Raw genomic sequence first — 57,671 nt, forward strand, 5'->3', positions numbered from 1 at the left:
GTTTTGGCAACGGCATCACGTTCAAGTTCCAACTCCGCAATTTGCGCAAGAACAAGTTCTAGCCTCGTAAGCAAACGCGCGATCTTGGCCAATGCATTTGGCGGTATTGGATCGCCAAGGCCCGTCCTCAGCGCGTTTAGCCGGCGACGACGGCTTTGAAGAAGGGGATTGTAATCTTCAGTGCCTAGCGTTGCCAGAACGGCACCGATCTTGTTCACGAGGCCGACACGCTCGGAGACCAACTCACTCCGCTCCCGGACACACCGCCGCGCATCCTCATCGGCTTCGTCCGGGATCGGCACCATCGAACAGACGCGGGGCTCGCCGCGAAGCCAGGCAAGCAAAGTGCGCAACAGCAATTCCGCATCGATGCCATCCGATTTACCGCGGCGCATGCGCCGGTCAACGGGTACACTCGAAGGCTGGACGACGTGCACCTCTATGCCGTGCGCCATGAGCCATCTCGCCAAAACCCGCACCATCCGGCCTCGTAGCTGGTGACCACCCGCTTGACCGAGCGACCAGCGGCAGCAGCTCGGGTTCGGTAGCTGTCAATCGCCGCCAACAGATTATTTTTATCCGGCTCGATCGTCCGCTTCGCCTTGGTCTGCGAAAGGCCAGGTACCTGCGCCGCCAAGACCCAGCTCTTGTTACTCAACTCGATCGCCAGAATGAGCGTTTGATCGTAATCGACAGAACGCGGCAGCATATTGGTCGAATGAGACATGATCAGACCTCCGGTTTCCGATGACGCAGCTTAGCTCCTCTGCGCCTCATTCATGGGATCTGTTTGCGCGGCACCATGACCGCTGGTCATAATGCCCTCCGCGGATCAGGTCCCGGCCAAAAGCACGATTCGAAGATGCTGTGGCCCTAGTGGGTTGTCCTGATCGCCGGATCGACCGGCGCTGCATTAAGTGCTGTTCGTCCTCTCCAACCGTTACGTTACACCCGGATGACCGGCTGTGATCTCGTTCACGCCGTAAGAGCGGGTTGCTTGTAGCGTTCGCTCCTAGCCATCATCGCCCATGCCATCCTGGCGAGCTTATTGGCGAGTGCGAATCGCAGCGACCTATGCGGCCGGGCTTCACGTGAAAGCTCTTGACGATCTTGCTCGCATCCGCAATCGGCAGCGTTGCTGATTGCGGCATGTCCGCATTGAGCTTCGAGCTTGCTCTATCTTATTCGACCGCCAATGCAGCTCGCAGACGATACGCTTGGGGCGTCATTGAGAACCAGCGCTGCGCAGCGCGAAAAAAGCTGCCTTGATCCTTGAACCCCAGCAAATAGGCGACCTCAGCCGCGGACAGGTCTCGGCGCGCTAGATAGTCTTCCGCCAGCTCTCGGCGGGTCTCCTCGACCAGGTTCTGAAACGATGTTCCTTCATCGCTCAACCGGCGGTACAAGGTCCGCTCGCTTATTGCGAGCGCGCGAGCCATGGCAGCCCGTGTCGGTGTACCGTCATGTAGCCAACGCACGATCTCCGCACGCACGCGAGGCGTGAACCGCGAACCTGAAACCCGCTGCAGATGCTCGGTCGCGATGCGGTCATGGACAGCCGACAGCCGACGATGGGCGGTCGGCAGCGGTTGGGTCACGTTGGCGCACGAGAATAGCAGCGCGTTCTCCCGGGCCCCGAACCTGGGCAAACAGCCAAATGCCGCCTTGAACGCGTCGCTCGAATCCCCGGGATGGCTGAGTTCCACCCCAACGGGCTTCAGGTCGGCATTGGTCACCCAACGGCAGAAGGAGAGGAACTGAAGCAAGTCGAAGGCGAAGCGCTGGTGGGGCACCGGACGGGATCCTGGATTCAAGTCCAAGGCCAGGCGATAGCTATCGCCTTGCTTGTGGAGGGAAACCATCGCGGCGTCGCTGACGATCGCGATGTACCGAACGATCCGATGCAGAACTCCGAGCAAGTCAGGCGCAGACATCAAAGGGTAAGCCACCACGCCGAAATGCCCAGGCCTGGCGTGCGAAGCGCCGACCAGCCCGACCGCAGGGCCGGACCGTGCAAGGGCCAATTCCCAGAGCAAGCTAACCTGCTCGGTCGCGAAGCGCGCGTCAGGATCGCCGAGCATCGCGATATCTAGGTCCGCATCGCGAAAAAGTTGGGGCACGTCGAGCTGCTCGGCGGAAAGTGCATTTGCGACCCCGGTCACCCAGAATGCCGCGCTCGTACGCTGATCGAGGGTCGACGGTGATGGTCGGCGAAGCTTCATTTTGACCGCTCCTGGGCCCCTTTGTTGGCCGGCTTTGCCAGTGATGTGGCCGACAGAACCATAAGTCTAACCACACTCCGGAGCCCCTTTTTGAATAAAACTGGCCGACAGGGTCGGCACTCAAAAAGGATGACTAATGCCAGGTCAGAAGGGATCGTTTGGCAGGCGGATGGGCGAGCTTTGCGGCGCAGACGAGGCACCCTACGTGATCGCCCGTACCCTGCGCAACACGTCCATCGTCGCCACTAGGATTGCGGTTGAGAATCCTGGTCATGAGAAGACTCCACCAATGGGCATTGAGGATGCGTTTATCGCTGCCATCACCTTTCAAGAGGGCTATTATCGCGACAATTGGCTGGACGGGCGGCAACTGCCTTACGAGCCACCTCAGCCAGCGGGCTCTGTTTGTTTGATGGATTTGCGACGGCTAAACGAAACTCTTTTCAAGAGTGCAGTAAATTCCGTTCAGCTCTACTTTCCGCGAAAGACGCTAGATGTGATCGCGGATTCGCATGAAATCCCGCGCATGAGCGAATTTCGGACGCCCATCAGCGTGCTCCGATCCGAGCCTACAATTGCCCATCTCGCCGCCTCGTTGGTTCCTGGGTTCGACAGACCTGATGAGGTTAGTCAGCTATTTCTTGACCACGTGTTGTCGGCGGCGGCACTACACTTAATAGTGGAGCATGGCGGGTCCGCGCAGCCAAGGAGATCGCGGGGCGGGCTCGCGCCCTGGCAGCAGCGGCGCGTTGAAGAACTGCTTGAGGCCAATCTTAACGGCTCGCTCTTCCTGAATACTCTCGCTGCAGTTTGTGGAATCTCGGCAAGTCATTTTTCCCGCGCATTCACGCAATCGAACGGCATGCCCCCACATCGTTGGCTGCTGCAAAGGCGCATCGAAAAGGCCAAGGAATTGCTGCTAACCTCACGGTTGCCACTCGCTGAACTTGCGCTGGTCTGCGGTTTTACTGACCAAGCCCACTTCACGCGCGTTTTCAAGCGACAGGTTGGTGCAAGTCCCGGCGCATGGCGGCGTCGCGAAAGCGACTAGTCGCCCACTGGTTAGGGATCGCTCGCGTCATCGGCCCCTTAGCCGACCGCATGTCTGGTTACGCCCCAACAGCGGCGAAATAGCAGACATCCTCCAACCGCTGCTTGGGGCCACTTCCGGACCCATGCACCGCGGCAAACAGCACGTTTAGTGGATCGTATCGTCAGCGCCGGGGACGAGAGTTGGTGGGACCGCGAGGCCGAAGGCTCTCCCCGATTCGAGGTTGATGGGAAGATTGTAGTTAGGGCGGCCTGCGCGTCGACGATGGCCGCGAGCGTCGTCGATCTGTGAATCCTCTCCACAAGCGCCGGGCCGTTCAACGACTTTTTCCGAATCGGAGGTTAGCCCTGCTTTGCGCAGACCCTCGATGAACCGCTCCCGATCGGCCGCTCGCGCGAACGGCCGAATAAGGCGCTCATCGCTCGCTGTTAGTCCAGGCATTCGGCGCAGCAATTGATCCAATGCAGCGCGAGAGGCTGCAATACTACCTAGATGTCCATAGGCAGAAGCCAAGACCGCATAACTGTCGGGAAACTCGGGATTTGCTTCGCGGGCGAGTTCTGTGAACTCAGCCGCCTCTTCGTACCGTTCGGCCAGCAACGCGGCCCAGCCCTTGCAGACATGCCAGATGACCACCAGCAAGCCTCGCGGGCTGAGCCGTATCGCTTCCTCTAAGTGCTGCAAAGCAGCCTCATATTCGCCGCCGAAAGCATAACTTACGCCCAAATAGCCGCGGGCGAACTCTGAATTGGGATTGAGGTTAAGGGCACGACGGAGGCGTCGTCGGGCTTCTTCGTGACGACCGGAAAACAGCTCGAAGATCGCCAGCGCCGTATGAGCCATTGCGTCGCTGTCGTCGGCGGCAACCGCTTTCCACGCCGCTTCTCCGAGCTTTCGATGCGACTCGATTGGTCCGTCGCCCCAGCCGAACACCGCCTCAAAATGCCGAGCAAAGGCGAGATCGGCGTACGCCATCGAATTTGCCGGATCCAGCAAGATGGCTTCAGTTACCAGGCGGCGCGCCTCCGCCAGGTCCTCGTGCGTGAAGCGACGAATATGCCAATGGGCGCGTACGATCCGGTCCCAGGCATCGAGTTGATCCGGTTTCTTGCGCCGTGCCTGCCGAATCTCCGCCGCAATAATGCCGGGCTCGATCGCGCCAGTAATGCTGCGTGCGATCTCGTCCTGGAGGGCAAAGACATCGGCCAGTTCGCGATCGTAGCGATCCGCCCACAGGTGGTGACCAGTCGCCGCCTCGATCAGCTGCGCGGAGATACGGACGCGATTTGCGGCCCGCCGCACACTGCCTTCGAGCACGTACCGCACGCCGAGTTCACGCCCCACTTTGCCCACGTCCACTCCCGGACCCTTGTAAGCAAAGGAGGTGCTGCGCGAGATGACAAAAAATGAATGGTTGTGCGACAGGTTAGTGATGATGTCCTCGGTGATGCCCTCCGAGAAATACTCCTGTTCGGCGTCACCGCTCATATTCGCAAAAGGCAACACCGCGATTGACGGCTTCTGCGGCAGTGGTCGTGCCGAGCGGGTCGCGGTGAGCGCTGCGGCGATTGCCTCATCGGCCGGCGTATCGAACCGAACGCGATGGATCGGCACCGGCCGTGCGATGTTCTTGACCTGGTGCTCGCCCATGTCCTCGAACGAAAAATGGAGCTTGTCGCGCACCTCATCGCGCACGATGCGGCTGACGCAGATGCCTCCCGGCTCCGCCAGGGCTTCCAGGCGCGCCGCGATGTTGACGCCGTCGCCATAGATGTCTTTGTCATCGATGATGATGTCGCCCACGTTCAGACCAATCCGAAACTCGATGCGCCGCGCTGGCGGAATCTGGAAATTGCGCTGGGCCATTTGTCGCTGGACGTCGACGGCGCAGCGTACGCCGTCGACGATACTGGCAAACTCGACAAGCATGCCGTCGCCCGTCGTCTTGACGATGCGCCCGCGGTGTTCCGCGATTTTGGGATCGACGACCGCGCGTCTGTGGTCCTTGAGTGCGGCCAATGTGCCTTCTTCATCCAGGCCCATCAACCGTGAGTAGCCTGCAACATCAGCTGCAAGTATGGCCGCAAGGCGGCGCTCGACCCGCTCTCCACTCAAGGTCTTTCTCCAAAATCGGCCAACACGAGTTGCGCCTCGTCCGGTCAGCGGCCAATTGTACTCTGTGTCGGTGCAGCGACCGGACAAATCCAAGGAGATTCACCCGATGGTGGACGAATTTTAATCGATGATCACATCAAGAGGCGCATCGTTGCGGTACCCGCGCGTTACGTGCCGTCAGGCACTTCCGTAATCGGAGCGTCGACCGTTCACGTCTCCAGTTGATTGCCCGCCTCCGCTGTGGTCTTGGCTGTCAAAAAACACCATGCGGCACGACGGCGATAGAACGGGTTTGTCTAATTTTTTCCGATCTAAAGGGGAAGATCTTCGACTGGGCGAAAGTGCGCATGCTCTGCCATTGCGATACGGGCGGCCCGTTTTGGAACATCGCCGATTGCCAGCTCGAACAGAGGAAGAGCGGTAGCAAATGTCGGTCAAGGCCGCTTAAGATTCGTCGATTTGGTTGCGACCAAAATGTTGTTGGCGCAGTATGGTTGCCCGACGGTGCGATGTCCGCGTAGGGTCGAGCTCGGGTTTGCCTGTTTTCGAAATCAAGGTAGGGCAACCTCGTGAGGCTTTCCGAGTGCAGCAGGGTCGAAAAGCCTGTTCGCCTGCCTCATGTATCGATCGCGCTGCAGGATGCACCAACAGGAACGGCGCGGCCAAGACTGCGCTCGACCCGATGGCAGATCTGATCTCGGGGCGTACCCGGCCTCGAGTGAAGCTTCATTGGGACGCCGGCTGTCCAGGCGGCAGCAAGGGGAGATGTCGATGAGCGTAGCGATCATTCCAACCGCCCGATCGGGCAAGACCGGAAAGATTGTAGCGGCACGCGAGGCCGCCCGACTGATACGTACGGGTGACACGGTCGCAATCGGTGGATTCTTCGGTATCGGCCTTGCCGTGGAAGTCATCCATGCATTGGCCGCGATCTATGAGGAGCGCAACAGCGAAGCCGCCTCGCTCGGCATACCGCGCAATCTGACCTTGGTGTGGTGCGTCAGTCCCGGCGACGGCCAGCAGCGCGGTGCTCAGCGTCTCGCCCAACCCGGTCTCATCAAGCGGCTCATCGGCGGACATTGGACGGCGGTACCTGCCCTGTACCAGCTCGTGGCCGGCAATCAAGTCGAGGGTTACAACATCCCCCTCGGGCCGTTGTCTCATCTCTATCGCGACATCGCGGCAGGCAAACCCGGCCATCTGTCACGCGTCGGGCTTGGGACCTTCGCCGATCCGCGTTTCGGCGGCGGGAAGTTGAACGAAAGGACGACCGAGGATCTGATCGAGTTGATGATCGTCGGTGGCAGGGAATATCTGTTCTACAAGGCCTTCCCGATCAACGTAGCGTTGATACGTGGAACGACCGCGGACACCGAAGGCAACATTACGATGGAACGCGAGGCCCTGACGGTCGACACGCTCTCGGTCGCGATGGCCGCACATAACTCGGGAGGTCTTGTCGTCGCACAGGTCGAGCGCGTGGCCGATCTGGGAACGCTCAACCCGCGGCAGGTGAAGATCCCCGGCGCGCTCGTCGACTGCATCGTGGTGGCCACGACTCCCGACCACCACATGCAGACCATTGCCACTCCCTACAGTGCGGCGTTCGCTTCCGAGGTTCGTGTTCCGCTGACGTCGCTAGAGGCGATGCCGCTGGATGATCGCAAGATCATTGCTCGTCGCGCGGCGATGGAGCTGCGTCCGAACAGCGTCGTCAATCTTGGGGTCGGCATTCCCGAAGGCGTTGCCGCCGTCGCCGCGGAAGAAAAATGCACCGACCTGATGACGCTCACGGCCGAGCCCGGGGTCATCGGGGGCATCCCGGCGGGCGGCGCGAATTTCGGCGCCGCCACCAATGCGCAGGCAGTCATCGACATGCCGTATCAGTTCGATTTCTACGATGGCGGCGGTCTCGACGCTGCATTTCTTGGATTAGCGGAGGCCGACAAGGAGGGAAATCTCAACGTGTCAAAATTCGGACCGCGTCTCGCCGGTGCCGGCGGTTTCATCAACATCAGTCAGAATGCGAAGAAGATTTATTTTCTCGGCACCTTCACAGCTGGAGACCTCGAAGTCGCGGTAGTGGACGGCAAGTTGTTGATCGAGCGGGATGGTAGGTCCAAGAAGTTCGTCAACGAAGTCGAACATCGTACGTTCTCGGGCGCGTTTGCTGCGCAAAATGACAAAGAAGTCCTCTACATCACCGAGCGCTGCGTATTTCGACTCACGAAAGAAGGGCTCGAGTTGATCGAGATTGCTCCCGGCATCGACATCAAGCGCGACATCCTCAACAGGATGGATTTCGAACCGATCGTGCGTCATCCGCGTGAGATGGACCCTCGCATCTTCAGGGCAGAACCGATGGGGCTCCGCGAAGACATGCTGCGGCTGCCTTTTGACGCGCGTTTCAATTACGATCGCGACCACAATATCCTCTTCATCAACCAATCCGAATTGGTGGTGAAGACGCAGGACGTCATCGAGAGATACAAGGAGCGAATTCGGTCGATCGTCGAACCTCTCGGCCACAAGGTCTATGCCGTTGTCAATTACGACGGGTTCGAACTCGACCGCGACTTCGAGGATGCCTACATCGACGCCGTGAATGAGGTCGGCGATCGCTATTTTCTCGGCGTCACACGCTTTGCAACAAGCGCGTTCATGCGAGCCAAGCTCGGGGATACACTGGAGCAGAGGGGTGTCGCGCCACACATCTATGAATCGGAAGAGGAAGCGAAAGGCGTCGTGAGGGAGACGATTCCGCGCACCTGATTGTCAGCGTTCGGGCGCATCCGCAGCCCCGCTCGAAGACACCGATTCAGGAGGCTGCGATGTCGAAGTGGCGGTGCATCCGGGAAGCGCCCGTCCGCTTTCAGAGCATAGCGGAACATCACCGGAATCTCTGCTCGGCCAGCCCAGTCGCGATTGAACCATGTTAGCGACATCGGCCGAGTGCTCCCGCAAGGGCCTTCAATCCGATTTGCCCCTATCAAAATGCGCGCCACTGCCGATGGAGTTCCCTCAACTGAAGAGACAAGCGGACGCGCCTCGCAACACCGGCTTCAGCCTTGGGGCGACCGGTCACCAGCTTAGGAGCGGGCGAAGCTGCGGCGTCTTTTTGCTGATATGCCCGCTCATGCGGCCGAGAAGCAGATCCAGGTGCTCGATGCCTTCGAAAAGATAAGGTCCCTTGTTCAACATCACACATTCCGCACGAGCCGCCATCGCTGCATCAGTCATCTCGCCGCGCGTGGGCACGCCGGTCTTTAGGTAGCTTTCGAGCACTTGTGTGGCCCAGATCACCGGAACGTGCGCCGCCTCGCCCAGCCAGAGGATTTCCTCCTGCATTTCAGCCAGACGCACGAAGCCGATCTCCACGGCCAGATCGCCGCGCGCGATCATGATCGCGGCGGGCTGCCGTCCGGCCGCCCGGACCAGCATGTCGGGCAGGTTCCTGACCGCGCGCAAGGTCTCGATCTTGAGGACCATCCCCAGCCGGGGCCAGTCTTCGGGGCGCTCCCGCGCGAGCGCCTCCTGCAATTCCGCGACATCCTCATGGCTCTGGACAAACGAGAACTCCACGGCGTCCGCGTGCCGGGCGACGAAGCGCAGCGCGACGCGGTCGTCATCGGTCAGGGCAGGGATGCTGAAGTCGGTGTCAGGAAAGTTGACGCCCTTCTCGGGCTTAAGCTTGTAGCCCTTCTCGTCAGGCCCGGCGGTCACTTCGACGACGACGCCCCAGGGTTCGCGTCGCACGACGGTGGTGTTGAGCTTGCCGTCGTCGATCAAGATGCGATGGCCGGGCTCAGCGGCCCGCAAGGCCTCGGCTAGGGTGCACTCGATCGCCGGCGTCGATCCCGGGGTGCGGCCGAGCTGGCCGGGCAAGGCGATCGCCAGCTCCTCTTTGAGCGCGACACGTTTCAAGCCCTTATCGCTGCGGAATACACCCGTGCGAATCTTCGGACCGGCCAAGTCCATGAAGATTTTCATCCGCCGGCCCGTCCGCTCCCCTGTCCTCTCGACCTGTTCGATCATCCGTGCCCAGGTGTTGTCGTCATCATGAGCACAGTTGATACGGATCGCCTCGACGCCGAGTTCGGCGAGGCGGATCACGAAGGCGGCATTGTCGGCAGCCTCAGAGGGAAGAGTGACCATGAGCCGCACCGGGCTGTGCGGTGACAGCGGTCCGAGGAGTTCCTCGGCACTAGCCGCGATTCGTGCCTCCCCGGCGAAGAATTCCTCTGATGCGACCTGCGTGTATGCTGCGCCGGCCACGGCCGACCGAAGGGTGTTGAGTACGGCGTCGAGCGTAGGCAGGACGCGGCTCTCGGCACGACCGAGCGAGGAGAGGCCGAACTGCATCATCCGTCGCTGCAGCGGGCGGATATCGCGTCGGCGGAAGGCGAGATAATGGGCAAAGTTCAGAGCGCTCGCTGCGAAGTTCTCACGTTCGATCCAGTCGCGCCAGCGGCCGCTGATCTCCCGCCCTTCGCGCTCAACCTCATCGTGCAAGCTCTCGACCTCATGAAGGACGTCGGCAGGTCCCAGTTCGGTCACGATGCATTCCTCCGGGCTTGCTGGATGACATGCGGATAACACCGGCCCGCATGTTGAACTAGGCGGTCCAGCCTTGGTCGAAAGCATCGGCAACGAGTGTCTCGGCACACTTTAGACCCCAAAAAACGGCTCGTCATATTAAGTCCGTCGCGCCGCATTGCACCGCCGCACAAACCTCGTTCGCTTGCGGGGCATAGCGGAAGTTGCCTGGTAGGCATCTCTCGCAGAGGACGAAGCTCGTGACCCATTAGCTGACCAAGAGTACAGCCGCGTCATGGCGACTTTAAGTTACCCGACCAGCTCGCTATGCTGGCTGAGCCGCATGGGGGTCACTGCGTCATGTTCTGGGTGTTTTGGGACAAGATGGTCCGGCGAGTTCGCATCCACCGCTCCGATTGCATAGGGTGTCGAAACGGTCTAGGTGAAGAAAAACGGGTGATCCGCGCCGGACGCGGTGTCACTTATTTCTGGGAACAATTTCCCAACTATGCAGAGGCACGCCAGAGGGCGGACCAACTTAGGCATCAAGGCTTTGCCGTGCTGGGTAGTCGGATCGACTGCGGTCTCTGCCATCCAGAGAAGAAGCCGAGACAGACTTAGTTTTGAAATCCTAATTTTCCTATTGTCGCGTATTGCTTACTGACTAACCGTGCCGCTCTCTTATCTGCGTCCACGACAAGACGGGGACGGAGGAATGATGCTCACCGTGGTGTTAATGGTCTTGTTATTGGACTGGCTACAGTGGCTCGCGTTTGAGGTCATGGCGTTATGTTCCTGGTAAAGGCCACTCGGTTTTGGTGGCCCGTTTGTTGACCGGCAGCGTTCTCCGATGCTCCTTGATTTGGCTCAACGACCCTCGTTGGTTTCGGCCTAGCGTGGGACGATGCGGGAGGGGACGCGCGGGGTGCTCGCCATGTCCGAGGGTGCCGCAGATCGGTTCCGCTGGAAGGCCGAGGAATGCCGCAAATCTGCGAAGCACGCAGACGATCCGATCGATAAGGAAGCTTGGCTACAACTCGCCAGCGAATGGCGGAAGCTGGCCGAAGGTGCCGCGTTACGCCAAGGTGACTGGAGAGCTTTGAGCGATCTGGCGAACCAACTCGACATGCTCATCGAGGACACTGAGGATAAGTGCCCCCGCGTGAGGGATGAGTAGGGCCTCGGGCGGGTAGACTTGAGAGCTGAAGCCGAAAAAGGCGGCGAGCGGCAGAAGAGCGAAGCGGAGGGCGCGCATCGTGCACAAATGCATGTCGGTCTCCATCGGTCCTGGCCGGCGGGCTTGGCTGACCCCTCGGCCACCAGCTGGATCGGACCATTGTTCGATGACAAAACTGCGACATGCACGTAGGGCAGCTAGTCTCCTATAGCCAAACGATGGGCGATCCGGAGGGGTTCTCGCGCGCACAGTGGCGCAGGATGCCGTCCTAGAACAGATCGTTCACTGCCGTTGAGGCCGCAACTCTGATGGTTGAACCGTCAACCGATACGCGATCTCTCGCGAGCCATCGAAGACCTCTAGGATGCGGTTGCAGACCAAACACTGATACTGCCCGGGTTGGCCTTTTCGTGTCTCAAGCTCAATTCGGCGGTAGCCAGCGGAGCAATCCGCGCAGATAACGTCGCTTTTCCTCATCGGAAACTCACCGCAATTTAGGTTGTCGGCCATTCCGGTAGTTAGCTTCAGACCCGGACAGCCGGTAGTATTGAAGCGCAAATCGACCCTCACGGTTCCGCAATGGACCGCCGCAACTAGTGCAAAGCACTTGCTCGCCGTATGTAGGTTCCGCTTCGACGCGAACGACCAAATACTCTGCTGCACAATTTGGACATCGCCGTTTAGCCCTCTTGCCCATCAAATGGTCCTAGCGCGGGGAAACTGGATTTGGACGCCAGTGAGGCTCCTTCCAACTTGGTAAAACGGCACTCCCCACCCAATCATGTCAACATTGTTAACCAAAGCCAAGGATCAGTCGCCGGGTCCTTCCTGTTTGGCTTGATCATCGCAGCCACCTACCGCGATGGCAACTCGGCATCGCTCATGCGCGAGCGCGCTACGAGCTCTCGTCCAGTTCAGCGGTCTGATATGCCCTCACGAAGACGTCGATAACCTTGGCGATGTCGGTCGCCTCGCCCGGCGAGACATAACTGGCGGCCACCGCGTCCGCCACGGCTAACACGAGGCCCGCCAGCATCCGGGACGGTGGTGATCGGCGGCAACGGAGCATCATCGCCTACGGCCGATGATGCGCTAGCCTCGATTCCTGCCGGGCAGGGCGGCAACTTCTCAAAGAACGACAGCACGAAACGGCGCCTGAGCTCGCGGCTGAAAACCGACTTGGCGATGTCTCGACCGATTGTCATGATCGTTTGCATGGGCAGCTCCTGCCGATCGTGGGCGCCTAGCAACTCCCGAATCCGTGGCACTTGCGTGCCCGGTGGAGAAGCTGTCCACAGCATCATAAGCGGTCATTCCGTCTTCCCGCCAGCGGCCACATGAGCAACCAAGGCGTCTGATTGGTGCGTTGATCTATCTCAAACATCCGCACGTACAATCATGACTTCTCCAAGCTTGTTTTTGATCGCCACTCATCACGAGGCTAGAAACATGCGTGACTTTCGCAGTGTGATTGCTTCTGCTTTTTTGGCGATCGCGGCGTGGGCGACTACGGTCAATCCATCGCCAGCAGACACTGGCACCGTGCGAGTTCTCATCGGCACCGCAGGGGTTATCGCGGGCGTTGGTAATGGTAGCGGCACGCTAACGTTCCACGGGAGGACGTACCCGTTCGAGGTTTCCGGTGCGAGTTTTGGAGCCACGCTGGCGCTAACCGTCAGTGAGTATGAAGGGCGAGCCCTGAATTTGCGTACTCCCGGTGATTTAACTGGCAACTATATTGCGATCGGAGCCGGCGGTGCCATCGTGGGAGGAATAGGCGTCGCGCGGCTGCGAAACGCGAAAGGGGTTATCCTGGTGGTTCGCGGCCCCAGGTTGGGTGCGGGGCTCTCGGTTAATTTGGCTCGCGTCACCATTACAATGATGTGACAACAATGCAGGATTTGGGCAGGCGAGCAACAATCGGGCGGGCTTGCTTACGTTCGAGCCTCTTCGCTGGCAACGGATACGGAGGCGATGGCCCAAGAAAAGTTTTCATGAGCCTGTTCACCCGTCTGGTTAAACTGGGAATAGCGCGTCCTACCGCGCTCTCATGTAGAACAGAAGGCGTATTGGCATGACTGATCGGCCGTATAACGTCCTCTTTCTAACCACCGGCAATTCCGCCCGCTCCATCATTGCGGAGGCAATCCTGAACAAGATCGGTGTCGGTAAATTTCGTGGATATAGCGCCGGAAGCCAACCGAAGGGCCAGGTCCACCCCGAAACGCTGCGGCTGCTAGCGAGCCTCGGCCTACGATACCGCCGGACTTCGATCAAAGTCGTCGGCCGAGTTCCTAAAAGATCCGCAGTTTGATTTCGTGCTTACCGTTTGCGATGATGGAGCAAGCAAAGCACCCCGGATCTGGCCCGGTAAGCCAGCGACGGCTCACTGGGGCATCGCTGATCCGGCTGAGACCAAGGGCACTCCGGCTCAGGTCTCGCTGGCCTTCAAGGAAGCGTATCGACTGCTGAACCAGCGGATAAGCATCTTCGCCGCCCTTCCACTCCGCCCCCTCGACCAACTGAGTCTCCGGAGCAAGCTCCAAGAGATTGGCGAGATGGAAGGTGCTACAACGCTGCCGGAACGTTCTTAATGCCGTCGCCGATCTCATGATCATTGTCCATGCCATTGTGAAGCCTGCGGTCGCGAGCGACAGCTCCGCAACGGCAACGGTCCAGCGCACGCTGCTCGAACCGTCCGACCCGCAAATCCCGCCGTGCGCGATCTGGATCGACCTGATCGATCCCACGGTCGAGGAGGATCGGAAAGTTCAAGAGTTCGTCGGGGCGCCCGTACCGACCAAGGCCGACCCCGATTTTACGGAGCCTCCTGAGGCATTTTATTCGGAGAACGGCGTGCACTATCTGCACGCGCTCTTCATCAGCGAACCCGAGGACACGCCCGACGTGACTGGCGTCACCTTCGTCATCGCGCCGACCGCGCTGGTCACCGTGCGCTATCATCCGGTCGAAACGTTTGATCTGTTCTCGCAGAAGCTCTGCAAAGCGCCGGCGCAGGCCCTGTTTCCCGACGTGGTGGCGCTCGGTCTGATCAACACTTCCCTCAACCGAACAGCGAGGGCGCTCAGCAAGTCAGGCGAAAGCCTCGATCGGATTGCGAGCGCGGTCTTCCGGGTCAAAGGTGATAAGAGAAAGCGCAATCAGATTTACTCAGAAACGCTCGATACGCTCGGCCGCGCGGACGAAAAAATCTCGAATCTGCGCGAAAGTATGGTGTCTGTCGAACGCCTTCTGCTCTTTTTGATGTCGGAAGGGCGTCCCGAAAATGCGCCGAAGTCCGTGCGTGAGGCAACAAAGACGGCGTTGCGCGATCTGCAGACGATGGAGCACGACGCGAGCTTCAAGGCGCAAAAAGTGCAGTTCCTGCTGGACTCGACACTCGGCCGTATCAACCTCCTTCAGAACGACATCATCAAGCTGTTTTCGGTGATCGCGGTCATCTTCATGCCGCCGACCGTCATCGCCTCGATCTACGGCATGAACTTCAAGGAGATGCCGGAGCTCGATTGGCACTGGGGCTATCCCCTGGCGATCACGCTGATGGCTTGCTCGGCGATCGGCCCGTATATGCTCTTCCGCTGGAAGAAGTGGCTGTAGTGCTTTGTTCGCTCGGTTGGCGCTCTCTCCTCTGACCCGCCGACGCTCCCCTTGTCTTCTTTTCAGCGGATAGCCGATATAGATGCTCGACTTGACCAATCGGTGGTTGCTCGTGCTGTCCCAACCACAGGATGAAGAGGATCAGCGAGCCGCCTAAGGCAGCCAGAGCTAGCTGCCTCACCCCGTTTGAATGCGCAGTAGGGCCCGCCGTTCCTGCGTTTTCTAGCCGGCGCCGCTTCGGTCACGCGCCTATATTGGAGGGCTGACCGATCCGCAGGACATATAGGATTTGACGAGGCGCGCGCGTGCAGGCGGTCGCTCGTGGACGAAGGCGTGGTGCGTTATTTCGGGGGCCGGGCTGTCGGAAACGGCGGGAAGAAAACGCACCGCCGGCTCTTGTTTTCACCGGTGCGAGGGCAGGGCGTAACCACCCTTTAAAAACCTTAAAGTCTTCAACGCGGTTTTTCGGTTACCACCCCTAGCCTAAGTACTTGAACACTCAAAAAATGTTCAAATTGCCGGGGCGGACCACCTTTCGCCCTTCGGGTTATGCGTGGCGCAGCCACGCCGGGACCAAAGGATGAAGCGTGTCCGGCGGAGCTGGAGCGCAGGGGAAGCGAAAAAGCGACTGGGGCCCGCCGAGCCCTTCATTATCCTCGTCGAGCTAGACATCAGGCAGGAACCCGCCATCGACCGCGATCAACGCTTTCGTGAAATATGAAGCAGTTCACAGTCGTAAATCGACGTCCGGGTTACTCGGGCCAAGAACTCCGGCCGTCGATTTGGGGGGCGATGAGATCGGAAGTGCGGCTGATGACTGACGGGAATCGAAGCTATGAACCAGGAGATCGGAGCGACAGGCTATGTCCTGATCGTCAACAATGATCCGTTGATGCGGCAGACAGTGAGCAGCTATTTTTCCGACCACAATTTCCCGACCAGTTGCTCGTCCGACTGGAGCGAGTTGAACCGCGCCGGAACGCTTCCCAGCTTGATCATCATGGACCAGCCACACGGCCTGCATGACGGGCTGGATCGACTGCGATCCATCCGGTCGAGATCGGATATTCCAGTCATCGTCACCGGCAATTGCGCCGACGAGGTCGATTCTGTCGTCAGCCTCGAACTTGGCGCCGACGACTACATCGTAAGGCCCAGTCCCAGAGAATTGCTCGCACGTGCCCGCGCGATACTGCGACGCCGGGAAATGTCGCGTTCAGCGCAAACCCGTGTGCGGGAAGGCGGCGGCTACAGGTTCAATGGCTGGCGGCTCGAGCGCAATGGCCGACGTCTCGTCGACCCCAACGAAACACCAGTCTCGCTAACCAAAGGCGAGTATGCCTTGTTGCTGGCGTTCCTGGAAGCACCTGAGCGCCCCCTTTCACGCGAGCATATCCTGAATGCGACGCGGGTTCATGAAAATATTTTCGATCGGAGCGTCGATGTTCAGGTCCTGCGGCTGCGGCGCAAGTTGGAGATTGATTCGGATGCACCGCCCATAATCCAGACCGAGCGCGGCGTCGGCTATGTTTTTGCCGTGCCGGTCGAGCGCTTCTGACCAATTCCTCGAGCCGGCCATGTGAGGCCCGATCGGTGCGGGGGCGGGAGGTCTGGGCTGCAAACGCCGTAAGCGGTCGGTCGTCCGGGGCATCGGGACAAATTGCATAGCGCGAGTGAACTGTGCGCGGCACGCAGGCTCATTACGCTCACTATCATTCTCAAATTTCTTCAATCCGCGAAGAGCAACCGGTAGACCGATTTGAACCGAAAGGATTGCTTGCCAGCCAGTGCCGTGGCTTCAAACTCGGCACCATCATCCGAATAGGTTCCCGTAAATCCAATGGTAAGAACCTTTCGTGCCCATGGATACCTAAGAGAAATAGGCGAATGCTCTCGGCTCGTCATTTCGCCTTTCCACTTGCCGTCAGAACAAGTGTAGCTTCCGACGGTATAGTAAAATCCACCGCCCCCACGCATCGTGCCATCGCGCAGCACCATGACATGTCGGTTATAGGCGTCCACGCCGTCCAGAAACGTTGTCTCAGCTAGATAAAGTCCGCTCCTAATCATGTTCGATGCCACGCAATCGAGAGCATCATCTGGGGCCGCGCAGACAAGATTGCGCGTCTCCTTCAGCGGCTTTACAAGCCAGCGAAAACTGCTCCAAGGCATTAGAGGTTTTGCATACCGACTGTCGGAACAAGTACGACGGCTAACGCCTGCAGCTGGAGCGCGATGGCGACCGCATTCGTGCCGCCTAGAACGGCTCTTGTTATTTCCGCTCGGGCCGCCAGTTTGACGGTTGAACCGTCAATCGATACCCGATCTCTCGCGAACCGTCGAAGACTTCTAGGATACGATGACAAACTAAGCACCGGTACTGCCCGGGTTGGCCCTTTCGCGTTTCAAGTTCAATTCGGCGGTAGCCCGCGAAGCATTCGGGGCAGGTAACGTCGCCTTTCTTCATAAGAGCTCAGCGCAATTTAGGTTGTCGACCATTTCGATAGTTGGCTTCGGACCGACGGAAGTATTTAAGCGCAAATCTGCCCTCGCGGTTCTGTAACGGACCGCCGCAACTCGTGCAAAGCAGTTGCATGTCGTGTCTAGCCGACGCTTTGACGCGAACTATCAAATATTCTGCTGCACAATTGCAGCGCGCGCCGTTCTCGTTCCGGCTCGAATTGTTGGCGGCATCCTGCCCGGCCTGATGTTGGCAGGTGGCGGTTTGCTCGTCTGGTGGCGACGGAAGCAGAGGGCTGCTGCGGCGGCATAGCCGATATCTCTCACAGAACACCACGCCGTCGCGGGTAAGTGCCCCCGCGGCGTCGATGCTTCACCACAGAGGGCCAATTGGCCGATAGGAGAGGAAAGCAATGAAATCGTTTGTTGGAATGATGCTGGGTACGGCGATCTTGGTGGGCCTAAGCCCTTCTGCTTCGGCCGCACAGAGCGCCGCGCCGAGCTACACGGCCGACCCGAGCGTCTACAAGGTGATCTTCGAGGACGCGAACTTCCGTGTGATCGAGGTGGATCGCAAGAAAGGCGTGTTCGATAAACTGCACTCCCACCTATTGCCGGGGATCGTCTACAATATCACCGACTGCAAGACCAAGCTCGCCTCGCCCGATGGCAAGTCGGACGTGCGAGACACAAAGGCAGGCACGGTACAGGCCACGCCGGTGACGCCCGGACATACGGCCGAGAACGTCGGCACCGGAGACTGCAAGCAGATCTTGGTGGAAAAGAAGTAGCCACTTCGGAGGGGCATCGACCAGCTAAGGCGCAGACAATGAGCCGCCGGGCACGCGTCCGGCGGCTCTATCGTTAGGATGTGACTCACCACGGCTAGCCCGGCTGCGATGCGGATAGAGGACCGTCGGATGTCTCTTCATGGCCCGTCGCGTCATTTCGCGGCGATGCGGAATATGGTCGCCTATTGGGGGCATAGGGACAGTGAGCATAGATGCGGTCGCTGCTGGCTTCCTCGGGAGAATTAGGAACGCCGCTTATGGTCTTTTGTTTAGCCAGAATGAAAAGGCCCGTGAATTTATCACGCGAGCTACGGCGCGTCGTGGGTGTGCAGAAGGGGCCGGCGACTGGGACGGCCTTACCTTCGTCCCTCCCGAGGGCGGCCAGCCTATCCAGTTGGCCGGCTAAACCCTCAAAGCTTCTAGCGATGTTCTTCAGGGCGGATTCGCGATTCTTTGAAATGCCGTCCGCCGCGGAGAGTTTTTTGTACTGGTCGGCTAATTCTTTACACTGCGCAGTAGTCATCATCGGCACGCTCCCCCCGGTGCGATAGGGGCTCAAAATGCCAGCCCCCGCAGCGCTCTTGTCACGAACTGATCACTGAAGTCCCAGTGGCCCTTACTTTGCAATGGTCATGCCAGAGCTTCGTGACAGGCCCGCCGGTTCACGCTGACGGGGCCTATCGCCTCGTATTCGAAGGCGACGCCGTTCGGCGTCGTTAAGTCGAGCTTTGGGCAAGCTCTAGTGTACCTGCCCCGCTCCATCGCTGGGGCCTGGGGGGCTGAACAGCGATGGAGCGGGAGTCGACGAGCTTCGATCGGACCAGCGCGGACATCGACCGAGGTCCCCGACGCTTGAAAATGCGATTGCGATTCGAGCCTCTTGACGGCTGGTGCATGGCATCATTCGTCTGCCCTCTGAATTCTACCGAGTGTTGCAGCCGAGCAATTCCCAAAGTCACATTACTGCCGCAGCATAGACACTAGTCGGTCACGATTCGACCGGCGCGGACTGGTTAGGCCCGGCAAACGTTTCGGCGGGGGCAGTGTGCCGGGCCGCCGATCGATAGGCCCCGGTCTCGTGCAGCTCCAGCCAGCCACGGTCGACCGAAAGCGGTTTCGCTTACGATCGATCGCAAGCTGATCGAGATCGCCGCCGGTATCGAGCCGATGCGGGACGGCCGCATCTACATCGAGCTGGTGAACGCGGCCTTCATGCGCCAGCGCGGCGGAGTGGGCCGGAGTACGGCGCAGGAAGAGCTACCTGGCCCGTGACGCAGAGCACAGTCTCGGATCAGCCGGACCAATACGCTGGGCCATCTCAGCGAGTGTAGGTATCGCGCAATGAACTTCTCAGCTTCTTTGGTAGAACGCACCATTGTTGCGGTCGCTTATTTCTTCGACCGTGCGATTTCTGGCGCTTGGGAATCGGTTTGTCGTTCCGCGCTCGGATATAAGCGGCAGCTACCCCCGCCCGAGGAGGATTACGGCGGTGGTGACATTTGCTCGTTGGAGGAGACACGTTCTACGGAGGACGATCAACCGCTCGAATAGAGAGAGCCGGCATCGCGCCGCGTCAGCAGCTTGCGGCCGGCTACCTCTATCGGATCGTCGAAAGACCGCCCCCAGCCCTGGTCAGCCACAGCTCTAATTTCCGACAGTCAACAGTGACCAGATCACTCGCACTATCAAACGCGGGCCGCCATCTCTCGACGGTCGGCCCCTAACCGTGCGGGTACGCAGGTCGAGCATCAGACCATCCCGCCCGGCTGCAAGAGACGTTCCCGGAATGGCAGTTGCGCGACAACACGAATCCGAAATTTACGTAAGTGATGAAGGTTAAGGACGCGCACGGCCGCGTGTCTCTGCACCCTATGTTGGTAAATGACCGCGGCGCTTTGTCGTCCACAGTGTCAATCGTGACACACAACACCGGCTCGATTCATCGTAGGCTTTCCTCTTCATGGGCGCGTTTCCTCCCTAGCCTAAAGCCCGTCGCCAATGGCGGGCTTCCTTCGCACCTTTAAGGACGGCGGATCAAAAGGTTGGTCCGTTTCATGCTTTGCCAAGCTGCCAACGGAGGGCGGGCATGATCGCTGAACACTTCTTTGTCTGGGCCGCGCTGTTGGGCGTTTTCGCTTTCTTGGCGTTCCATTCGGCTGGGCGGAGGCGCGGGTAACGCTTGCTGAGTTTGGTTGCAGTTGCCACGAGCCTTTCTACGCAGTGAGGGTCGCCTCAGTTGGCGGCCGCAGCCTTCAAGAGCCGCACATAGGTCCCGCTCTCGTGCAGCTCGGGCCAGCTGCGCTCAACTGCCATCTTGATGCCGGCGCCGAACTCCACGCCGGTGGCCTTCAGCGTAGAGGAACGGCGCGTTGATTTTCTCGATGTGAATCCGGCCGTCTTGCACAGGCTCGATGCTGGCGGCGATCTCGACGAGCTTGCGCGCTGCGGTTTCCGGGTTGGCGAAGGGACGTTCGGCGGTGAGCTAGCGATTCGGGCGGGCTCCCATACGAGAGAAGCCCCCGCCGATGCGCTCGACGGGGGCTGTGCAGGTGGATGACGCGAGGCTCTGGCCGGAGGGGGAGGTGTCGCATCAAGGACCCGCAGCAGCAGACTACAGGTGAAAGAGCGGCCAGAATGTAATGCAGGTCACTTAAAGCTTCGCTCGCGGAATTGATGGTCGTGACGCTGGCGCAACCGGATGCAGAGACAGTGCTGGACGGACGCGCCTTTTGCCTCAACGAGCACCGGACCGCTTCATCAGCTTCGACAACTTCGCCACTGGGGTGCGGGCTTTGGAATGTGCCTTGAGCAGTTTGACGTCGTCCTTGGTGAGGTGGGCTCTCGACTTCCTTATCCGCAATGGTCTCGGAATGAGCCAATGAGCGGTATCGCAGCCGACGTAGTCGCGCTTGCTCTTATATCTCGAGCGCGTCGGCTTGGGCGTGGTGGGCCGCCAGGCTTTCCCTAGCGGCCCGATTGCTTAAAGCCCAATTCCCACACAGCAGCAAATTTGGCTCGGCAGAAAATAGATCAGGACCACTCGAAAAATTCCCGGGTTCGGTACCAAACGCCGATCGCGCAGGAGGCGCAACCGCCAGCGGCTCGCGATACATTGCCGACGGTTAAGGCGGTGAACGACAAGGCCCGCCAAAGCGTGAACCAGCGGGCCTCGGCACTCCCGGCATCCTTAAGAGAAAGCTCAGCCAAATGTAAGGACGGCTTAAGGACTTCCGCCCACGGCCGGCACTAGCATCGCCATGGTGATCTTGTGAGCACCGCCACCGCGCCAACATGTCTTTCATCACGTCTCATTTTCTGCGCTGTGGCGGCTCGCCGCGTCCGGCCCGCCCTGAATGCGCATCGGAGCTGACCGAAGATTTCGAGAAATGGAGTCGTATCATGTTTTATCGATTATCGGGCGTCGCACTTGCCACTCTCATACTGGGCACCATCGACGTTGTCGCAGTGGACCTGCCGGTTTATGAAATCGCGGGCCTCCCGATCACACCGCATCAATTGATGGTGCTGGGACCGGCTGGCGCGGAGCAGGACCACTTGCCTTTCATACAGACGATGGCGGGAATGCCAGCGTCGCCGCATCAGATCGCGGTCCTCACGCCGCGTCCGGCGCAGATCGGGCAGCAAGCTTACAACAAGCGGTGAGCGCGCTGCATTCCGGAATCTGGCGACGGCTTTCCGCAGTTCAAGGCACGCATGATGCCAATCCGGGCGAGCATCGTCGGGCCGCCTTGCTCGGCCACCAGGATCAGGGCTTCCATCGGCGGCCTGCCATTCCGGCGCGTCATGCGCGGCCTTGGGAAGCTTAGCGATGTACTCGCCGGCATCACGCAGCGTGACCTGCTTGCGGCCGTCCGGTTTCCCCTATCTGCGCTGAACCGGAATGCCGGCTACGATTTCGCTTCGAACACAGACCAACTTGATCCGGGCATCACGATCAAGCTCAAGCTCTTGTCCTTCCGGACTCTGAGCCAGGTAAGCTTGGGCCTGCATGAAGCAGGTGGCCGGGCTGCCAAACTCAGTCGGCACCCGTATGATCGTGCTCGCATTGTAGCGCGTGCAGTCATCGGGATGCGGCGCAATCGAAGCGGAGCATATGAGGATGAGGGCGGTAAGCATAGCCTCGTCCGAAAATCGTTGGTGATGGTCAAATACACTTCAGTAGTAACTTCAAAACGAGATAGAACCATTGTATTGCATGTTTTTCCCGGAACGCAAGATTTGCGTGAGACCCATCTGAGCTAGCGGCTTCTGTCTTCAGGAGCCTCACGTAGGTCCCGCTCTCGCAGGCTTGCCATAATGAGCAGTCCGGGTGGTCTAATCAAAACTTACCGGCTTCGTTGTCGTCGCTGATACATTCTGTTTCGCCATCACTTCGAGCATTGCTTCGAAAATGATGATCGGCAAGTAAATCACAAGCATAACTTTAACCTCCATGGTTTCTACAACCGGCTTTCAGGGCATGTTGCCCCTCCTGGAATCCCAACTAGGTGCAGGCGATTGATATCGTGACCACCGATACGTCAATTGCGAGATACCGCCAGCAGGTCACGCCCGGTTCGATCAGGAGCGCATTGCATCGATCGCATGACAAAACCGCTACGCTCGCGGCGACGAGCAAGACGAAAAAGTAGCGACCACGTCCATGCTCAGAGTGAATGCGCCGATTCATGCACAGTCAAAAGCGATCGTGCTGGACCCAACAGTTTCAGCTCTGGCTGAGGATTCGCGGCAACAAATGCGCTCAGTATCGGCCCTATCGGCCGAATGCCGACAGGAGCAGCAGGCCAACAGCACACGCAGCCATAAGGAGTAAGTAGAGGCCCACGAGTATCCTCCCACTCTCACATGGTCGGAGATTAAATGCCGATTTTCGGCTTTCAAACGTTAATTTGCCAGTTTTTCCCCAATGCAAATAAAGCCGTTGCATGAAAGGACCAGCTAAAGCGCTCATGCTGGCTGGCCTTTGCCTGCAACGTTCTTCGGAATGCGGACCGTATTCGAGGTGGCGCAACCGCCAACGGCTGGCTGCGCACGCCCGCAGGCTGAGGCGGTGAACCTGAGGCCCGCGGTCTCTATTCCGTCGACAGTGTTGCATCCTAGCTCTAGCGCGCAGCCATATTGTCGCCATGATTGGTTCCATCCGGTCGGATCGGCCAGCGCGCTGGCATGGCTAGGCTCGGCACATCTTCGGCGGGGGCGGTGCCGGGCCGCCAGCTTTGTTCACGGCCTGTGGACAAACAGAGCGTAACTTAGATTAGTTCGCGCTGCCGAGCGCTGATGCCAGTCCGACAAAAAGCAGGACAACACAGAGCTGAGAAACGATGCCAAGTGGCCAGCCCAGCTTTCGCTTCGTGTGAATCCAAGCGTGAAACCGCTGCAGTGATCGAAGCGGTTCCTTCGGATATAGCTTGCTCACCATTCGCATGGGGTCCGGCAATAGTGCCCCCAATGCGCCCGCGAGCACAGCTGGCCCTGCACCGTAGAGCCAGAGCACGGTGCCCAGGCCGATGCCAACATCTACCGTAAGCAACCCGAGATCCTTGACTAACAGCCAGTTGAGGGTCAGCGCCGACTTGGCGCTTCGTCGACCCCTAATCATTACCTTGCTGGCGGGTGCGGTCGATCTCGCTGACCAACTCCGAGAGCGTCATGTTGCGCAGGCTGGAAATCTCCTTCAGACGAGTGAAGCGGATAGTCGACATGCGGGATCGCATCCATCGCAAAATGACTGGCCACACCGATCACGAAGGCAACTACCGGATAATCCGGTATCAAGCTCGCCAATGCGGCACCGACGATGGCGTGTGTTGAGAGGATCATAGTTATTCCCTGAATGCCACGACAAGGGCAACTGCCACCGCGGCCGGGCACCAATGCACCGCTGCAGTTCCTCATCGCTGAGAACGCGATTCGCGGGCATTGCTGCCAATCTGCTCGGTGCCGATACTTTCTACCGAGGCTGTATCCCCGCGGCGAGGTTTTTAAAATAGCCGAGAATCAATCCAAGCGACACGCCACAGCAACAGCCTCGAAAGCTTCCGACAGCGCGAAATTGTCATTTGAAATCTATGGGACCGATTGGCTGCGATCTGTCGGAATTGCGCTTAGAAAAGCAGTTCGATTCCCTTCATGTTTTCGAGCACACCCGCAATCGCAGTGATCAGGGATCGAGTCTCACCGTCGTCGCGAGAAGACAGTTTGCGTCTCGTATAATTCGCAAGCAGTTCAAGGATGGCTGTCTTTCCATCGCCTACATCATGGTCCGGGATCAGAGCAGCGCGGAGGCCGCGGTGTGGCCCGCTGTGCGTTCTTCCGGACCGGAGAAGCGCCCCGACCACGCATTAGCCGCGCTCGTATTGATCGATCGCCGCAAATCCTGTTCCTGACATTGGACGGTCACCGGCGAACATACGCTTTGGTATTATTACGCTTTTTCCACTTCGCGGCTGCTGCGATAGGGCACATGCACCATGTCGCATTTGGTCATCGCCTTGAACAGCTCCGCCGACATGTGCACGGAGGTTCCGTTGCCGGAGGACGCATAGGAGATCTGGCCGGGATTGGCCTTGCAGTAGTCGATGAACTCCTGGACGGTCTTCACCGGCATCGCATTGGAGACGACCAGCATGTTGGTGAGCTGCATGATGCTCGCGACCGGCGTCGTGTCGCGCAGGAAGTCGAACGGCAGCTTCTTGTACAGCGAGGTCGAGATCGCGTTGTTGGGCGCGACGAACAGCAGCGTATAGCCGTCGGGTGCAGAATTGATCGCCGCGGCGGCCGCGATATTGCCGCCGCTTCCGGTGCGGTTCTCCACGATGAACTGCTGGCCGAAACGATCCGACAGCCACTGCGCCATGATCCGCGCCACGATGTCCACGGGGCCGCCCGCGGCGAAGCCGATCAGCCAGTGCACCGGGCGGTTCGGGTAGTCGGCGGCGGAGGCGGGGGGTGAAACGCCGGCGAGGGCGGAAAGAAGAGCGAGACCGAAAAAACCGCGACGCAAGACTCCCGACATGACGCCTCCCATAACTTTATTGTTGTTGCCGCCATGCTTCCATAAAATCGTGCGGTTGCCTACATCGTCACAAGTCTAGTGTTGCCGCAGTGCGCCGAGGAGCCCTCATGAAACTTCGTTCGCTGATCATGCTGGGCATGGTGCTGCTTGCAGGCGCAGCCTCGGCCCAAAACCAAGAAAACGGAGACAAGGCCATTTCAAAAACGACGATCAGCCTCGGCACCGCAACCCCCGGCGGCGGCTTCCCGCTCTATGGCAACGCCTTCGCCGACGTGATGAACGCGGCCGATCCTGCGCTCGCGATTGCCCCGCGCAACACCAAGGGCAGCAACGAGAACATTCCGCTGCTCGAGAAGGGCGAGCTCGACCTCGCTTTGGTCGCGGGCGAGCCGGCCTACGAGGCCTTCGCCGGCATCGGTCGCGCGAAGGTAGCGCTGAAAATTCTCGCGGCGATCTATTCCAATCCCGGCATGTTCGTGGTGCGGGCGGATAGCCCGTACAAGACCATCCGCGACCTCGTCGGCCAGCCGGTGGCGTTCGGCGCGAAGGGCTCGGGCCTGCCGATCCTGTCGCGGTACGTGCTCGACGGCCTCGGCCTCAAGCAGGACGAGGACTTCAAGGCGATCTATCTCGACCGCGCCGGCGACGGTCCCGCGATGGTGGAAGACGGCCGGGTCGCTGCGCTCTGGGGCGCCGGCATCGGCTGGCCCGGCTTTGCCGCGGTCGCATCAAGCGCATCCGGCGCGCGCTTCATTGCGCCCGATGCCGACGAGATCGCGCGCATCCGCGCAAAACACTCCTTCCTCAAGCCGCTGACGGTGCCGGCCGGTTCCTATCCGAAGCAGGCCGAGGCGATCGCCTCGCTCGGCTCATGGAGCTTCGTGCTCACGCGCGAGGACCTGCCCGACGACGTCGCCTATCGCCTGGCGAAGACGTTGCACGGCGTCGAGGCCGTGTTCTGCAAGAAGCTCGCGCAGGCCTGCGAGACCACGGCCGCGAACACCGTCGCGGCCGCCCCGAAGCCGGAATTGATTCATCCCGGCGTGATGAAATATTTCCGCGAGATCGGCGTGGTGAAGTGACGGTCGCTCAAGGCGACCGTCATTCCGGGGCGCGCAAAAGCGCGAGCCCGGAATCTCGAGATTGCGGGTTCGCTACTACGCGGTCACTTCTTCACCAGCGCGCAGGCCGGATCGGGCGGGCCGAACGCCTGGTCGCCGGAGATCGTCGCGAGGATCTTGTAATAGTCCCAGGGATATTTGCTTTCCTCGGGTGACTTGACCTGCACCAGCCAGAGGTCGTGCACCATCAGATTGTCCTCGCGCAGCTTGCCGTTGCGGGCGAAGAAGTCCTCGATCGGTTTCTCGCGCATCTTCGCCGCGACCTTGAGCGGATCGTCGGTGCCGGTTTCCTTGATGGCGTTGAGATAGTGCATCACGGACGAATAGACGCCGGCCTGCCACATCGTTGGCATCCGGTTCATCTTGGCGAAATAGCGCTTGGCCCATTCGCGGGTCTTGTCGTCCATGTCCCAATAGAACGAGGTCGTCAGCAACAGGCCCTGTGCGGCCTGAAGGCCGAGGCCGTGGATGTCGGTGATCAGCGCGAGCAGCGCCGCCATCTGCTGGCCGCCTTTGAACACGCCGAACTCCGCACCGGTCTTGATCTCGTTCATGTTGTTCGGGGGGCCGGCGGCAATGCCGATGATCTTGGCCTTCGAGGCCTGCGCCTGCAGCACGAAGGAGGAGAGGTCGGGCGTCGCCAAGGGCGGTCGCACCGAGCCGAGCACCTTGCCGCCATTGGCGGTCACGACCGCGGAGGCATCGCGCTCCAGCGAGTGTCCGAAAGCGTAGTCGTCGGTGATGAAGAACCAGCTGTCGCCGCCGCGCTTGACCACCGCCTGCGCGGTGCCGACCGCGAGCGCGCGGGTGTCGAATACCCACTGGATCGCATAGGGCGAGCAGAATTTGCCGTGGAAGTCGGCCGTGCCCGTCGAGTGGGTGATGAACAGCTTCTTCTTCTCGTTGGCGATGTTCTGCACCGCCAGTCCCACCGCCGACACCGGCACGTCGACGATGAGGTCGACCTGGTCGACATCGTACCAGCGCCGTGCCAGCGCGGCGCCGATATCGGGCTTGAGCTGATGGTCGCCGACCACCACGCTGATCGGCTTGCCGAGCACGGTGCCGCCGAAATCGTCGATCGCCATCTGCGCCGCCGTCACCGAGCCCTGGCCGGTCGGCGTCGAGGCCGGTCCGTTCATGTCGGTGAGCACGCCGATCTTGACGACGTCGTCGGACACCTGCGCGAAAGCGGCGCCCGACAGCAGCGCCACCGCCGCGACCGCGGCCACGACGGACAGTCCTGTTCTGCCTGGAGTCACGCTATTCCTCCCCTCATGCGGCTCGTTGGCCGCTGTTTCCTCGATCGCGGCCGGGTATGGCCCGGCTGAATTGGTTTCTTTTGCAACTATTTGGGGCCGGGCGTCAACGCGCATCAGGCGGCGAAGCGGATCTGCCCGGCCGCTGAGGGATCGTAGCCGGTCAGCTCCTCGGCATGCTGGCGCAGCTTCTTCTCGTTGAGGAACCGGATCAGCGCCTGCATCGGCGGGCGGAAATAGCTGCGTTGCCGCATCGCGAGATCAAAATTTTCCCAGAGCAGCGAGACGAAATCGAGGCCGGCCGACCTTGCCGCCGAGCGCGTTGCGACGCCGCAATCGGCATGGCCGGCGCGGATCGTGGCGGCGAGGTCGGGTCCAGTGAGGCTCGGTCCGTCCAGCCGGCGCAGATCCCGAAAGGAGGCGCCTGCGCGCTTGAGCAGCACGTCGAGCAGCATCTGCGCGCCTGCGCCCTCTTGTCGCAGCGCCATGCTGGCCCCGAGCGCGAGCACGTCCGGCAGGCTGCGCAGCCCCTTTGGGTTGCCTGGCGGGACCAGCAGGCCCTGCTCGCGGCGCACCAAGCCGACCAGCACCGCATCGTGCAGGTCCGGGGCGGTGCGCAAGGCTGCGGCATTGGCGTCGTTGGCGAAATTATCCGAGCTGTCGAGGCTGTGAAAATGCAGCGCCGCCGCCATCACCTCGTCGCGCTGCAGCCGTTCCAGCCCCCGTGCCGTGCCTTCGTTGAGCGAAGCGAGGCCGGAGCCGGATTCTCGCAGGCTCCATTCCAACAGGCTGTCCTGACTGCCGCCGACGATCGGCGGCGGCTCGGTGGCCCGCATGCCGGCCGGACGCGCCAGGCCCGACAGCACCCATAAATCGAGTTCGTGGCGCGGGAACAACCACTTGCCCGTCACCTTGCTACAGGGGATGGCCCCGTTGGTGACGAGCTCATAAAGCTTGCGCTCCCCCAGCCTGAGGTAGTCCGCCGCCTCACTCGTCGTCAGGAATTCCATTCTGCATTCCTATGCATATCTTTGTCTACTTTTTGGCATTTGACGCAGCCCGGAATTTTTGCAGTTCAATGTCATCCTATGGGAACCATGCCCGATCATCTCAGTGCTTTGCAACTCATCCTCAGCGGCGATCCTGCGTTGTTGGCGATCGTAAGGCTCTCACTTGGTGTGAGCCTTGCGGCGGTCGCGCTGGCGTCAGCAATCGGTATGCCGCTCGGTGCGTTGCTGGCGCTGACGCATTTTCCGGGACGCGCCGTGCTGGTCGTGCTGCTCAACGCGATGATGGGCCTCCCGCCGGTCGTGGTCGGGCTTGCGCTCTATCTGCTGCTGTCGCGCGCGGGGCCACTCGGCGAGCTCGGCATCCTCTTCACGCCGGCGGCGATGGTGATCGCGCAGACGGTGCTGATCGTGCCGATCATCGCCGCGCTGACCCGGCAGACTGTGGAGGATCTCTGGGTCGAGTATCGCGATGAGCTTCGCGCCATGAATGTCGGCCCGGTCGGCCGCATGACGACGCTGCTGTGGGATGCGCGCTTCAGCCTGCTTACGGCGCTGCTGGCCGGCTTCGGCCGCGCTGCGGCGGAGGTCGGCGCGGTCATGATCGTCGGCGGCAATATCGACGGCTTTACCCGCACCATGACGACCACCGTTGCGCTCGAGACTTCCAAAGGCAATCTGCCGCTGGCAATGGGCCTCGGCGCCATTCTGATCGTCATCGTGCTCGCCATCAATGCGGCCGCCTGGGGTACGCGCGTCTGGTCGCAACGGGTGATGGGGTGACCATGCGGGCGCCGGTCAGCGATCTTCCCGTGGTGCTCCATGACGTCATGCTACAGAGGGGCGCGGCCGCGATTCTCGATCGCATCAGCCTCACGATCACGCTGGGTGCGCCGACTCTGCTGGTCGGTCCCAACGGCTCCGGCAAGACCAGCCTTTTGCGGCTGTGCATGGGACTTGTGGCGCCGACGAGTGGCCGCATCAGCTGGGGCGGCCGCAGCGATCCGGCGCCGACGCGCCGCGCCTTCGTGTTCCAGCGCCCGGTGATGTTGCGGCGCACCGCTTTGGCCAACGTCACCTACGCCCTGGCGCAGGCCGGCGCGCCGCACGCGCACCGGACGATGCGCGCGGCGGCGCTGCTGCAGCGGGTCGGCCTTGCCGATCTCGCGCACCGTCCGGCGCGGCTTCTCTCCGGTGGCGAGCAGCAGCGGCTCGCGCTGGCTAGGGCGCTCGCGCGCGATCCCGAGCTTCTCCTGCTGGACGAGCCGACCGCCAATCTCGATCCTGCCGCGACGCGCGCGGTGGAAGAGATCGTCACGAGCGCGGCGCAATCCGGCATCAAGATCGTGATGGCCTCGCACGATCTCGGCCAGGTGCGGCGGCTTGCGGGCGAGGTGGTCTTCCTCGCGCGCGGGACGCTGTGCGAGCGCGCGCGGACGAGTGAATTTCTGGACCATCCGTCGACGCCGGAAGCGCAGGCCTTCCTGCGCGGAGATCTCGTGATTTGAAGTGGAGTTTTCTGATGGCCTCTCGCCGCCCGTTCCTTGCGCTCGCGATGTTGCTGGGCACCGCCTTGGTCTGTTCGACTTCGTCGGCCGAGGATCGCTCGATCGTCCTGGCCTCGACGACGTCGACGCAGGACTCCGGTCTGTTCGGCTACCTATTGCCGATGTTCAAGGCCAAGACCGGCATCGACGTGAAGGTGATCGCGCAAGGTACCGGACAGGCACTCGACACCGCGCGCCGCGGTGATGCCGATGTCGTATTCGTGCATGCGAAACCGCAGGAAGAGAGATTCGTTGCCGACGGATTTGGCGTGAAGCGTTTTGACGTGATGTACAACGACTTCGTGCTGATCGGGCCGAAGAGCGATCCCGCCGGCGTCAAGGGCAAGGACATCGCGACCGCGCTGAAGGCGATCGAGGCGAAGGGCGCGCCGTTCGTTTCGCGCGGCGACCGCTCCGGCACCCATGCAGCCGAGCTCGCGCTCTGGATCATCGCCGGCATCGATATCGCGAGCGCCAAGGGCGCCTGGTATCGCGAGATCGGGCAAGGCATGGGCGCGGCGCTCAACACCGCAAGTGCGATGAATGCCTATGTGCTCTCCGATCGTGGCACTTGGATCTCGTTCAAGAACCGCGGCGATCTCGATATCGTCGTCGAGGGCGACAAGCGGCTGTTCAACCAATATGGCGTGATGCTGGTGAATCCCGAAAAGTATCCGTCGGTGAAGAAAGAGTTGGGGCAGACCTTCATCGACTGGCTGATCTCGCCGGACGGCCAGGCCGCAATCGCCGGCTACAAGGTCGACGGCCAGCAGCTGTTCTTTCCGGATGCTACCAGGAAGCCTGAATAGGCGAGTTGCCAAACCGAGCGCTGCGTGGTCCATCTGAGGGATGACCCAGCGCCTGCCGCCGTCGCTCACGCCTCTCGATTTTGTCCTCGCTGCGCTGCTGCGCGGCGTTGAGCCGGTTGCGCCGGTCAATTTGCCGCTCACCGAAGTGCTCGGCTGCGTCGCGGCCGGGATGTCGCCGCTTGGCGCTTATCCGCCGCACGATATCGCTGCCACGGACGGCTGGGCGTTGCGCGCCGGCGATCTCGTCGGCGCGTCCTCTTACTCGCCGCTGCCATTGACAGCGCCTCCAGCTTGGGTCGAGGCCGGCGATGCGATGCCTGAGGGATGCGACTGCGTGCTCGATGCCGATGTGCTCGACACTGTGGGGCCGATCAGCCAGGTGCTGGCGGAAGGCCTGCCGGGGCAGGGCGTGCGGCGCGGGGGCAGCGACGTGGCCGCCGGCACCTCGATCGTCACGGAGGGCATGCCTGTTCGTACCGGCGATCTGCTGCTGGCGCGAGCGGCAGCCGTGGAGACGTTGAGCGTGCGACGTCCGCGGCTGCACGTGGTCAACACGCATGGTGGCAAGACCGCTGCGCTGCTTGTTGTGGACCTGGCGCGAGCCGCGGGTGCCGAAGTGACCGTGGCTGACGCAGTTGGACGCGATGCGGCGTCGATCGCGAACGCGCTCGACGTCTCGGCCTGCGACTTGCTGCTGACCGTCGGCGGCACCGGTGTCGGTCGCCGCGATGCCGCCGTCACCGCGCTGGCCGATTCCGGCGAGGTCCTGGCCCACGGCATTGCGATGCAGCCGGGACGTACGGCGGCGATCGGAAAGCTCAGATCAGTTCCCGTCATAGCGCTGCCGGGTGCGCCGGATCAGGCATTTGCGGTTTGGCTCGCGTTGGTCCGACCGGTGCTGGATCATCTATCGGTGCGGGTTTCGCGCAAATCCGCCACCTTGCCGCTCGTCCGCAAGATCGCATCAAACGTCGGACTGGCGGAGATCGCGCTGCTGGCCGAGGAACAAGGCGGCTGGCTACCGCTTGCGGTCGGTGAGCTGGCCTTGCAGTCGATCGCCGGTGCCGATGCATGGCTGCTCGTCCCCGGCGACAGAGAAGGCTTCGCGGCGGGCGCGCCGGTCGATGCCTATCTGATGCGGGAATGATATGGGTTCCGGCATGAACAGGATTCCGCAGCCGAACGACCGCAGTCCGGTCGATCAGGAACAGTTTCTCAAGATCCTCTCCCGCGAGGAGGCGCTGGCGCGCTTTGAGGCCGCGTTGTTCCCCCGCGCGCTGCCGAGCGAGATCCGCACACTTGCGGCTGCGCTCGGAAGCGCGCTGGCCGAAGACGTCTTTGCGCCGATCGACGTGCCGCCCTTCGACCGCTCTAATGTCGACGGCTTTGCCATCCGCTCCGCAGATCTTGCCGCAGGCAGCGAAGCCGCGCCTGTCCGTCTCGCCCTGAATGGCGAGATCATCGCCTGCGGCACCGCGCCGGTCCTTCAGGTCGCCTCCGGTACGGCGACGGCAATCGCAACCGGCGGCCCGCTGCCGCGCGGCGCCGATGCGGTGGTCATGGTCGAGCACACCCAGCCGGCAGGGAACGCCGCGATCGAGGTCCGCCGCGCGGCTTCGCCGGGCCAGTTCGTGTCCTATGCCGGCTCGGACATCGCGCGTGGCGAAGCTCTGCTGCGCAGTGGCACGATCATCGGCTCGCGCGAGATCGGAATGTTAGCTGCCTGTGGCATGGCCGAGGTCAGGGTCGTGCGCAAGCCGCGCGTTGCGGTCGTCTCGACCGGCGACGAACTGGTGCAGCCCGGCGAAGTGCTCGCGCCTGCGGCGATCTACGACACCAATGGCGCGATCGTTACTGCCGCGATCGACGAGAACGGCGGCGCGGCGCATTTCGTCGGCGCCATTCCGGACGACGAGGCCGAGCTCGAGACGGCGATGCGCACGGCGCTGGTGGAGGCCGACATGCTGGTGCTGTCGGGCGGCACGTCGAAAGGCGCGGGTGACGTGTCCCATCGCATCATCGGACGCCTCGGCCAGCCTGGCATCATCGCCCATGGCGTTGCGCTGAAGCCCGGTAAGCCGCTGTGCCTTGCGGTCTGCGGCGGCAAGCCGGTGGTGATCCTGCCGGGCTTTCCGACCTCGGCAATGTTCACCTTCCACGACATGATCGTGCCGGTGCTGCGGCAGATGGCGGGCCTGCCGCCGCGCACGGATGCCAAAGTGAGCGCGAAGGTGCCGGTGCGGATTGCCTCCGAACTCGGCCGCACCGAGTTCGTGATGGTGTCGCTGGTCGATGGCAAGGACGGACTGATCGCTTACCCCTCGGGAAAGGGCTCCGGCGCGATCACGTCGTTCGCGCAGGCTGACGGCTTCCTGCGCATCGATGCGCTCGCCGACCAGATGCTGGCCGGCAGCCAGGCGGAAGTGACGCTGTTCACGCCGCATGTACGCGTGCCCGATCTCGTCATCATTGGTAGTCATTGTACGGGGCTCGATCTCGTCACCGCGCCGCTCGCGCGCGCAGGTCTTTCCGTGCGCTCGATTGCGGTGGGCAGTCTCGGCGGATTGGCGGCGGCGCGGCGCGGCGAGTGCGATCTCGCGCCGATCCATCTGTTCGACGACAAGACCGAGACCTACAACGCACCTTACCTTGCCGATGGGCTCGAACTGGTGCCGGGCTGGCGGCGGATGCAGGGCATCGTGTTCCGCCAGGGCGACAAGCGCTTCGAAGGCCTGAGCGCAAAGGACGCCGTCGCTGCCGCGCTTGCCGATGCCGCCTGCATCATGGTCAATCGCAACCAGGGTGCCGGCACGCGCATGCTGATCGACCGCCTGCTCGGCGGTGCGCGGCCGGAGGGCTACTGGAATCAGCCGCGCTCGCATAATGCGGTGGCCGCCGCGGTGGCGCAGCATCGCGCCGACTGGGGCATGACCATCGCGCCGGTCGCCCATGCGTCCGGCCTCGGTTTCATTCCGCTTAGCGAAGAGCATTATGATTTCGCGCTGGTGAGCGCGCGCAAGCAGCGTCCGGCGGTGCAGGCTTTTCTGGATGCGCTCGCCTCGGACGAAAGCCGCGCGGCGCTGGCGCGGGCCGGATTCCGGCCGGCGTGAGCGTAAGATAATAACGCGGCCGTCGAGCCGCGCGACGACAGGGGTGGGGAGCGATGGCGAAGCCGCTTTCGGTTGCGATCGTCGGTGCCGGCATGGGCGGGCTTGCCACCGCCGCGGCGCTCCGGCGCGTCGGCATCGATGCCATGGTCTACGAGCAGGCGTCGCAATTTGCCCGCATCGGCGCCGGCATCCAGGTCGGCTGCAACGCGATGAAAGTGTTGCGCGCGCTCGGGCTGGAAGCGCGTATGCGCGATTGCTCCTTTTATCCACGCTCCTGGAACAACCGCGACTGGCAGAGCGGCGACGTCAAGTTCGACATGATCTTCGGTGAGAGCGCCGAGCAGAAATTTGGCGCGCCCTATCTGCTCGCGCATCGCGGCGATCTGCGTGCGGCGCTCGCCAGCCTCGTTCCCGCCGAATGCATCAGGCTCAATCACAAGCTGGTCGGTCTCGATGAGAGCGCCGAAGGCGTGAGGCTCACGTTCGCGAATGGCACGAGCGCTATCGCCGATGCCGCGGTCGGCGCGGACGGCGTGCATTCGCTGGTGCGCGACATCCTGTTCGACACGGCGCCAGTCAGGTTCACCGGCCGTATCGCCTATCGCACCACCTATCCCGCGTCATTGCTCGGCGGCGAGAAGATCGACGACTGCACCAAATGGTGGGGGGAGGACCGTCACATCGTCATCTACTACGTCAAGCCGGACCGCAGCGAAGTCTATCTCGTCACCAGCCAGCCGGAGCCGGATTTCCGCATCGAGTCCTGGTCGGCGAAGGGCGACGTGCGGGACCTGCGCGCATCGTTCGAAGGATTTCATCCGCAGGTCGCGCAGGTGCTCGCCGCGTGTCCCGACGTGCACAAATGGGCGATCATGGACCGCGATGCGCTCGAGTGCTGGTCGGACGGCAAGGTCACGCTGCTCGGCGACGCCTGCCATCCGATGACGCCCTATATGGCGCAGGGGGCGGCAATGGCGATCGAGGATGCCGCCGTGCTGTCGCGCTGTTTGGATGGCGTCGAGCGGGAGGGCGTGGCAAACGCGTTTCGCCGCTTCGAAGCGACCCGCAAGGAACGAACCACGCGGGTGCAGGAGACCTCGCGCGCGAACATCTGGCTGAAGGAGCGAACCGATACGAGCTGGGTCTATGGCTACGACGCCTGGCAGGTGCCGCTGGCGGCGTGAGCGTGAGATGCCTCGCGCGTGCGCTCGCGCTTCTCGGCTTCGGCGACCGCACGCTGCGCAGCCGGCGGCAGCGGCTTCGGGTCCTGAGGGACGTTGACGATCTTGTCGCTGCCCGTGGCCATCCGGCTCAGCCGTTTCGTGTTATCGATCGCGACCGAGAGATCGTAGACGAAATCGATCACGGTAAACAGGGCATTCAAGAGGGAGTCGACCATGGGGTCCGCGGGGGTGGCAATGTCCCCATTTTGGGTCGCTGCCGGCCTCGATCCGGTTCAACGTCCTCGTGTCCTAAAAGAAGGCACAATTTTATTGAGCTGAGCGCTCGTCCAGCGCGGCCAGCCGCTCCGCTTCCGTGATGTCCTCGATCGTGTTCGCATTGAAGAACGGATCGAGCGGTTGAACCGGCCATGTCACCGTGGCGAGCGGATATCGCGCGGTCCAGCGGTCGATCTTCCTGATATCTTCCACGACGAGGGCTTGGCGCAATTCGTCGCGCAAGGCGACGCGCCACAACCCGATCACCGGATGCGACTGCTCGCCGGAGGCGGCGACGGCGAGCTGTGCATTCTCTGCCGCGCGCGCCGCCTGCAACCGCGTGACGAGATCGCGCGGCAGGAACGGGCAGTCACCGGCAGCGCTCAGCACCCATTCGATGCCGGGCCGGTTCGCCGCGGTCCAGTCGAGTGCGGCGAGAATGCCGGCGAGCGGTCCGGGAAAGCCGGGCACGTCATCGGCGACGACGGTCAATCCGAATGCTGAAAAGCGCGAAGGCTCGCCATTGGCGTTGAGGATCAGCCCATCACATTGCGGCTTCAGGCGCGCGATTACGCGCTCCAGAATGGTGCGGCCGCCGATCGTGCGCATTGGCTTGTCGCCGCCGCCCATGCGTCGCGCCAGGCCGCCTGCGAGCAGCACGCCTACGGTCGGCGGAATCTCAGTCGTCACCACCCTCACCCTTGCGCTTGTGCTTGGCCGACTCCTCCTCGACGTAAGCGAGGTTCTGGTCGTAGACGATGCGTTCCTCGCCCGCGAGCGCGATGAAGCGCTTGCCGCGGGTCCGCCCGATCAGCGTCAGTCCGACCTGGCGGGCGAGATCGACGCCCCAGGCCGTGAAGCCCGAGCGCGACACCAGTATGGGGATGCCCATCCGCACCGTCTTGATCACCATCTCCGAGGTGAGCCGGCCCGTGGTGTAGAGGATCTTGTCGGATGCCTCGACGCCGTGGCGGTACATCCAGCCCGCGATCTTGTCGACGGCGTTGTGGCGGCCGACATCCTCGGTGTAGCAGAGCGGCGTGCCCTCCTTGCACAGCACGCAGCCATGGATCGCGCCGGCCTCGAGATAGAGCGAGGGCATGGTGTTGATGGTCTGCGTCATCTCGTACAGCCAGGAGGTTCGCAGCTCGGCCTTCGGCAGGGCCACGCTCTCCACCGCTTCCAGCAGGTCGCCGAACGCGGTGCCCTGGGCGCAGCCCGAGGTTTGCGTGCGCTTCTTCAGCTTCGCCTCGAAATTGGTGTGATGTGAGGTGCGCACCACCACGACCTGGAGATCGTCGTCATATTCCACCTCGGCGACGGCGTCGCTGTATTTCAGCATGTTCTGGTTGAGGAGATAACCGAGCGCCAGATACTCCGGATAATCGCCGATCGTCATCATGGTGACGATCTCCTGGGAGTTGAGATAAAGCGTCAGCGGCCGCTCCATCGGCACCCTGGTCTCGACCCTCGCGCCTGCCTGGTCGACGCCGACGACGCTCTGCGTCAGGCGCGGATCGTTCGGGTTCGGGACGATCAAGGGCACCGGGGCTTCGTCGATCTTCATCATGGGCGCGACGTTAGCATGACATTCGGCTCAGGCCGATATAAGCATGGAAAGGAATGGGCAAAATGCCTCCCTCGCATTGCGAGCGAAGCGAAGCAATCCAGACTGCTCTACGCGGACATCCTGGATTGCCTGGTCGCTTCGCTCCTCGTAATGACGGGGGAAGTTGGAGGTTCCATCGGCTATCGAGCCGCTGGCGGAGATCGAACTGGAATGAAAATCATCGGCCTTGCGGGATGGAGCGGAGCGGGCAAGACCACGCTGTTGACGCGGCTGATTCCGCATTTCGACGCGCAAGGCTTGCGCGTCTCCGTGATCAAGCACGCCCATCACCAGTTCGACGTCGATGTACCCGGCAAGGATTCCTGGCGCCATCGCGAGGCGGGTGCGGCCGAGGTGCTGGTGTCCTCGGCAAATCGATGGGCGCTGATGCATGAGCTGCGGGGAGCAGCGGAGCCGCGGTTGCCGGAACTGCTCGCCAAGCTGTCGGCGGTCGACCTCGTCGTGGTCGAGGGTTTCAAGCGCGAACCGCATCGCAAGATCGAGGTGCATCGCGCTGTCAACGGCAAGCCGCTACTGTTTCCCGACGATCCCGGCATTGTCGGGATTGCGACCGACGTTGCGGTTGAAACCAGGCTGCCGACGGTCCATCTCGATGATATCCCAGCGGTGGCCGCGCTCCTCTTGCGCTCCGCGATGACGGCCGACGAGGCGATGGCGAAGAGCGCGCTCGCGCGCTGACGAGGAGTATCATGGCGCAACTGTCCGACGATTGCTTTGCATTCGGTGGACCGATGATGTCGGTCGACGATGCCGTCAGCCTGATCGCGGCCCGCGTCAACGCGATCGCCGACATCGAGACCGTGACGCTGGTCGATGCAGACGGGCGCATGCTCGCGCATGACATCGCGGCGCCACTGCCGCTGCCGCCGTTCACCAATTCCGCAGTCGACGGCTATGCGGTGCGCAATGCGGACCTGCCGCAAGTGAAGGAAACAGCGTTTCCGCTCGACGGTCGTATCTCGGCCGGCAGTGCCGCCGATCATCCGATCAAGCCCGGCCATACTGTACGCATCTTCACCGGGGCGCCGATGCCGCACGGGGCCGAGACCGTCTTCATGCAGGAGGATGTGCGTATCGAAGACAGCGGAGACGTCGTGCTGCCGCCTGGGCTGAAGCCGGGCGCAAACGTCAGGCCCGCCGGCGAGGACATTCCGCAAGGTCACGTCGCTTTGCGCGCCGGTCAGCGCTTGCGGCCGCAACACGTCGCGCTGGCCGCCGCCTTCGGCTTGACCGCGCTCGACGTCATCAGGCGCATTCGTGTCGCGGTGTTCTCGACCGGTGACGAATTGGCCTCGCCCGGCGAGTCGCGCACGCCTTCGCAACTCTTCGACTCCAACCGCTTCATGCTGATGGCGATGCTACGCCGGCTCGGCTGCGAGGTCTCTGATCTCGGCATCTTGCGCGACCAGCAAGCCTCGCTCGCGGGCGGGCTGAAGGGGGTTGCAGGCCGGCATGACCTGATCCTCACCACCGGTGGCGTGTCGACCGGCGAGGAGGATCACGTCAAGGCCGCGGTCGAGAGCATAGGCACGCTGGTGTTGTGGCGGATGGCGATCAAGCCGGGCCGACCGGTCGCCATGGGCATCATCGGCGGCACGCCTCTGATCGGCTTGCCCGGCAATCCCGTCGCGAGCTTCGTCACCTTCGTCCATGTGGTGCGACCGACGGTGCTGGCGCTCGCAGGCGGCCTGCCGGAGCCGCTGCTTCCGATTCCCGTGCGGGCGGCCTTCACTTACAAGAAGAAGGAGGGCCGGCGCGAATATGTCCGGGTCTCCTTGCGCAAGGCCGAGGACGGCGTGCTCGAGGCCATCAAGTTTCCGCGCGAAGGGGCAGGGCTTCTGTCCTCACTGGTCGAGACGGACGGGCTGGTCGAACTCGGCGAGGCGGTGACGCGGGTTCAGCCGGGCCAGAGCATTGGATTTCTGTCCTATGCGAACATGGTCTGACCCGCGTTGACGCCTTCGGCTCGCCCCGCCATGTTGCCATCATGACCAGAACGACACTCGATCTTACCGGGCTGAAATGCCCGTTGCCGGCCTTGAAGACCCGCAAGGCGCTGAAACCGTTGCGGGCAGGGGACCAACTCGAAGTTTACTGCACGGACCCCCTTTCGGTGATCGACATTCCGAATCTGGTCCGGGAGACCGGTGACAAAGTCGAAATCACCGAGCGCAACGATGCGCGGATCGTCTTCTTGATAGAGAAGGCAAATGCGCCAATAGAAACCATCAATGGTGCGCCGCGTTCTTAGCGCCGTCACCTCGCTGATACCGACCATTTGTCTATCGACATCGATCGGCGCTTCTGTCCCAATTGGTTTCATCTGTGGGGACGCGGAGGTTGACTCGCGCCCGCGATACGCGGAACAAGCTGGTTGATGCGAAGCCACGCCGCGTGGTGTTGGGCATAGACCCCGACTCGAGGGGTTAGACTTCTCGAATGTGCGTCGTGATCCTGGCGCGCGTCGAAACATTGTGCGGAGCAGCAGGGACGGCTGCGCCGCAACGGGCTGAGGACAAGGATCGTAGCAGCAGGTTTGCTCAGAAGGGCGGCCTGCAGGGGAGGATTTGTATGGCTACAGTTGAAAGCGCTGGAAGACTGTCAGGCGCTGGCGCGGGATTTCTCGATCGCGAGCGCACGATCGCAACGGCCGGCTTCAATCGCTGGCTGGTGCCGCCGGCAGCACTTTGCATCCATCTGTGCATCGGCATGGCCTACGGCTTCTCGGTGTTCTGGCTGCCGCTGTCGCGCGCGATCGGGTTGACCGCGCCCAAGGCGTGCCCAGACATTTCATTGTGGCAGGAGCTCTTCACCACCACTTGCGACTGGAAGGTCGCAAGCCTGGGGTGGATGTACACGCTGTTCTTCGTCGTGCTCGGCGTCTCGGCTGCGCTGTGGGGCGGCTGGCTCGAGCGAGTCGGGCCGCGCAAGGCCGGCTTCGTTGCAGCACTGTGCTGGTGCGGCGGCCTCGTGCTCGGCGCGATCGGCATCTATGTCCATCAACTCTGGATCATGTGGCTCGGCTCGGGCGTGATCGGCGGCGTCGGTCTCGGCCTCGGCTACATCTCGCCGGTCTCGACGCTGGTGAAATGGTTCCCCGACCGCCGCGGCATGGCGACCGGGATGGCGATCATGGGCTTTGGTGGCGGCGCCATGATCGGCGCGCCGCTGGCGAACTGGCTGATGGATCAGTTCAAGTCGCCGACCTCGGTCGGCGTCTGGGAAACCTTCCTCACCATGGGCGCGATCTATTTCGTCTTCATGATGATCGGCGCGTTCCGCTATCGCCTGCCGCCGACGGGCTGGAAGCCGGAAGGCTGGACGCCGCCGAGCGAGAAGAAGACGATGATCTCCGAGCATCACGTCCATCTCGACAACGCGCACAAGACGCCGCAGTTCTGGCTGATCTGGTGGGTGCTGTGCTTGAACGTCTCGGCCGGCATCGGCGTGATCGGCATGGCTTCGCCGATGCTCCAGGAAATCTTCGCCGGCAAGCTGATCGGTCTGCCGGACGTCGGCTTCAACGCGCTCAATCCGGCGCAGAAGGCGCAGATCGCGGCGATCGCCGCCGGCTTTGCCGGCCTGTTGTCGCTGTTCAACATCGGCGGCCGCTTCTTCTGGGCCTCGCTGTCGGACTATATCGGCCGCAAGAACACCTACTACACGTTCTTCATCCTCGGCATTGTGCTGTACGCGCTGGCGCCGACGTTTGCTGCGACCGGCAACAAGCTGCTCTTCGTGCTCGGCTTCGGCATCATCCTGTCGATGTATGGCGGCGGCTTCGCGACCGTGCCGGCCTATCTCGCCGACATGTTCGGCACCCAGTTCGTCGGCGCGATCCATGGCCGTCTGCTGACGGCCTGGTCGACCGCAGGCATCATTGGTCCGGTGGTCGTGAACTACCTGCGCGAGTTCCAGCTCGCCGCCGGCGTGCCGCGCGACCAGCTCTATAACTCGACCATGTATATCCTGTGCGCGATGCTGGTCGCGGGCCTGATCTGCAACTACCTGGTCAAGCCGGTGGATTCGAAGTGGTACATGAGCGAAGCGGAAGTGGCGAAGCTCCAGGCTGCAACGGCCGGTGCCAACGCGGGGCAGACCGGTTCGTTCGGGATCGGTACTGGTGGTCTCGACGGCAAGGCCGCGCTGTTCTGGCTGTTCGTCGGCGTTCCCCTCGCCTATGGCGTGTGGATGACGCTGCTCAGCGCGGTCAAAATCTTCTGATCGCAACCGACACCGCCGCGGGATGCCGTCACGGTGTTCCGCGGCGCTCGCCTTTCTGAACGATCATGATAGGACTTAAGGGGGATTTCATGCTTCGCACCCGTATCTGCCTTGCCGCCGTGCTTCTGGCTGTCGGCCTTCATGCCGCGTCGGCACAGACCGCGACGGCGCCCGCAACGTCGGCACCTGCCGCGACCACCGAAGCCAAGCCACCGGGCAGGATCAAGCTCACCATGCAGAAGCTGAAGCAGATGAAGGCCACCTGGGCGGCCAACAAGCCCAAGCTCAAGGCCTGTCGGGCCGAGGTCAAGGCCAAGGGCCTTATCGGCGATGACCGATGGTTCTACATTCAGGACTGCATGAGCAAGACCTGAGGCCAAGAGGCCGCCGGATGCAACTAAAGAGGGGCATGGAGCTTGGGCTACATGCCCCTTAAATGCTTGTAAGGGCTGACTAATCGGGATCAACAATTTGCTTGGCATCTGGTATGCCAATGGGTTAATTTGGAGGCGTTCTAAAATCAGGGACCAAGCGCAGCGATGAGCCACGACGTGCACCAGGTCCGCTCGTTCGAACATCCGGGCGAGGGACGGAAGCGAGCCAAGGCCACGCCCAAGGGGCGGCAGGTCGACCCGACCGCCGCCCATGAGATCGAGCAATTGCTTGGCGACAGGCCACGGCGGCGTGACCTGCTCATCGAATATCTCCACCTGGTCCAGGACAAGTATCACCAGATCTCGGCCGCGCATCTCGCAGCGCTGGCCGACGAGATGAAGCTCGCCTTTGCCGAGGTGTTCGAGACCGCGACCTTTTATGCGCATTTCGACGTCGTGAAGGAGGGTGAGCCCGACATCGCGCCGCTCACCATCCGTGTCTGCGATTCCCTGACCTGCGCAATGATGGGCGGCGAGAAGCTGCTCGAGGACCTCCAGGGCGCGAGCGGCCCCGGCATCCGCGTCGTGCGCGCGCCCTGTGTCGGCCGCTGCGACACCGCGCCTGCAGCCGAGGTCGGCCACAACTTCGTCGACCACGCCACCGTCGGCAACGTGCTGGCCGCCGCGAAGGCCGGCGACACCCACGCGCATCTGCCGAAATATATCGAGTACGATGCCTATGTCGCAGCTGACGGCTACAAGCTTCTCAATCGCCTGCGCTCGGGGGAGCTTTCGAAGGAAGATCTGCTGAAGGCGCTCGACGATGCGTCGCTGCGCGGCCTTGGCGGCGCGGGCTTTCCGACGGGGCGCAAATGGCGCGCGGTGCTAGGGGAGCCCGGTCCGCGGCTGATGGCGATCAATGGCGACGAGGGCGAGCCCGGCACGTTCAAGGATCGCTATTATCTCGAGAGCGATCCGCATCGCTTCATCGAGGGCATGCTGATCGGCGCGCATGTTGTGCAGGCCTCAGATGTCTACATCTATCTGCGCGACGAATATCCTGCCGCGCGCGAGATTTTGGAGCGCGAGATCGCAAGACTGCCCGCGGGCGGCCCGACGCTGCACATGCGGCGCGGGGCGGGTGCCTACATCTGCGGTGAAGAGTCCTCGCTGCTCGAAAGCATCGAGGGCAAGCGCGGCCTGCCGCGGCACAAGCCGCCTTATCCGTTCCAGGTCGGCCTGTTCGGCCTGCCAACGCTGATCAACAATATCGAGACGTTGTGGTGGGTGCGCGACATCGTCGAGAAGGGCGCCGACTGGTGGAAGAGCCACGGCCGTCATGAGCGCCATGGCCTGCGCAGCTTCTCGGTCTCGGGCCGTGTCAGGAATCCCGGCATGAAGCTCGCGCCCGCCGGGATTACCGTGCGCGAATTGATCGACGAATATTGCGGCGGCATGGCCGACGGCCATACCTTTTACGCTTATCTTCCGGGTGGCGCGTCCGGCGGCATCCTGCCGGCGTCGATGGACGACATCCCGCTCGATTTCGGCACGCTGGAAAAATACGGCTGCTTCATCGGATCAGCCGCGATCGTGATCCTGTCGCAACAGGACAGCGTCAGGTCCGCGGCGCTGAACCTGATGAAGTTCTTCGAGGACGAGAGCTGCGGCCAGTGCACGCCGTGCCGTGTCGGAACCCAGAAGGCAGCGCTCTTGATGCAGCGGCCGGTCTGGAACCGCGCCCTGCTGGACGAATTGAGCCAGGCGATGCGCGATGCCTCGATCTGCGGGCTCGGACAGGCGGCATCGAATCCCCTCACAACCGTGATCAAATATTTCCCTGACGAGTTCAAGGAAGCGGCCGAATGACCAAGATTACGTTCGAGCTCGATGGCAAGCAGGTCGAGGCCAAACACGGCGAGACCATCTGGCAAGTCGCAAAACGCCAGGGCCGCGATATCCCGCATCTCTGCTATTCACCGGCGCCCGACTACCGGCCCGACGGTAATTGCCGCGCCTGCATGGTCGAAATCGAGGGCGAGCGCGTGCTTGCTGCGTCCTGCAAACGCACGCCGTCGGTCGGCATGAAGGTGAAGACCGAGAGCGCCCGCGCGGTCGCAGCGCAGAAGATGGTGATGGAGCTGCTCGTTGCCGACCAGCCGGCACGGGAGACCTCGCACGATCCGGACTCGAAATTCTGGCACTGGGCCGAGACCACCGGCGTCACCGAGAGCCGCTTTCCGGCTGCCGAGCGCTGGGAGACCGACGCCAGCCATCCGGCGATGCGCGTCAATCTCGACGCCTGCATCCAGTGCGGCTTGTGTGTGCGCGCCTGCCGCGAGGTCCAGGTCAATGACGTCATCGGCATGGCCTACCGCAATGCCGGCGCCAAGATCGTGTTCGACTTCGACGATCCCATGGGCGAGTCCACCTGCGTGGCCTGCGGCGAATGTGTGCAGGCCTGCCCAACCGGCGCTCTGATGCCCGCCGTGATGCTCGACGAGAACCAGACTCGCGTCACCTATGCCGACAGGAAGGTCGATTCGCTCTGCCCGTTCTGCGGTGTCGGCTGCCAGGTGACCTACGAGGTCAAGGACGAGAAGGTGATCTATGCCGAGGGTCGCGACGGCCCGGCCAATCACAACCGCCTTTGCGTCAAGGGCCGCTTCGGCTTCGACTACATCCATCATCCGCATCGGCTGACGAAGCCGTTGGTTCGGCTGCCGAACGCGAAGAAGGACGCCAACGACCAGGTCGATCCCGCCAACCCCTTCACCCATTTCCGCGAAGCCTCGTGGGAGGAAGCGCTCGACATCGCGGCCAAGGGCCTGGTCAAGATACGCGACGAGAAGGGCGTCAAGGCGCTCGCGGGCTTCGGCTCGGCGAAAGGCTCGAACGAAGAGGCCTATCTATTCCAGAAGCTGGTGCGCACCGGCTTCGGCTCGAACAATGTCGACCATTGTACGCGGCTGTGCCACGCCTCGTCGGTGGCGGCGCTGTTCGAAGGCCTGAGCTCGGGCGCAGTGTCGGCGCCGTTCTCTGCCGCGATGGATGCGGAAGTCATCTGGGTGATTGGCGCCAACCCGACTGTGAACCACCCGGTCGCGGCGACCTACATCAAGAATGCGGCCAAGAAGGGCGCAAAGCTCTTCGTCATGGATCCCCGTCGGCAAACGCTGTCGCGTCACGCCACGGAGCATTTGCAGTTCAAGCCCGGCTCCGACGTCGCGATGCTGAATGCGATGATCAATACGATCATCACCGAAGGCCTGACCGACGACCAGTATATTGCGGGTTACACCGAGGGCTTTGAGGACCTCAAGGAGAAGATCAAGGAATTCACGCCGGAGAAGATGGCGCCGATCTGCGGCGTTCCGGCGCGGACGCTGCGCGAGGTTGCCCGAACCTATGCGCGTGCAAAATCCTCGATCATCTTCTGGGGCATGGGCATCAGCCAGCATGTCCACGGCACCGACAATGCACGCTGCCTGATCGCGCTCGCGCTGATCACCGGCCAGGTCGGCCGTCCCGGCACCGGCCTGCATCCACTGCGCGGCCAGAACAACGTTCAGGGTGCATCCGATGCCGGTCTGATCCCGATGTTCCTGCCCGACTACCAGCCGGTCGGCCGTGACGACATGCGCGGCAATTTCGAGAAGCTGTGGGGGCAGGAGCTCGATCCCGTGCGCGGCCTGACCGTCGTCGAGATCATGAACGCGATCCACGCCGGCGAGATCACGGGCATGTATGTCGAGGGCGAGAACCCCGCGATGTCCGATCCCGATCTCCAGCATGCGCGCCAGGCGCTGGCGATGTTGGATCATCTCGTGGTGCAGGATCTCTTCGTCACGGAGACCGCGTTCCACGCCGACGTCATCCTGCCGGCCTCGGCGTTTGCCGAAAAGGACGGCTCTTTCACGAACACGGATCGGCGCGTTCAACTCGCGCGCCAGGTGATCAAGCCGCCGGGCGATGCGCGGCAAGATCTCTGGATCATCCAGGAGATCGGCAAGCGGATGGGCTTGCCGTGGAATTATTCCGGTCCCGGTGAAGTCTATACCGAGATGGCGGAGCTGATGCCGTCGCTGAAGAACATCAGCTGGGAGCGGCTGGTGCGCGAAGGTGCCGTGACCTATCCGGCAGACGCTCCCGACAAGCCCGGCAACGAGATCATTTTCACCACGGGCTTTCCGACCGCGAGCGGTCGCGGCAAGATCGTGCCGGCCAAGGTGATTCCGCCGGACGAGTTGCCGGACGACGAATATCCGATGGTGCTATCGACCGGCCGCGTGCTCGAGCATTGGCACACCGGCTCGATGACGCGCCGCGCGCAGGTGCTCGACCAGATCGAGCCGGAGGCGGTGGCCTTCATGTCGCCGAAGGACATGCGCAAGAAGAAGCTCGCGCCCGGCGACTTCATTCGCCTGGAAACCCGCCGTGGCGCGGTCGAGGTCAAGGTCCGCTCAGACCGCGACGTGCCGGAGAATATGGTGTTCATGCCGTTCTGCTACGCGGAAGCTGCCGCCAACCTTCTCACCAACCCGGCGCTCGATCCCTTCGGCAAGATCCCCGAGTTCAAGTTCTGTGCCGCAAGGGCGGAGCGCGTCGCGATGCGCGACGCGGCGGAGTAGGGGTATACTCCTCTCATCGCGGGCGATGCTCGCCATACCGACCGCTGTCATGCCCCGTGAAAGCGGGGCATCCAGTATTCCAGAGGCTTCGAGATTCACAACGACTGCCGCGGCGTACTGGATCGCCCGGTCAAGTCGCGCGATGACAGCGCGAGTGTGGAGGGCGTGTGCCCTTACGGTTCACGTCGCTTCGCTTCTCGCAATGACGGTGCTAGATCATGCGCGCATGTCCAAAGTCACCCCCGCCACACGCGCGCTTAGTGCCGCCTCCGTATCCTTCACCGTCCACGCCTATGACTATGATCCCGACGCCGAGAGCATCGGGCTTCAGGCCGCTGCCGCGCTAGGCGAAGATCCGGCGCGGGTGTTGAAGACGCTGATGGCGCTCGTCGATGGCAGGCCGGTTTGCGTCGTCGTTGCTTCCGACCGGGAAGTCTCGATGAAGAAGCTCGCGGCCGCCGCCGGCGGAAAGTCGGCGCAGATGATGAAGCCGCTCGAGGCCGAGCGCGTCACCGGTTTCAAGGTCGGCGGCATCAGCCCGTTCGGGCAGCGGCGCGCGGTGAAGACCATCATCGACGAGGGCGCGCTCGCGCACGACCTCGTCTACGTCAATGGCGGACAGCGCGGCTTGCAGGTGCGGCTCAGCCCGCGCGACGTGCGTGACGTATTGAAGGCGACGGCCGCGGATGTGCTCGCCTGATCAGCGCGAGACCAAACCGGTACCTGCCCGATCATCCGAGCCATATGAACGGGAATGTCCCGTCGGGATGGTCGGAAGGTTGCGGCGCGCGGATGTGCGATGCAGGCATCTCGCGGGTCCGATAGGCATGTTCGGCTGGCCGCGTCGGCTCAACGCGCGCGCCATCGATTGTTCGAGCCGTTACCGCAACTGGAGCGGCAAATGCAACTGTGCCGACCACGAGCGCTGCCAGTGCCAGGACAGCGGCGTACATCTTGCGGGCAGTCATGGGAGTTCTCCTTGCAACAGTTCCAGCAGGCTCCGATAGCCTGCCGTACATCCCTGAGATCGCGGTGGCCGCGATCTCATTCCCACAAGGTTTCGTGATCTATCGTTCGATGACGTTCCGCTATTGTTTCTGCAAGAGCTTCAGTCGGCACCGCAGCGCTTCGCGAATATGCGCGCGCGCCAGTTTTTCGGCCTTGTCGCCATCGCGGGCGGCGATGGCATTGACGATCGCCTGATGCTCCCTGTGGCTGGTCGAGGGCCGGCCGGTGACCGAGAACGTGGTCGGGCCGAGAAGCGCGATCCAGTCCTGTAACTCCTTCGACGCGTTGTCGAGATAGCGGTTGCGCGCGGCGCGGCACACCGCCTCGTGGAAGGCGCGGTTGAGCCTGGCCATTTCGGCAGCGTCGCCGGAGTGTTCGGTAAAGGCCTGCTCGATATCCGTCATTGCGTCGATCTCGGGGCGCGAGGCGTGCGCGGCGGCAAGCCGGGCGGCCGCACCCTCCAGGATCTCGCGCATGGCGTAAAGCTCGAGCACCTCGGAAATGTCGAGATCGCGGACGATCAGCCCGCGGCCCGCGGCCGGCTGCACGAAGCCGCGCGCGGCGAGCCGCCCCAGTGCTTCGCGCACCGGCGTGCGGCTGACGTTGAGCCGCTGCGCGACCTCCTCCTCCCGCAAGCGATCGCCAGCGCGGTAGCTGCCGGCCTGGAGTGCCTCGCACAGCGAGCGGAACACGGCCTCGCCAAGCGCCACGCCGGAGCCGCGATTGATCGATCCGCCTGCCTTTGCCGCGCGTCTGGCCATGTCCCCTCGAAATACAACGCGCTCCCGTCCATGAAGAGATGCGGCTTGCGCAACCAATGTATATCTTTGTATACAAAAGTACGCAATGACTGCCAGTTGACCACGGCAGCCGGCGGGCAGAATGTCTCTAACTTGGCGTCCCACCTGGCAGGCGGCATGAGCAAAAAATACGATGTGCTGGTGATCGGCGGCGGCAATGCGGCGCTCTGCGCGGCGATCGCCGCGCGGCGCGGCGGCGCCTCGGTCATCGTGCTCGAAGGCGCGCCGAAATTCTATCGCGGCGGCAACACCCGCCACACCCGCAACATGCGCTGCGCCCATGACGCGGCGACCGAGATCCTGACAGGCCCCTACACTGAAGAAGAGTTCTGGAAGGACCTGCTGCTGGTGACGGGCGGGCAGACCGACGAGGAGCTGGCGCGTCACATGATCCGGGAGTCCAAGAACATCCTGAACTGGATCGTGGAGCAGGGCGTGCGCTGGCAACCCTCGCTCGGCGGCACCCTCAGCCTCGGCCGCACCAATTCCTTCTTCCTCGGCGGCGGCCGGGCGATGCTGAATGCCCTGTATCTGACCGCCGAGCAGCTCGGCGTCGAGATCCACTATGATGCCGAGGTCATCGATCTCGTGATCGAGGACGGCATGTTTCTGGCCGCGAGTCTGAAGCGGCCGATCGATGGGCTAGCCGAGATCCGCGCGACGTCGCTGGTCGCCGCTGCAGGCGGCTTCGAGGCCAATATCGAATGGCTGAAGGAATACTGGGGCGATGCCGCCGACAATTTTCTGATCCGCGGCACGCCCTATAACCGCGGCTCCATCCTGAAGATGCTGCTTGCCAAGGGCGTGCAGGAGGTCGGCGATCCCACCCAGTGCCACGCGGTCGCGATCGATGCGCGGGCGCCGAAATTCGACGGCGGCATCATCACACGGCACGACTCCGTCGTGTTCGGCATCGTCGTCAACAAGCACGCGCAGCGCTTCCACGATGAGGGTGAGGACATCTGGCCGAAGCGTTACGCGATCTGGGGCCGGCTGGTCGCGGCACAGCCGGACCAGATCGCCTACATCATCTTCGACTCGACCGTCGTCACGAGTTTCATGCCGACGCTGTTTCCGCCGATTGCGGGGCAGACGGTTGCCGAGCTCGCCGGCAAGCTCGATCTCGATCCGCTCGCACTGGAAAAGACCGTCACCGACTTCAACGCTGCGGTGCGGCCCGGCACTTTCGACCACACCATCCTCGACGACTGCCGCACCGAGGGCATCGCGCCGCCGAAGACGCATTGGGCGCGGCGGATCGAGACGCCGCCCTATCTCGCCTATCCGGTGCGCCCCGGCATCACCTTCACCTATCTCGGCACGCGTGTCACCAAGGAGGCACGCATGTTGATGAAGGACGGCAAGCCATCGGCCAACATGTTCGCGGCCGGCGAGATCATGGCCGGCAATGTGCTGGGCAAGGGCTATGCGGCGGGCATCGGCATGACCATCGGCAGCGTATTCGGGCGGATCGCAGGACGGGAAGCGGCGAAACATGCACGGAACTAGGATTCTTGACGAAGCCGACCGTCTGATGACGGTCTGCAATTCCTGCCGCTACTGCGAGGGCCTGTGCGCGGTGTTTCCCGCGATGGAGATGCGCCGCGCGTTCTCCGACGGCGACCTCAACTACCTCGCCAATCTCTGCCATGCCTGCGGTGCCTGCTACGTCGATTGTCAGTTTTCGCCGCCGCACGAGTTCAATGTCAACGTCCCGAAGACGCTCGCCGTCGCCCGCGCGGAGTCCTATGCGGCCTATGCCTGGCCGCGGGCGTTGTCCGGCGTGTTCGCGCGCAACGGTCTCGTCATCAGCGTCATGGCTGCGATCAGCATGGCTGTGTTCATCCTCGGCTTTGCTGCCGCGCACGACCGTGACGTGCTGTTCGGCATCCACACTGGCCCCGGTGCCTTCTACAGGCTGATGCCGCACAACGCGATGGCGGCACTGTTCGGTGCCGCGTTCCTTTACGCGATCCTGGCGCTGGTGATGAGCGTTCGCGCGTTCTGGCGCGACATCGGCGCGCCGATCGGCGGCCGCGCGGATGGTGGCTCGATCTTTCAGGCGATCCGCGATGCCGGCGAGCTCCGCTATCTCCATGGCGGCGGGGTCGGCTGCTACAATGAGGACGACCGGCCGACCGACCGACGCAAGCTCTACCATCACCTCACATTCTACGGCTTCCTCTTGTGCTTCGCCGCGACATGCGTCGGCACGCTCTATCATTATCTGCTGGGACGCGAGGCGCCATATCCGTGGTGGGATTTGCCGGTCGTGCTGGGCACGCTCGGCGGTATCGGTATCGTCGTCGGACCGATCGGGCTCCTTGTTGCCAAGAGAGACCGCGATACTGCACTGCTGGATGAAGACCGCTACGGCATGGATGTCGGCTTCATTGCCATGTTGTGCCTGACCGGCATCACTGGCCTCGCGCTGCTGGTCCTGCGTGAGACCGCCGCGATGGGGCCGCTGCTGGCGCTGCATCTCGGCGCAGTGTTCGCGCTGTTCATCACCATGCCCTATGGCAAGTTCGTGCACGGCATCTACCGCTTCGCGGCCCTGATGCGCTACGCGCAGGAACGGCGCACCGGGGGGTGAGCCGTCAGCTCAGCTTTAAGCGGCCGTCGCGCAGGAAGCCCGCGCGGCGCCTGTTTCAGGCTTCGTCACGCCACCTCGCGTTCCGCCCCGGCCGCAAGCTCGCGGGCCACCGCGGTCGCCGCGACATAGTCGGTCTTGCCGGTGCCGAGCAGCGGCACCTTGTCGACGACATGGATTGTGCCGGGAACCGCGAGTTCTGACGCGCCGGTCGCCTTGGCCTGGAGCTGTAGCGCGCTGCGTTCGGCGTGTTTCTCCGTCGTGAGCAGAACGATGCGCTCGCCCTTGCGCTGGTCGGGGATCGACACGGCAACCGAGATGGCCTGCGGCCACACTGCAGTTGCCATCGCCTCGACGGCCGAAAGCGAGACCATTTCGCCTGCGATCTTGGCAAAACGTTTGGCGCGTCCCTTGATGGCGATGAAGCCGGCGGCGTCGATTGCTACGATATCGCCAGTATCATGCCAGCCGTCGGCCAGCGGCTCGAGCACGCCTGGCTTCTCCGCCCGGAGATAGCCGAGCATGACGTTCGGTCCGCGCACCGAGAGGCGGCCACCTTCCTCGATGCCGGGGACCGGGTCGAGGCGGTATTCCATCAGCGGCGACAGGCGTCCGACCGTTCCCGGGCGGTTCGCCATCGGCGTGTTCATGGCCAGCACCGGTGCCGTTTCTGTCACGCCATAGCCCTCGAGGATGCGGATGCCGTAGCGCTCCATGAAGACCTGGCGCGTGCGGTCCTTCACCGCTTCGGCGCCAGCCAGCACCAGGCGCAGCGTGCGGAAGTCGTAGGCATGCGCCGAGCGCGCATAGCCGGTGAGGAATGTATCGGTGCCGAACAGGATGGTGGCGCCGGTCTGGTAGATCAACTCCGGCACGATCCTGTAGTGCAGCGGCGAGGGATACATGTAGATCGGAATTCCCGCGAGCAGCGGCATCATCATTCCGCCGGTCAATCCGAAGGAATGGAACACCGGCAGCACGTTGAACACCTTGTCGTTGGCATTGGCATCGACCCGCGCCAGCGCCTGCGCGGCATTCGCGAGGATGTTGCGATGGGACAGCACCACGCCCTTGGGCGTGCCCTCCGAGCCCGACGTGAACAGTACGACGGCCGGATCGTTCGCCTCGCGGGCGACGCGCGGCGCAGTACCAGCAAGAAGACCCTTGACCTTGTCGATCGCACCGATCGAGGCGCGGACATCCTCGAGATAGACGACGCGGGCCTCAGCCGAGATCGCAGCCATCAGCTTGTCGAGCTTGCCCTTCTCGATGAAGGCCCTTGAGGTCAGCACGGTGCGGACTTGCGCTGCCTTCATTGCCGCGAGCACGTTGACGGAACCGGCCGAGAAATTCAGCATCGCCGGCACGCGTCCGATAGTCTGCAGCGCCATGAAGACGACCGCCACGCCTGCCGAATTCGGCAGCAGCACGCCAACATTCTCGCCGACAGCGGTGCCGGCTTCGAGCTTGCGGCTCAACACCTGCGCACCGAGGATCAGCTTGCGATAGGTCAGCTTGGTGCCCAGCGCGTCCTCGATCACCGGCTTGCCGGTGTCGCGATCGCGATGCGCGTGCGCCAGGCCCTCGAACAGGGTCTGGTCGAGCATCGCCGTCTTGACGATGGCATCGATCATGACGTCCTGGAGTGCGGCGCCCGCGGCGTTGCGGCGGATCTTGCCCTTCAGCGCCGGATCGACCTGCAACTTCACCGGCGGCAGGATCGAGACGGTCACCTTGGGAAACCACGAGCGCTTGATCTCGCCATTCTTGAGATAGCTGAGGCTCGAGCGCTGCGCCCCCTCGATGCGAACGGGCACGACGACCGCGTCGGCCTTGTCGGCGATCATCGCGGTGCCGTCATAGACCTTCATGAGCGAGCCGGAGACCGTGATACGGCCTTCCGGAAAGATCACGACCGGTTCTCCGGCGGCGACCAGCTTGACGAGATCGCGCGCTGCCAGCGGCTTGGTCGGATCCATGGTGTAGTGCCGGATCATCTTGAGGAAGGGCTTTGCCCACCACGCCTTCGAGATTCCGGTGTCGACGGCGAAGCAGGCGTCGATCGGCAGGATCGCATGCAATAGCGGGCCGTCGATCAGGCTGACATGGTTCGGCGCGATCAGCATGCGCGTGCCGGCCGGCGGCAGATTCTCGAGCCCCCGAACCTCGGTGCGGAAAAGCGCACGGAACAGCAGCGCGCCGAAATCGCGCACGCCTTCCTTGCCCCATTTTTTCAGCACGAACCACACCGAGCCAAAGCTCGCGATGCCGAGGCCGAAGAAGATCCAGCCGATGTGAAGGCCAGCCGACTGGAGCAGCGCGACGAACAGCGAGCCGACCACCATGAAGGCGGCCTGGAGCACGTTGCCGGCGGCAATCACGCGGGCGCGCTCGGACGGCGCAGACCAGGCCTGCACGGCGGCGAAGGAGGGAACGACGAACAGTCCGCCGGCAAAGGCGAACAGTGCGAAGTCGAACAGCATGCGCGCACCTGAAACGGAGCTCGCGAACGTGAGGGGCGAGATGTCGTGGCCCTGCGCGGCGATGCCGATGGCCCAGGCGAGATCGAGACCGACGATTCCCATGATGATGGCGCCGATCGGCACCAGCGCAAGGTTCGGACGCTCATGGCTCAGACTTGCCGCAAAGAGAGAGCCCGCAGCAATGCCAATCGCGAAGACGGCGAGGCACAGCGTCACCACGCCTTCGGTGCCGCCGACCACATCCTTCACCAGTGCGGGCAACAGCGACAGCACAATGGCGCCGACAAGCCAGAACCAGGACACGATCACCGTGCCGTCCCAGAGCCTGCGTTCCGCGTAGAGATTTTTCAGCAGGCCGAAGGTCGAGGTCCAGGGATTGGCGGTGATAGGAAGCTCGGGCGCGGACGGCGTGGTGGCCGGAATGCGGGAGGCGAACGCCCAGGACAACAGCGCGAGCACGACAACGGCGGAAGCAACGAGGCCCATATGCGAGGAGCCTGCCGCGAACTGGCCGCCAGCGACCGTGCCGAGCAGGATCGCCATGAAGGTCGCGCCTTCCACCAGCGCGTTGCCGGTTGCGAGCTCGCCGATCTCGAGTTGATCGGGAAGCATGGCGTACTTCACCGGCCCGAACAGCGCGGCGATGACGCCGAACAGCGCAAGCGCCGCGAACAGCAGCGGGACCGAATGCAGGAAGAAGCCCGCGGCGGCAAAGCATGCAGCAAAGATCTCGGCGAATTTGAGCCGTCGCGCGACCACCGACTTGACGTACCGGTCGGCGAGTTCGCCGCCGAGGCCCGACAGGATGAAATAAGGGAAGATGAACACTGCGCCGGCGACCGTCACGAGCGCGTCGCCGTGTCCGCTCGCAGCCCCGTACAGCAGGATGATGACGAGTGCATTCTTGAGCACATTGTCATTGAGCGCTGAGAAGAATTGCGCCCCGAACAGCGGCGCGAAACGGCGTGAAGTCATCAATTGCCTGATCATGACTAGTCCTGTTTCAAAATATCAGCCTGAGGTTGCAGCCCGGGGATACCGCGAAGACCCATAGGAAAGGTTGAACCGCACCGCCGATGCTCGCGTGAGAGGCTCGAATATCTGGACATGGTGATCGTTTTGTTGACACGGGCTCCTGTATTCGAGCGAGCGGACACCCGGTCCGGCCCCATGGCCTCAGGTCAGATTGGAGAAGTGGCGGAACGGCGAGATATGGCGGAACAGGCTCAGCCTGCGGCCTTCGCGCCGGGCGCGCTCCCGGCTTTCACGCCACATCCGGAACGCCGCGCGGCGCTCGGCGAGCACGCCCGCAATGTCACAGGCATTCGCGATGCGATCGATCGGGGCCATCAACACACGGAGGACGGTCCGGCCGAGGCCGAGGACGAGAGCCGCGGCGTCTTCAACGAAGGTGGTCGCGATATCAACAGCGAGGGTTTGCATTTTGCAGATCTCCAAGGTAATTGAACAATGTTCAAAATGGATACCAGAAACGTGAGCAATGCTCAAGAAAAATCTTTACGTGACCGCAAGAAGGGCGTCAGGCGGCGGTTGATGCTGACCATTGCCCGCGCGATAATTTCGTCTAAGGGTTTGATATCATTGAAAGTTCGTGACGTCGCGGAGGCTGCCGACTGCTCGATCGGCAGCGTCTATAACGAGTTCGGCGACTTCGATGGGCTGATCCTGACCGTTAACCGGGAGACCGTGCAGGCGCTGACTGAGCGCCTTGGGGCGGTCCCGGCGGACGACTCGATCAGCCAGCTCCACGGACTGGCGGCGGCCTATCTCGAATTCGCCACCGAGCACGCGAACCTGCTGCGGTCGCTGTTCGAGCATCGAATGGAGGATGATCGCCCATTTCCCGAGGACATCCTCATCATGGTCATGCAGGCTTTCGCACTGATGCATCCCCCGCTGGTGCGCCTCTTGCCCGATTGGGACCAGGAGCGGATCGCGCTGTTATCGCGCATCCTGTTCTCCGCGGTGCACGGGATCATCTCGCTCGGTCTCGAAGAGCGCATGGTCGCCGTGCCGCCGCAGAACTTGCGCCAGCAAGTCGCGCAATTCGTCGACACCCAGCTTGCCGGCCTCGGCATCGTGCCGGTTCGCTCGCCGAACGATTGAGCGGTGCCTCACGCCACCTCGCGCCGCCGCGGCTCGGCGGCGGCGATCTCGAAGAATGCCGCATCGAACGGCCGCGGGGGCCCGATGGCGTAACCTTGCGCATAATCGATGCCGATGCTGCGCACGGCCTCCAGGATGGCGGCAGTCTCGACGAACTCGGCGATGGTGCGGATGCCCATGATCTTGCCGACGCGGTCGATCATCTCGACCATTGCGCGGTCGACCCGATCGGTCAGAACGTCCCGGACGAAGCCGCCGTCGATCTTGAGATAGTCGATCGGCAGCCTCTTCAGATAGCCGAAGGACGACATGCCGCTGCCGAAATCGTCGAGCGCGAAGCGGCAGCCGGTGCGCCTGAGCGCGGAGATGAAATGGCTTGCCCAGTCCAGATTCGAGATCGCCTTGGTCTCGGTGATCTCGAAGCAGATGATGTCGGCGGGAATGCGGTTGGCGCGGAGCTGCTCCTGGACGAACTCGACGAAACCTTCGTCGGCAAAGGTCTGGCCGCAGAGATTGATGGAGCAGGTCGCGATCACCGTGGCCTGCGGCTCGCGCAGGCTCTCCGCGAGACGCCGGAAGGCATCGCGCACCACCCAGCGGTCGATCAGCGTCATCAGCCCGTAGCGCTCCGCGGCGGGAATGAACTCGCTCGGTGGGATGATCCGTCCCGAAGGATCTTTCAGGCGCAGCAGCAATTCGACATGGCGGCCAGCGGGATTCTTCTCCTGCAGCGGCGCGATCTCTTGCGCGTAGAGGCAGAAGCGGTCGTTCTCGAGCGCCTCCTGAATCCGGTGCACCCAGGTCATCTCGTCGACGCGCTGCAAAAGCTCGACGTCGCGTGAATGATAGAGCTGGATACGGTTTCGTCCCTTCTCCTTCGCGCCGTAGCAGGCGACGTCGGCCTGCCGCAGCGCTTCCTCGACGGCAATCTGCGCGCCCGAGATGCAGGCAAGGCCGATGCTCGCGGTCACGGCAAAGGTCCGTTCCCCCCAGTTGAAGGAGAACTTCTCGATCGCACCCCGGAGCTGCTCGGCGCGGTCGGCCGCCGCGAACGCGGTGCAGCCGCGGACGATCAGTCCGAACTCGTCACCACCGAGACGCGCGACGACGTCGGAGGATTTGCCATGGCGTTGCAGCAGGTTTGCGACATCGCGCAGCAGGCGGTCGCCGGCGGGATGGCCGCACGTATCGTTGACGACCTTGAACTGGTCGAGATCGAGCAGCAACAGCGCCAGCGGTGCGTCGCCGGCGCCGAGCCTGCGCAGCTCGCGCTTCAGGCATGCTTCGAAGGCGCGCCGGTTGGCAAGTCCGGTCAGCCAGTCGTGCGAGGCCTGCCACGCCAGGCGCTCCTTCTCGGCACGCAGCGCGTCCTCGAACGATTGTCGTTGCAACACCAGGCGGCGGGTGTGCCAGGCCAGGAGCAGGATCAGGATCGCGGCCGTTGTGATGTTCACGAAGGTCAGGATCAGTTTGATCGTGCGTGAGCCTTCGCCGAGCACGGTGGAGAAGCGGATGGCGTGCGCGGTGAACTGCCGGTTCAGTTCCGACAGGCGCGACGACAGCACTTGCAGCCGGGCGTCGTCCGGCGGTGCGCCATTTTTCAGCTCCGCCTGAATCGCCTCGCCGAACACGCTGAGCTCCAGCAGCATGGGATCGGTAGCGGTCCATTCCCGGATCGCCGCGTTGAAGAAGCTGACGCCGCTGAAGTGGCGGAACAGCCAGATCATTCCGGGGATGTCGTCCGGATGGTTGCCGCCCTGGAGGAATCCAATGCGGGCGGTCTCGACGTCGACCGGGTCGCGTTCGAGCGCCCATCGTCCAAATTCATCGCCGATGGGAACGGCGAGCGAGGCCTGATACTGCTGGAACAGTTCCGGCTCGCCCGAATGCAGATAGAGATTGAGGAAATAGACCGCGTTCTTCTGCGAGCGCGACCACATCGCTTCGCCTGCAACATAGGCGCGAACCGACGACATGACCTCGAGGCTGACGCCGGCAACGGCCGCTTGCAGCAGCACCACCGCGACGAACGGCGAGACCAGCCTGATCACGTGAAGGAAGCTGCGTCCCCTCATCGAAGCGGCGGCTCTGCGCAACACTCTGCGTTCCCCAATCCGTCGTCGTCCCAAGCGGAGCGATCCGCTTGCAACGCAGAGTAGGCGCTTCGGACCTTAACTCGGCCTGAAAATGTCAGGGGAACAGAGATGACGGTAAATGCGCTGTGAAACCTGCGGTAGGAGATCGACGAAAATACCGCGAGGCCGGAACTTGTCGGTAACATGCTGGCGCGCGCCGCGGATTCTCCAGGCGCAATTCATCCGATGGAACGCTCCCGCAGTTCCGCGAGGCGTCAGACCAGCACGGCCTTGCGCACGCGGCCGGCATCGCCGAACACGCGCAAGTAACGTTCAATCTCGGACGGCATTCCGGTTGCCTTCTCCGGATTGTCGGACAGTTTGACGGCCGGACGTCCGTCGACCGACGTCACCTTGCAGACGAGCGA

The 57,671-nt window shown here is 62.4% G+C and carries 44 protein-coding genes and 5 pseudogenes (1 of these 49 running past the window's edge); 29 read left to right on the forward strand and 20 right to left on the reverse strand.

Annotated elements, in window-relative coordinates; translation table 11 throughout:
* Both Q3C01_RS25980 and Q3C01_RS25985 read right to left on the reverse strand, forming a co-directional pair.
* Nucleotides 1-727: pseudogene (locus Q3C01_RS25980) on the reverse strand (IS110 family transposase); the annotation flags it as partial.
* Between the two features lie 454 nt (nt 728-1,181).
* Nucleotides 1,182-2,222 carry an AraC family transcriptional regulator gene (locus Q3C01_RS25985; RefSeq protein ID WP_458148143.1) on the reverse strand — a complete coding sequence of 347 codons (1,041 nt, stop codon included), beginning with the start codon at nt 2,220-2,222 and terminating at the stop codon, nt 1,182-1,184.
* Nucleotides 2,223-2,358: 136 nt separating this feature from the next.
* Here Q3C01_RS25985 and Q3C01_RS25990 point away from each other — a divergent pair, with 136 nt between their 5' ends.
* Nucleotides 2,359-3,273: a helix-turn-helix domain-containing protein gene (locus Q3C01_RS25990; protein ID WP_458148144.1), complete on the forward strand. Its 915-nt coding sequence runs from the start codon at nt 2,359-2,361 to the stop codon at nt 3,271-3,273.
* A 147-nt stretch (nt 3,274-3,420) separates the two neighbouring features.
* Here Q3C01_RS25990 and Q3C01_RS25995 read toward each other — a convergent pair whose 3' ends face one another.
* A complete protein-coding gene (locus tag Q3C01_RS25995) occupies nt 3,421-5,388 on the reverse strand; it encodes an adenylate/guanylate cyclase domain-containing protein (RefSeq protein ID WP_458148145.1) in 1,968 nt (655 codons plus the stop codon).
* A gap of 771 nt (nt 5,389-6,159) precedes the next feature.
* Here Q3C01_RS25995 and Q3C01_RS26000 point away from each other — a divergent pair.
* A complete protein-coding gene (locus tag Q3C01_RS26000; RefSeq protein ID WP_458148146.1) occupies nt 6,160-8,160 on the forward strand; it encodes an acyl CoA:acetate/3-ketoacid CoA transferase in 2,001 nt (666 codons plus the stop codon).
* Nucleotides 8,161-8,469: 309 nt separating this feature from the next.
* Here the strand turns inward: Q3C01_RS26000 and Q3C01_RS26005 are convergent, their stop codons facing one another.
* Nucleotides 8,470-9,945, reverse strand: a complete 1,476-nt coding sequence (locus Q3C01_RS26005) for a pyruvate kinase (RefSeq protein WP_458148147.1) — start codon at nt 9,943-9,945, stop codon at nt 8,470-8,472.
* A 913-nt stretch (nt 9,946-10,858) separates the two neighbouring features.
* On the opposite strand from Q3C01_RS26005, the gene Q3C01_RS26010 reads away from it, so the two are divergent.
* Complete coding sequence (locus Q3C01_RS26010; protein WP_458148148.1) at nt 10,859-11,101, forward strand: hypothetical protein; 243 nt, start codon at nt 10,859-10,861, stop codon at nt 11,099-11,101.
* 895 nt (nt 11,102-11,996) lie between these two features.
* On the opposite strand, the gene Q3C01_RS26015 is transcribed toward Q3C01_RS26010, so the two are convergent.
* Entirely contained in the window at nt 11,997-12,122 is a 126-nt protein-coding gene (locus Q3C01_RS26015; RefSeq protein ID WP_458148149.1) for a hypothetical protein, read from the reverse strand.
* A gap of 428 nt (nt 12,123-12,550) precedes the next feature.
* Between Q3C01_RS26015 and Q3C01_RS26020 the strand changes: the two genes are divergently transcribed.
* From Q3C01_RS26020 to Q3C01_RS26035, 4 genes and pseudogenes are all read left to right on the forward strand, one after another.
* Nucleotides 12,551-12,988 (forward strand): hypothetical protein, encoded by a 438-nt coding sequence (locus tag Q3C01_RS26020; RefSeq protein ID WP_458148150.1) that lies wholly within the window; start codon nt 12,551-12,553, stop codon nt 12,986-12,988.
* 187 nt (nt 12,989-13,175) lie between these two features.
* Nucleotides 13,176-13,695: pseudogene (locus Q3C01_RS26025) on the forward strand (arsenate reductase ArsC).
* A gap of 16 nt (nt 13,696-13,711) precedes the next feature.
* Nucleotides 13,712-14,719, forward strand: a complete 1,008-nt coding sequence (locus Q3C01_RS26030; RefSeq protein ID WP_458148151.1) for a CorA family divalent cation transporter — start codon at nt 13,712-13,714, stop codon at nt 14,717-14,719.
* Nucleotides 14,720-15,554: 835 nt separating this feature from the next.
* Nucleotides 15,555-16,277 (forward strand): winged helix-turn-helix domain-containing protein, encoded by a 723-nt coding sequence (locus Q3C01_RS26035; protein WP_458148152.1) that lies wholly within the window; start codon nt 15,555-15,557, stop codon nt 16,275-16,277.
* Nucleotides 16,278-16,447: 170 nt separating this feature from the next.
* Here Q3C01_RS26035 and Q3C01_RS26040 read toward each other — a convergent pair whose 3' ends face one another.
* Nucleotides 16,448-16,891, reverse strand: coding sequence for a hypothetical protein (locus Q3C01_RS26040; protein ID WP_458148153.1), 444 nt, complete (start codon nt 16,889-16,891; stop codon nt 16,448-16,450).
* A gap of 701 nt (nt 16,892-17,592) precedes the next feature.
* Between Q3C01_RS26040 and Q3C01_RS26045 the strand changes: the two genes are divergently transcribed.
* The 3 genes from Q3C01_RS26045 to Q3C01_RS26055 all read left to right on the forward strand — a co-directional run bounded on the left by Q3C01_RS26045 (nt 17,593) and on the right by Q3C01_RS26055 (nt 22,233).
* The gene (locus Q3C01_RS26045) at nt 17,593-17,970 is read left to right on the forward strand and encodes a hypothetical protein (RefSeq protein WP_458148154.1); all 378 of its coding nucleotides are present in this window, start codon (nt 17,593-17,595) and stop codon (nt 17,968-17,970) included.
* A 3,291-nt stretch (nt 17,971-21,261) separates the two neighbouring features.
* Complete coding sequence (locus Q3C01_RS26050; RefSeq protein ID WP_458148155.1) at nt 21,262-21,633, forward strand: hypothetical protein; 372 nt, start codon at nt 21,262-21,264, stop codon at nt 21,631-21,633.
* Between the two features lie 51 nt (nt 21,634-21,684).
* Nucleotides 21,685-22,233: a hypothetical protein gene (locus Q3C01_RS26055; protein WP_458148156.1), complete on the forward strand. Its 549-nt coding sequence runs from the start codon at nt 21,685-21,687 to the stop codon at nt 22,231-22,233.
* 1,355 nt (nt 22,234-23,588) lie between these two features.
* Here the strand turns inward: Q3C01_RS26055 and Q3C01_RS26060 are convergent.
* Nucleotides 23,589-23,669: pseudogene (locus Q3C01_RS26060) on the reverse strand (ribbon-helix-helix domain-containing protein); the annotation flags it as partial.
* Between the two features lie 381 nt (nt 23,670-24,050).
* On the opposite strand from Q3C01_RS26060, the gene Q3C01_RS26065 reads away from it, so the two are divergent.
* Nucleotides 24,051-24,377 carry a hypothetical protein gene (locus tag Q3C01_RS26065; RefSeq protein ID WP_458148157.1) on the forward strand — a complete coding sequence of 109 codons (327 nt, stop codon included), beginning with the start codon at nt 24,051-24,053 and terminating at the stop codon, nt 24,375-24,377.
* 59 nt (nt 24,378-24,436) lie between these two features.
* On the opposite strand, the pseudogene Q3C01_RS26070 reads toward Q3C01_RS26065, so the two are convergent.
* A pseudogene (locus Q3C01_RS26070) lies at nt 24,437-25,006 on the reverse strand (Bug family tripartite tricarboxylate transporter substrate binding protein); the annotation flags it as partial.
* A gap of 107 nt (nt 25,007-25,113) precedes the next feature.
* Here Q3C01_RS26070 and Q3C01_RS26075 point away from each other — a divergent pair.
* Nucleotides 25,114-26,088, forward strand: coding sequence for a TAXI family TRAP transporter solute-binding subunit (locus Q3C01_RS26075; protein ID WP_458148158.1), 975 nt, complete (start codon nt 25,114-25,116; stop codon nt 26,086-26,088).
* A gap of 83 nt (nt 26,089-26,171) precedes the next feature.
* On the opposite strand, the gene Q3C01_RS26080 is transcribed toward Q3C01_RS26075, so the two are convergent.
* Both Q3C01_RS26080 and Q3C01_RS26085 read right to left on the reverse strand, forming a co-directional pair.
* Entirely contained in the window at nt 26,172-27,389 is a 1,218-nt protein-coding gene (locus tag Q3C01_RS26080) for an ABC transporter substrate-binding protein (protein ID WP_458148159.1), read from the reverse strand.
* A gap of 113 nt (nt 27,390-27,502) precedes the next feature.
* Nucleotides 27,503-28,396, reverse strand: coding sequence for a substrate-binding domain-containing protein (locus Q3C01_RS26085; RefSeq protein ID WP_458148160.1), 894 nt, complete (start codon nt 28,394-28,396; stop codon nt 27,503-27,505).
* 87 nt (nt 28,397-28,483) lie between these two features.
* Here Q3C01_RS26085 and Q3C01_RS26090 point away from each other — a divergent pair, with 87 nt between their 5' ends.
* From Q3C01_RS26090 to Q3C01_RS26115, 6 genes are read left to right on the forward strand one after another with little or no spacing between them, the layout of a single operon-like run.
* The gene (locus tag Q3C01_RS26090) at nt 28,484-29,176 is read left to right on the forward strand and encodes an ABC transporter permease (RefSeq protein WP_458148161.1); all 693 of its coding nucleotides are present in this window, start codon (nt 28,484-28,486) and stop codon (nt 29,174-29,176) included.
* Nucleotides 29,177-29,178: 2 nt separating this feature from the next.
* Entirely contained in the window at nt 29,179-29,901 is a 723-nt protein-coding gene (locus Q3C01_RS26095; protein WP_458148209.1) for an ATP-binding cassette domain-containing protein, read from the forward strand.
* 14 nt (nt 29,902-29,915) lie between these two features.
* Nucleotides 29,916-30,749: an ABC transporter substrate-binding protein gene (locus tag Q3C01_RS26100; protein WP_458148162.1), complete on the forward strand. Its 834-nt coding sequence runs from the start codon at nt 29,916-29,918 to the stop codon at nt 30,747-30,749.
* 40 nt (nt 30,750-30,789) lie between these two features.
* Complete coding sequence (locus Q3C01_RS26105) at nt 30,790-31,896, forward strand: molybdopterin-binding protein (protein ID WP_458148163.1); 1,107 nt, start codon at nt 30,790-30,792, stop codon at nt 31,894-31,896.
* A 13-nt stretch (nt 31,897-31,909) separates the two neighbouring features.
* Entirely contained in the window at nt 31,910-33,859 is a 1,950-nt protein-coding gene (locus Q3C01_RS26110; protein ID WP_458148164.1) for a molybdopterin biosynthesis protein, read from the forward strand.
* Nucleotides 33,860-33,912: 53 nt separating this feature from the next.
* On the forward strand, nt 33,913-35,043 hold the full coding sequence (locus Q3C01_RS26115) for an FAD-dependent monooxygenase (RefSeq protein WP_458148165.1): 1,131 nt from the start codon (nt 33,913-33,915) through the stop codon (nt 35,041-35,043).
* On the opposite strand, the gene Q3C01_RS26120 is transcribed toward Q3C01_RS26115, so the two are convergent.
* The 3 genes from Q3C01_RS26120 to fdhD all read right to left on the reverse strand — a co-directional run bounded on the left by Q3C01_RS26120 (nt 35,010) and on the right by fdhD (nt 36,868).
* Nucleotides 35,010-35,258 carry a hypothetical protein gene (locus Q3C01_RS26120; RefSeq protein WP_458148166.1) on the reverse strand — a complete coding sequence of 83 codons (249 nt, stop codon included), beginning with the start codon at nt 35,256-35,258 and terminating at the stop codon, nt 35,010-35,012. The two genes, Q3C01_RS26115 and Q3C01_RS26120, sit on opposite strands and share 34 nt — an antisense overlap.
* A gap of 91 nt (nt 35,259-35,349) precedes the next feature.
* Entirely contained in the window at nt 35,350-35,997 is a 648-nt protein-coding gene (mobA, locus tag Q3C01_RS26125) for a molybdenum cofactor guanylyltransferase MobA (RefSeq protein ID WP_458148167.1), read from the reverse strand.
* The gene (gene fdhD, locus Q3C01_RS26130; protein WP_458148168.1) at nt 35,978-36,868 is read right to left on the reverse strand and encodes a formate dehydrogenase accessory sulfurtransferase FdhD; all 891 of its coding nucleotides are present in this window, start codon (nt 36,866-36,868) and stop codon (nt 35,978-35,980) included. Before fdhD ends, mobA begins: the two co-directional genes overlap by 20 nt.
* A 210-nt stretch (nt 36,869-37,078) precedes the next feature.
* On the opposite strand from fdhD, the gene mobB reads away from it, so the two are divergent.
* From mobB to ybaK, 8 genes are all read left to right on the forward strand, one after another.
* Nucleotides 37,079-37,606 (forward strand): molybdopterin-guanine dinucleotide biosynthesis protein B, encoded by a 528-nt coding sequence (gene mobB / locus Q3C01_RS26135; RefSeq protein WP_458148169.1) that lies wholly within the window; start codon nt 37,079-37,081, stop codon nt 37,604-37,606.
* A gap of 11 nt (nt 37,607-37,617) precedes the next feature.
* Nucleotides 37,618-38,874 carry a molybdopterin molybdotransferase MoeA gene (locus tag Q3C01_RS26140; protein ID WP_458148170.1) on the forward strand — a complete coding sequence of 419 codons (1,257 nt, stop codon included), beginning with the start codon at nt 37,618-37,620 and terminating at the stop codon, nt 38,872-38,874.
* Between the two features lie 41 nt (nt 38,875-38,915).
* Nucleotides 38,916-39,179, forward strand: a complete 264-nt coding sequence (locus Q3C01_RS26145; protein WP_458148171.1) for a sulfurtransferase TusA family protein — start codon at nt 38,916-38,918, stop codon at nt 39,177-39,179.
* Nucleotides 39,180-39,499: 320 nt separating this feature from the next.
* Complete coding sequence (locus tag Q3C01_RS26150; protein WP_458148172.1) at nt 39,500-41,152, forward strand: OFA family MFS transporter; 1,653 nt, start codon at nt 39,500-39,502, stop codon at nt 41,150-41,152.
* Nucleotides 41,153-41,241: 89 nt separating this feature from the next.
* Nucleotides 41,242-41,526, forward strand: a complete 285-nt coding sequence (locus tag Q3C01_RS26155) for a hypothetical protein (RefSeq protein WP_458148173.1) — start codon at nt 41,242-41,244, stop codon at nt 41,524-41,526.
* A 165-nt stretch (nt 41,527-41,691) separates the two neighbouring features.
* The gene (locus tag Q3C01_RS26160; protein WP_458148174.1) at nt 41,692-43,395 is read left to right on the forward strand and encodes an NADH-ubiquinone oxidoreductase-F iron-sulfur binding region domain-containing protein; all 1,704 of its coding nucleotides are present in this window, start codon (nt 41,692-41,694) and stop codon (nt 43,393-43,395) included.
* Nucleotides 43,392-46,157, forward strand: coding sequence for a formate dehydrogenase subunit alpha (gene fdhF / locus Q3C01_RS26165; RefSeq protein ID WP_458148175.1), 2,766 nt, complete (start codon nt 43,392-43,394; stop codon nt 46,155-46,157). Before Q3C01_RS26160 ends, fdhF begins: the two co-directional genes overlap by 4 nt.
* Nucleotides 46,158-46,383: 226 nt before the next feature.
* Nucleotides 46,384-46,857 carry a Cys-tRNA(Pro) deacylase gene (gene ybaK, locus Q3C01_RS26170; protein WP_458148176.1) on the forward strand — a complete coding sequence of 158 codons (474 nt, stop codon included), beginning with the start codon at nt 46,384-46,386 and terminating at the stop codon, nt 46,855-46,857.
* A 31-nt stretch (nt 46,858-46,888) separates the two neighbouring features.
* On the opposite strand, the gene Q3C01_RS26175 is transcribed toward ybaK, so the two are convergent.
* Both Q3C01_RS26175 and Q3C01_RS26180 read right to left on the reverse strand, forming a co-directional pair.
* Nucleotides 46,889-47,125, reverse strand: coding sequence for a hypothetical protein (locus tag Q3C01_RS26175; RefSeq protein WP_458148177.1), 237 nt, complete (start codon nt 47,123-47,125; stop codon nt 46,889-46,891).
* Between the two features lie 120 nt (nt 47,126-47,245).
* Nucleotides 47,246-47,926 carry a GntR family transcriptional regulator gene (locus Q3C01_RS26180; protein ID WP_458148178.1) on the reverse strand — a complete coding sequence of 227 codons (681 nt, stop codon included), beginning with the start codon at nt 47,924-47,926 and terminating at the stop codon, nt 47,246-47,248.
* Between the two features lie 156 nt (nt 47,927-48,082).
* Here Q3C01_RS26180 and tcuA point away from each other — a divergent pair, with 156 nt between their 5' ends.
* The gene (gene tcuA, locus Q3C01_RS26185) at nt 48,083-49,474 is read left to right on the forward strand and encodes an FAD-dependent tricarballylate dehydrogenase TcuA (RefSeq protein ID WP_458148179.1); all 1,392 of its coding nucleotides are present in this window, start codon (nt 48,083-48,085) and stop codon (nt 49,472-49,474) included.
* A complete protein-coding gene (gene tcuB / locus Q3C01_RS26190) occupies nt 49,461-50,561 on the forward strand; it encodes a tricarballylate utilization 4Fe-4S protein TcuB (RefSeq protein ID WP_458148180.1) in 1,101 nt (366 codons plus the stop codon). Before tcuA ends, tcuB begins: the two co-directional genes overlap by 14 nt.
* Nucleotides 50,562-50,626: 65 nt before the next feature.
* Here tcuB and Q3C01_RS26195 read toward each other — a convergent pair whose 3' ends face one another.
* A complete protein-coding gene (locus Q3C01_RS26195) occupies nt 50,627-54,031 on the reverse strand; it encodes an acyl-[ACP]--phospholipid O-acyltransferase (protein WP_458148181.1) in 3,405 nt (1,134 codons plus the stop codon).
* Nucleotides 54,032-54,217: 186 nt separating this feature from the next.
* A complete protein-coding gene (locus tag Q3C01_RS26200) occupies nt 54,218-54,550 on the reverse strand; it encodes a hypothetical protein (protein ID WP_458148182.1) in 333 nt (110 codons plus the stop codon).
* Between the two features lie 93 nt (nt 54,551-54,643).
* Here Q3C01_RS26200 and Q3C01_RS26205 point away from each other — a divergent pair, with 93 nt between their 5' ends.
* A complete protein-coding gene (locus Q3C01_RS26205) occupies nt 54,644-55,168 on the forward strand; it encodes a TetR/AcrR family transcriptional regulator (protein WP_458148183.1) in 525 nt (174 codons plus the stop codon).
* An 8-nt stretch (nt 55,169-55,176) separates the two neighbouring features.
* Here Q3C01_RS26205 and Q3C01_RS26210 read toward each other — a convergent pair whose 3' ends face one another.
* The 3 genes and pseudogenes from Q3C01_RS26210 to pncB all read right to left on the reverse strand — a co-directional run.
* Nucleotides 55,177-55,974, reverse strand: a complete 798-nt coding sequence (locus tag Q3C01_RS26210; protein ID WP_458148210.1) for an EAL domain-containing protein — start codon at nt 55,972-55,974, stop codon at nt 55,177-55,179.
* Nucleotides 55,975-56,004: 30 nt separating this feature from the next.
* Nucleotides 56,005-57,267: pseudogene (locus tag Q3C01_RS26215) on the reverse strand (GGDEF domain-containing protein); the annotation flags it as partial.
* Nucleotides 57,268-57,518: 251 nt separating this feature from the next.
* Nucleotides 57,519-57,671 carry the 3' end of a nicotinate phosphoribosyltransferase gene (gene pncB / locus Q3C01_RS26220; protein WP_458148184.1) on the reverse strand. 1,152 nt of this gene lie beyond the right edge of the window, so 153 of the gene's 1,305 nt are visible here — the last part of the coding sequence; its start codon lies off the right edge, out of view — the gene reads right to left on this strand; the stop codon is at nt 57,519-57,521.

It is taken from the genome of Bradyrhizobium sp. UFLA05-109, assembly GCF_054185165.1.

What these genes read in the sequence shown, in the direction of transcription:
- Q3C01_RS25985 (WP_458148143.1), bottom strand. Translation starts at nt 2,222, where the DNA reads ATGAAGCTTCGCCGACCATCACCGTCGACCCTCGATCAGCGTACGAGC.
- Q3C01_RS25990 (WP_458148144.1), top strand. Translation starts at nt 2,359, where the DNA reads ATGCCAGGTCAGAAGGGATCGTTTGGCAGGCGGATGGGCGAGCTTTGC.
- Q3C01_RS26000 (WP_458148146.1), top strand. Translation starts at nt 6,160, where the DNA reads ATGAGCGTAGCGATCATTCCAACCGCCCGATCGGGCAAGACCGGAAAG.
- Q3C01_RS26010 (WP_458148148.1), top strand. Translation starts at nt 10,859, where the DNA reads ATGTCCGAGGGTGCCGCAGATCGGTTCCGCTGGAAGGCCGAGGAATGC.
- Q3C01_RS26020 (WP_458148150.1), top strand. Translation starts at nt 12,551, where the DNA reads ATGCGTGACTTTCGCAGTGTGATTGCTTCTGCTTTTTTGGCGATCGCG.
- Q3C01_RS26030 (WP_458148151.1), top strand. Translation starts at nt 13,712, where the DNA reads ATGATCATTGTCCATGCCATTGTGAAGCCTGCGGTCGCGAGCGACAGC.
- Q3C01_RS26035 (WP_458148152.1), top strand. Translation starts at nt 15,555, where the DNA reads ATGAACCAGGAGATCGGAGCGACAGGCTATGTCCTGATCGTCAACAAT.
- Q3C01_RS26040 (WP_458148153.1), bottom strand. Translation starts at nt 16,891, where the DNA reads ATGCCTTGGAGCAGTTTTCGCTGGCTTGTAAAGCCGCTGAAGGAGACG.
- Q3C01_RS26045 (WP_458148154.1), top strand. Translation starts at nt 17,593, where the DNA reads ATGAAATCGTTTGTTGGAATGATGCTGGGTACGGCGATCTTGGTGGGC.
- Q3C01_RS26050 (WP_458148155.1), top strand. Translation starts at nt 21,262, where the DNA reads ATGTCTTTCATCACGTCTCATTTTCTGCGCTGTGGCGGCTCGCCGCGT.
- Q3C01_RS26055 (WP_458148156.1), top strand. Translation starts at nt 21,685, where the DNA reads ATGATGCCAATCCGGGCGAGCATCGTCGGGCCGCCTTGCTCGGCCACC.
- Q3C01_RS26075 (WP_458148158.1), top strand. Translation starts at nt 25,114, where the DNA reads ATGAAACTTCGTTCGCTGATCATGCTGGGCATGGTGCTGCTTGCAGGC.
- Q3C01_RS26085 (WP_458148160.1), bottom strand. Translation starts at nt 28,396, where the DNA reads ATGGAATTCCTGACGACGAGTGAGGCGGCGGACTACCTCAGGCTGGGG.
- Q3C01_RS26090 (WP_458148161.1), top strand. Translation starts at nt 28,484, where the DNA reads ATGCCCGATCATCTCAGTGCTTTGCAACTCATCCTCAGCGGCGATCCT.
- Q3C01_RS26095 (WP_458148209.1), top strand. Translation starts at nt 29,179, where the DNA reads ATGCGGGCGCCGGTCAGCGATCTTCCCGTGGTGCTCCATGACGTCATG.
- Q3C01_RS26100 (WP_458148162.1), top strand. Translation starts at nt 29,916, where the DNA reads ATGGCCTCTCGCCGCCCGTTCCTTGCGCTCGCGATGTTGCTGGGCACC.
- Q3C01_RS26105 (WP_458148163.1), top strand. Translation starts at nt 30,790, where the DNA reads ATGACCCAGCGCCTGCCGCCGTCGCTCACGCCTCTCGATTTTGTCCTC.
- Q3C01_RS26110 (WP_458148164.1), top strand. Translation starts at nt 31,910, where the DNA reads ATGAACAGGATTCCGCAGCCGAACGACCGCAGTCCGGTCGATCAGGAA.
- Q3C01_RS26115 (WP_458148165.1), top strand. Translation starts at nt 33,913, where the DNA reads ATGGCGAAGCCGCTTTCGGTTGCGATCGTCGGTGCCGGCATGGGCGGG.
- Q3C01_RS26120 (WP_458148166.1), bottom strand. Translation starts at nt 35,258, where the DNA reads ATGGTCGACTCCCTCTTGAATGCCCTGTTTACCGTGATCGATTTCGTC.
- fdhD (WP_458148168.1), bottom strand. Translation starts at nt 36,868, where the DNA reads ATGATGAAGATCGACGAAGCCCCGGTGCCCTTGATCGTCCCGAACCCG.
- mobB (WP_458148169.1), top strand. Translation starts at nt 37,079, where the DNA reads ATGAAAATCATCGGCCTTGCGGGATGGAGCGGAGCGGGCAAGACCACG.
- Q3C01_RS26140 (WP_458148170.1), top strand. Translation starts at nt 37,618, where the DNA reads ATGGCGCAACTGTCCGACGATTGCTTTGCATTCGGTGGACCGATGATG.
- Q3C01_RS26145 (WP_458148171.1), top strand. Translation starts at nt 38,916, where the DNA reads ATGACCAGAACGACACTCGATCTTACCGGGCTGAAATGCCCGTTGCCG.
- Q3C01_RS26150 (WP_458148172.1), top strand. Translation starts at nt 39,500, where the DNA reads ATGGCTACAGTTGAAAGCGCTGGAAGACTGTCAGGCGCTGGCGCGGGA.
- Q3C01_RS26155 (WP_458148173.1), top strand. Translation starts at nt 41,242, where the DNA reads ATGCTTCGCACCCGTATCTGCCTTGCCGCCGTGCTTCTGGCTGTCGGC.
- Q3C01_RS26160 (WP_458148174.1), top strand. Translation starts at nt 41,692, where the DNA reads ATGAGCCACGACGTGCACCAGGTCCGCTCGTTCGAACATCCGGGCGAG.
- fdhF (WP_458148175.1), top strand. Translation starts at nt 43,392, where the DNA reads ATGACCAAGATTACGTTCGAGCTCGATGGCAAGCAGGTCGAGGCCAAA.
- ybaK (WP_458148176.1), top strand. Translation starts at nt 46,384, where the DNA reads ATGTCCAAAGTCACCCCCGCCACACGCGCGCTTAGTGCCGCCTCCGTA.
- Q3C01_RS26175 (WP_458148177.1), bottom strand. Translation starts at nt 47,125, where the DNA reads ATGACTGCCCGCAAGATGTACGCCGCTGTCCTGGCACTGGCAGCGCTC.
- Q3C01_RS26180 (WP_458148178.1), bottom strand. Translation starts at nt 47,926, where the DNA reads ATGGCCAGACGCGCGGCAAAGGCAGGCGGATCGATCAATCGCGGCTCC.
- tcuA (WP_458148179.1), top strand. Translation starts at nt 48,083, where the DNA reads ATGAGCAAAAAATACGATGTGCTGGTGATCGGCGGCGGCAATGCGGCG.
- tcuB (WP_458148180.1), top strand. Translation starts at nt 49,461, where the DNA reads ATGCACGGAACTAGGATTCTTGACGAAGCCGACCGTCTGATGACGGTC.
- Q3C01_RS26195 (WP_458148181.1), bottom strand. Translation starts at nt 54,031, where the DNA reads ATGATCAGGCAATTGATGACTTCACGCCGTTTCGCGCCGCTGTTCGGG.
- Q3C01_RS26210 (WP_458148210.1), bottom strand. Translation starts at nt 55,974, where the DNA reads ATGACCTGGGTGCACCGGATTCAGGAGGCGCTCGAGAACGACCGCTTC.